The sequence below is a fragment of the Elusimicrobiota bacterium genome (genome assembly GCA_016218575.1).
Taxonomy (GTDB): domain Bacteria; phylum Elusimicrobiota; class Elusimicrobia; order UBA1565; family UBA9628; genus JACRDN01.
On record JACRDN010000023.1, the window covers coordinates 56109 to 112821 of the forward strand.

General features: G+C 61.9%; 52 protein-coding genes and 1 riboswitch (2 of these 53 only partly in view). Of the genes, 18 read left to right on the forward strand and 34 right to left on the reverse strand.

Annotated features, from left to right (window positions below; genetic code table 11):
- From HY921_12815 to HY921_12840, 6 genes are all read left to right on the forward strand, one after another.
- On the forward strand, window positions 1-621 hold the end of the coding sequence (locus HY921_12815) for a hypothetical protein (protein ID MBI5631752.1). The gene continues 939 nt to the left of window position 1, outside the view; 621 of the gene's 1560 nt are visible here — the last part of the coding sequence; the start codon falls outside the window, past its left edge; it ends in the stop codon at window positions 619-621.
- Window positions 621-1061 (forward strand): hypothetical protein, encoded by a 441-nt coding sequence (locus HY921_12820; GenBank protein MBI5631753.1) that lies wholly within the window; start codon window positions 621-623, stop codon window positions 1059-1061. The genes HY921_12815 and HY921_12820 overlap by 1 nt, the downstream gene beginning before the upstream one ends.
- Before the next feature lie 102 nt (window positions 1062-1163).
- Entirely contained in the window at window positions 1164-2603 is a 1440-nt protein-coding gene (locus tag HY921_12825; GenBank protein MBI5631754.1) for a nucleotidyltransferase domain-containing protein, read from the forward strand.
- 26 nt (window positions 2604-2629) lie between these two features.
- A complete protein-coding gene (locus tag HY921_12830) occupies window positions 2630-3388 on the forward strand; it encodes a class I SAM-dependent methyltransferase (protein ID MBI5631755.1) in 759 nt (252 codons plus the stop codon).
- A 272-nt stretch (window positions 3389-3660) separates the two neighbouring features.
- Window positions 3661-4278 carry a hypothetical protein gene (locus HY921_12835; GenBank protein MBI5631756.1) on the forward strand — a complete coding sequence of 206 codons (618 nt, stop codon included), beginning with the start codon at window positions 3661-3663 and terminating at the stop codon, window positions 4276-4278.
- Window positions 4275-4559, forward strand: a complete 285-nt coding sequence (locus tag HY921_12840; GenBank protein MBI5631757.1) for a transcriptional regulator — start codon at window positions 4275-4277, stop codon at window positions 4557-4559. The genes HY921_12835 and HY921_12840 overlap by 4 nt, the downstream gene beginning before the upstream one ends.
- 52 nt (window positions 4560-4611) lie before the next feature.
- On the opposite strand, the gene HY921_12845 is transcribed toward HY921_12840, so the two are convergent.
- The 6 genes from HY921_12845 to HY921_12870 form a co-directional block, all read right to left on the reverse strand.
- Window positions 4612-10116 carry a hypothetical protein gene (locus HY921_12845; protein MBI5631758.1) on the reverse strand — a complete coding sequence of 1835 codons (5505 nt, stop codon included), beginning with the start codon at window positions 10114-10116 and terminating at the stop codon, window positions 4612-4614.
- 95 nt (window positions 10117-10211) lie between these two features.
- Window positions 10212-11165 (reverse strand): glycosyltransferase family 2 protein, encoded by a 954-nt coding sequence (locus HY921_12850; protein ID MBI5631759.1) that lies wholly within the window; start codon window positions 11163-11165, stop codon window positions 10212-10214.
- Complete coding sequence (locus HY921_12855; GenBank protein MBI5631760.1) at window positions 11162-11980, reverse strand: methyltransferase domain-containing protein; 819 nt, start codon at window positions 11978-11980, stop codon at window positions 11162-11164. The genes HY921_12850 and HY921_12855 overlap by 4 nt, the downstream gene beginning before the upstream one ends.
- Entirely contained in the window at window positions 11961-14009 is a 2049-nt protein-coding gene (locus tag HY921_12860) for a hypothetical protein (protein MBI5631761.1), read from the reverse strand. Before HY921_12860 ends, HY921_12855 begins: the two co-directional genes overlap by 20 nt.
- 10 nt (window positions 14010-14019) lie before the next feature.
- Window positions 14020-15132 carry a glycosyltransferase gene (locus HY921_12865; GenBank protein ID MBI5631762.1) on the reverse strand — a complete coding sequence of 371 codons (1113 nt, stop codon included), beginning with the start codon at window positions 15130-15132 and terminating at the stop codon, window positions 14020-14022.
- The gene (locus HY921_12870; protein ID MBI5631763.1) at window positions 15133-15561 is read right to left on the reverse strand and encodes a hypothetical protein; all 429 of its coding nucleotides are present in this window, start codon (window positions 15559-15561) and stop codon (window positions 15133-15135) included.
- A gap of 121 nt (window positions 15562-15682) precedes the next feature.
- Between HY921_12870 and HY921_12875 the strand changes: the two genes are divergently transcribed.
- Window positions 15683-16495 carry a transposase gene (locus HY921_12875; GenBank protein MBI5631764.1) on the forward strand — a complete coding sequence of 271 codons (813 nt, stop codon included), beginning with the start codon at window positions 15683-15685 and terminating at the stop codon, window positions 16493-16495.
- On the opposite strand, the gene HY921_12880 is transcribed toward HY921_12875, so the two are convergent.
- Window positions 16429-17670: a YcaQ family DNA glycosylase gene (locus tag HY921_12880; GenBank protein ID MBI5631765.1), complete on the reverse strand. Its 1242-nt coding sequence runs from the start codon at window positions 17668-17670 to the stop codon at window positions 16429-16431. The two genes, HY921_12875 and HY921_12880, sit on opposite strands and share 67 nt — an antisense overlap.
- A gap of 118 nt (window positions 17671-17788) precedes the next feature.
- On the opposite strand from HY921_12880, the gene HY921_12885 reads away from it, so the two are divergent.
- On the forward strand, window positions 17789-18223 hold the full coding sequence (locus tag HY921_12885; protein ID MBI5631766.1) for a hypothetical protein: 435 nt from the start codon (window positions 17789-17791) through the stop codon (window positions 18221-18223).
- On the opposite strand, the gene HY921_12890 is transcribed toward HY921_12885, so the two are convergent.
- The 7 genes from HY921_12890 to HY921_12920 are packed head-to-tail and all read right to left on the reverse strand — an operon-like array spanning window position 18220 to window position 27507.
- Window positions 18220-18993 (reverse strand): hypothetical protein, encoded by a 774-nt coding sequence (locus tag HY921_12890; GenBank protein ID MBI5631767.1) that lies wholly within the window; start codon window positions 18991-18993, stop codon window positions 18220-18222. The genes HY921_12885 and HY921_12890 overlap by 4 nt on opposite strands.
- 4 nt (window positions 18994-18997) lie before the next feature.
- Window positions 18998-20467, reverse strand: coding sequence for a sugar transferase (locus HY921_12895; GenBank protein ID MBI5631768.1), 1470 nt, complete (start codon window positions 20465-20467; stop codon window positions 18998-19000).
- A 6-nt stretch (window positions 20468-20473) separates the two neighbouring features.
- Window positions 20474-22744 (reverse strand): glycosyltransferase, encoded by a 2271-nt coding sequence (locus HY921_12900; protein MBI5631769.1) that lies wholly within the window; start codon window positions 22742-22744, stop codon window positions 20474-20476.
- Window positions 22731-23426: a glycosyltransferase family 2 protein gene (locus HY921_12905; protein ID MBI5631770.1), complete on the reverse strand. Its 696-nt coding sequence runs from the start codon at window positions 23424-23426 to the stop codon at window positions 22731-22733. The genes HY921_12900 and HY921_12905 overlap by 14 nt, the downstream gene beginning before the upstream one ends.
- The gene (locus HY921_12910; protein ID MBI5631771.1) at window positions 23419-24600 is read right to left on the reverse strand and encodes an O-antigen ligase family protein; all 1182 of its coding nucleotides are present in this window, start codon (window positions 24598-24600) and stop codon (window positions 23419-23421) included. The genes HY921_12905 and HY921_12910 overlap by 8 nt, the downstream gene beginning before the upstream one ends.
- Window positions 24593-25504 (reverse strand): class I SAM-dependent methyltransferase, encoded by a 912-nt coding sequence (locus HY921_12915; protein ID MBI5631772.1) that lies wholly within the window; start codon window positions 25502-25504, stop codon window positions 24593-24595. The genes HY921_12910 and HY921_12915 overlap by 8 nt, the downstream gene beginning before the upstream one ends.
- Window positions 25501-27507 carry a hypothetical protein gene (locus HY921_12920; protein MBI5631773.1) on the reverse strand — a complete coding sequence of 669 codons (2007 nt, stop codon included), beginning with the start codon at window positions 27505-27507 and terminating at the stop codon, window positions 25501-25503. Before HY921_12920 ends, HY921_12915 begins: the two co-directional genes overlap by 4 nt.
- A 31-nt stretch (window positions 27508-27538) precedes the next feature.
- On the opposite strand from HY921_12920, the gene HY921_12925 reads away from it, so the two are divergent.
- Window positions 27539-29275, forward strand: a complete 1737-nt coding sequence (locus HY921_12925) for a hypothetical protein (protein MBI5631774.1) — start codon at window positions 27539-27541, stop codon at window positions 29273-29275.
- Window positions 29276-29450: 175 nt separating this feature from the next.
- Here the strand turns inward: HY921_12925 and HY921_12930 are convergent, their stop codons facing one another.
- The 9 genes from HY921_12930 to HY921_12970 all read right to left on the reverse strand — a co-directional run bounded on the left by HY921_12930 (window position 29451) and on the right by HY921_12970 (window position 37658).
- Window positions 29451-30515, reverse strand: coding sequence for an AIR synthase (locus HY921_12930; GenBank protein MBI5631775.1), 1065 nt, complete (start codon window positions 30513-30515; stop codon window positions 29451-29453).
- Window positions 30512-31144, reverse strand: coding sequence for a thiamine phosphate synthase (locus HY921_12935; GenBank protein ID MBI5631776.1), 633 nt, complete (start codon window positions 31142-31144; stop codon window positions 30512-30514). The genes HY921_12930 and HY921_12935 overlap by 4 nt, the downstream gene beginning before the upstream one ends.
- Complete coding sequence (thiD, locus tag HY921_12940) at window positions 31141-32001, reverse strand: bifunctional hydroxymethylpyrimidine kinase/phosphomethylpyrimidine kinase (protein ID MBI5631777.1); 861 nt, start codon at window positions 31999-32001, stop codon at window positions 31141-31143. The genes HY921_12935 and thiD overlap by 4 nt, the downstream gene beginning before the upstream one ends.
- A riboswitch (TPP riboswitch) is annotated at window positions 31987-32097 on the reverse strand. (Overlaps the previous gene by 15 nt.)
- A gap of 107 nt (window positions 32098-32204) precedes the next feature.
- Window positions 32205-33230 carry an alcohol dehydrogenase catalytic domain-containing protein gene (locus tag HY921_12945; GenBank protein MBI5631778.1) on the reverse strand — a complete coding sequence of 342 codons (1026 nt, stop codon included), beginning with the start codon at window positions 33228-33230 and terminating at the stop codon, window positions 32205-32207.
- Window positions 33227-34081, reverse strand: coding sequence for a glycosyltransferase (locus HY921_12950; GenBank protein MBI5631779.1), 855 nt, complete (start codon window positions 34079-34081; stop codon window positions 33227-33229). Before HY921_12950 ends, HY921_12945 begins: the two co-directional genes overlap by 4 nt.
- Window positions 34074-35009 (reverse strand): phosphoglycerate dehydrogenase, encoded by a 936-nt coding sequence (locus HY921_12955; GenBank protein MBI5631780.1) that lies wholly within the window; start codon window positions 35007-35009, stop codon window positions 34074-34076. Before HY921_12955 ends, HY921_12950 begins: the two co-directional genes overlap by 8 nt.
- Window positions 35006-35737: a 3-deoxy-manno-octulosonate cytidylyltransferase gene (locus HY921_12960; protein MBI5631781.1), complete on the reverse strand. Its 732-nt coding sequence runs from the start codon at window positions 35735-35737 to the stop codon at window positions 35006-35008. The genes HY921_12955 and HY921_12960 overlap by 4 nt, the downstream gene beginning before the upstream one ends.
- Window positions 35734-36678, reverse strand: a complete 945-nt coding sequence (locus tag HY921_12965) for a hypothetical protein (GenBank protein ID MBI5631782.1) — start codon at window positions 36676-36678, stop codon at window positions 35734-35736. The genes HY921_12960 and HY921_12965 overlap by 4 nt, the downstream gene beginning before the upstream one ends.
- On the reverse strand, window positions 36678-37658 hold the full coding sequence (locus tag HY921_12970) for a KpsF/GutQ family sugar-phosphate isomerase (GenBank protein MBI5631783.1): 981 nt from the start codon (window positions 37656-37658) through the stop codon (window positions 36678-36680). Before HY921_12970 ends, HY921_12965 begins: the two co-directional genes overlap by 1 nt.
- Window positions 37659-37752: 94 nt before the next feature.
- On the opposite strand from HY921_12970, the gene HY921_12975 reads away from it, so the two are divergent.
- The 6 genes from HY921_12975 (at window position 37753) to HY921_13000 (ending at window position 41599) form a co-directional block, all read left to right on the forward strand.
- Complete coding sequence (locus tag HY921_12975) at window positions 37753-38748, forward strand: NAD-dependent epimerase/dehydratase family protein (protein ID MBI5631784.1); 996 nt, start codon at window positions 37753-37755, stop codon at window positions 38746-38748.
- Entirely contained in the window at window positions 38738-39223 is a 486-nt protein-coding gene (locus HY921_12980) for a GNAT family N-acetyltransferase (protein MBI5631785.1), read from the forward strand. Before HY921_12975 ends, HY921_12980 begins: the two co-directional genes overlap by 11 nt.
- A 101-nt stretch (window positions 39224-39324) precedes the next feature.
- The gene (locus HY921_12985; GenBank protein ID MBI5631786.1) at window positions 39325-39675 is read left to right on the forward strand and encodes a BrnT family toxin; all 351 of its coding nucleotides are present in this window, start codon (window positions 39325-39327) and stop codon (window positions 39673-39675) included.
- A 226-nt stretch (window positions 39676-39901) separates the two neighbouring features.
- Window positions 39902-40669 (forward strand): class I SAM-dependent methyltransferase, encoded by a 768-nt coding sequence (locus tag HY921_12990; protein ID MBI5631787.1) that lies wholly within the window; start codon window positions 39902-39904, stop codon window positions 40667-40669.
- Window positions 40670-40680: 11 nt separating this feature from the next.
- Complete coding sequence (locus tag HY921_12995; GenBank protein MBI5631788.1) at window positions 40681-41160, forward strand: tetratricopeptide repeat protein; 480 nt, start codon at window positions 40681-40683, stop codon at window positions 41158-41160.
- 55 nt (window positions 41161-41215) lie between these two features.
- Window positions 41216-41599, forward strand: coding sequence for a hypothetical protein (locus HY921_13000; GenBank protein MBI5631789.1), 384 nt, complete (start codon window positions 41216-41218; stop codon window positions 41597-41599).
- Between the two features lie 74 nt (window positions 41600-41673).
- Here the strand turns inward: HY921_13000 and HY921_13005 are convergent, their stop codons facing one another.
- From HY921_13005 to HY921_13055, 11 genes are all read right to left on the reverse strand, one after another.
- Window positions 41674-42129, reverse strand: coding sequence for a CatB-related O-acetyltransferase (locus HY921_13005; GenBank protein MBI5631790.1), 456 nt, complete (start codon window positions 42127-42129; stop codon window positions 41674-41676).
- Window positions 42130-42314: 185 nt separating this feature from the next.
- On the reverse strand, window positions 42315-43412 hold the full coding sequence (locus HY921_13010; GenBank protein MBI5631791.1) for a histidinol-phosphate aminotransferase family protein: 1098 nt from the start codon (window positions 43410-43412) through the stop codon (window positions 42315-42317).
- Entirely contained in the window at window positions 43409-44422 is a 1014-nt protein-coding gene (locus HY921_13015; GenBank protein ID MBI5631792.1) for a radical SAM protein, read from the reverse strand. The genes HY921_13010 and HY921_13015 overlap by 4 nt, the downstream gene beginning before the upstream one ends.
- A 46-nt stretch (window positions 44423-44468) precedes the next feature.
- Window positions 44469-45968, reverse strand: coding sequence for a glycosyltransferase family 39 protein (locus HY921_13020; GenBank protein ID MBI5631793.1), 1500 nt, complete (start codon window positions 45966-45968; stop codon window positions 44469-44471).
- Complete coding sequence (locus HY921_13025) at window positions 45965-47584, reverse strand: oligosaccharide flippase family protein (protein MBI5631794.1); 1620 nt, start codon at window positions 47582-47584, stop codon at window positions 45965-45967. The genes HY921_13020 and HY921_13025 overlap by 4 nt, the downstream gene beginning before the upstream one ends.
- An 84-nt stretch (window positions 47585-47668) precedes the next feature.
- Window positions 47669-48358 (reverse strand): hypothetical protein, encoded by a 690-nt coding sequence (locus HY921_13030; protein ID MBI5631795.1) that lies wholly within the window; start codon window positions 48356-48358, stop codon window positions 47669-47671.
- Window positions 48342-49109 (reverse strand): polysaccharide deacetylase family protein, encoded by a 768-nt coding sequence (locus tag HY921_13035; protein ID MBI5631796.1) that lies wholly within the window; start codon window positions 49107-49109, stop codon window positions 48342-48344. Before HY921_13035 ends, HY921_13030 begins: the two co-directional genes overlap by 17 nt.
- Window positions 49106-50113, reverse strand: a complete 1008-nt coding sequence (locus HY921_13040; GenBank protein ID MBI5631797.1) for a peptidoglycan bridge formation glycyltransferase FemA/FemB family protein — start codon at window positions 50111-50113, stop codon at window positions 49106-49108. The genes HY921_13035 and HY921_13040 overlap by 4 nt, the downstream gene beginning before the upstream one ends.
- Window positions 50089-51132, reverse strand: a complete 1044-nt coding sequence (locus HY921_13045; protein ID MBI5631798.1) for a DegT/DnrJ/EryC1/StrS family aminotransferase — start codon at window positions 51130-51132, stop codon at window positions 50089-50091. The genes HY921_13040 and HY921_13045 overlap by 25 nt, the downstream gene beginning before the upstream one ends.
- Complete coding sequence (locus HY921_13050; protein MBI5631799.1) at window positions 51125-52078, reverse strand: glycosyltransferase; 954 nt, start codon at window positions 52076-52078, stop codon at window positions 51125-51127. Before HY921_13050 ends, HY921_13045 begins: the two co-directional genes overlap by 8 nt.
- A 13-nt stretch (window positions 52079-52091) precedes the next feature.
- Window positions 52092-53000 carry an SDR family oxidoreductase gene (locus HY921_13055; protein ID MBI5631800.1) on the reverse strand — a complete coding sequence of 303 codons (909 nt, stop codon included), beginning with the start codon at window positions 52998-53000 and terminating at the stop codon, window positions 52092-52094.
- Window positions 53001-53209: 209 nt separating this feature from the next.
- Between HY921_13055 and HY921_13060 the strand changes: the two genes are divergently transcribed.
- The 3 genes from HY921_13060 to HY921_13070 all read left to right on the forward strand — a co-directional run.
- Window positions 53210-55186 (forward strand): hypothetical protein, encoded by a 1977-nt coding sequence (locus tag HY921_13060; GenBank protein ID MBI5631801.1) that lies wholly within the window; start codon window positions 53210-53212, stop codon window positions 55184-55186.
- A gap of 1 nt (window position 55187) precedes the next feature.
- The gene (locus HY921_13065; GenBank protein ID MBI5631802.1) at window positions 55188-56570 is read left to right on the forward strand and encodes a formylglycine-generating enzyme family protein; all 1383 of its coding nucleotides are present in this window, start codon (window positions 55188-55190) and stop codon (window positions 56568-56570) included.
- 73 nt (window positions 56571-56643) lie between these two features.
- Window positions 56644-56713, forward strand: partial view of an FkbM family methyltransferase gene (locus HY921_13070; protein MBI5631803.1) — the 5' end (the start) only. The gene runs 782 nt beyond the window's last position; only the first 70 of its 852 coding nucleotides appear in the window; its start codon is at window positions 56644-56646; its stop codon lies beyond the right edge, outside the window.

The window sequence follows — 56713 nt, forward strand, 5'->3', positions numbered from 1 at the left end:
AAGCTCTCCGTTCAGGATGACTTAAAGCAAATCCTGCGCGCCAATCTCTCCGGAGTCGAGGGTCTGGACCTGGTCCTGCGCTTTTACGATTCCTTCGGCAACGAGCTTTTGAGCGTGGACAACATGGGCATGGGCCAGGCCGAGGTCCTGACTGGCGTCGGGGTCGGCCGTGGAGATTGGTATTTCTCGGTGTCCGAGAAATCAGGGAGGAAGGCCAATCCCGGCCAAAGCTATTCCTTGGGCTGGTCCCGGATCCCATTCCCGGCGGGGCTCGAGTACGAGATCAACGACAGCTCGGGTTCGGCCCAGCCCATCAAGATCGGAGAGTCCGTGGACGGGTATCTCGCCCCCAAGGGGGACGCGGATTGGTACACCTTCAACGTCTACCACAAAGGTCTGGTTCTCTTCGACGTCACCGGCGTGCTCAATGTGCGCGGCCGAGCCGCGCTCTATGACCAGGAATTGACCGAGCTCGGCGTTTGGACCGGCTCGCGCGCCGGGGAAAACATCTCCTTCGAGAAAGAGCTCGAGCCCGGGACCTATGACCTCGAGCTTCGGGCCGCGGATCCCGCGCAATCCAACGTCAGGGACAAATACACCGTGGGCCTGCGCATCCGCTGATGAAATCGCTTGGGGCTTTCTGGCTCGCCGTCATAGCGCTTGCCGCATCGGGCTGCGGCGGCTTCAAGGCTTTGCGCGCGGACTCCGGAGCCTGCCCTAATTGCAATTTCGAGTTGGAGTCCTCCGAGGCCGTGCCCGGGCTGGAAGAGGATTCGCCGGCTTACGTCCAAATCTACATTGACGGCCTCCCGGCGGGCCGCACCGCGGCCCTTCCCAAGTCCCAGGAGAAAAAATGGGGACGGCGCCTGCCCGCCGGCAACCATCTTTTTCGCTTTGAGTATTGGACCCAAGCCGCCGGGGGCGCATGGGCCCCCGCCGAGGCCTCCCGCCAGCCCCACGAGCGCTTCATCCGCGTCGAGCGCGAGGGCCGGGCCAAGATTGTCCTCAAGTTTTACGACGGCGGCCGCAAGCATTCCTTCCAAGTCCTGCGCGAGCCATAATTTTTTCCCATTAGACCCACGGGGGGTATGGGCCGATTGCCTGGAGACTTGAGCGCCTTTTCGCCGCTTGAGCATTTTTTCTTTTCGATATAATCCCTGCCGATGGCGCGGCAGAACTTGCGTCTTGCGGCCTGTCTCTTCCTTCTCCGCGCGTTTCCCCTTCCTTTAAAAGCGACCGTCCATCAATATCCATCTGGGACCCGGCCCCAAACGCCCCTTCCGCGGGAGTTATCCCTCTTCAAATTTGTTCCGACGGCGGCCTACGAGATTCGGGCGCGAGCCAGGCTCGCGCGGCGGCTGGAGGGGCCCATGCCCGGGGAAAGCGCCTCGGCCGTGGCGCGGGCCATGTTCGCGGAAACGGCGCCGCATTCGCCTGAGTCCGCCGTGTTTTTAACGGCGGAAGGCCGGGCCGAGACTTTCGCGCCCCTGGCGCGGCCTTTCCCGGCGCCCAGTCACGGCGAGGCGGCCCGGGTCAGGTCCCCCAAGATCCGCTTTCCGGAAGCCGGCTGGAGGCAGCGCCTTAGAGAGGAGCTGTTCTTTGGCTCCCTCTATTGGCAGGGGCTCAAGTGGTATCTTTTCGACCATATTCTCGACGTCTGGTCCCTGCACAAACGGGACGCGGCCTTGGCCGCGTCCCGAGGGGAAACCCTTCCCATCGCCAAGCGTCGTGAATTCTTTTCCTACATGAGAATCATGGGCATTCAGGGGACTTACTACGTCTTGGGCCACAGCTCCCTGGTTGATGAAAAAGTGATGCGCGAGGCGCGCGTGGCCTTCCAAAAATATTTCGTCTCTCCGGGAGTCGGGGGCAAGGAGAAAGCCGCCTTCGAGGCCTTCATGGCGCGGGCCCTGGCCTACAATCGCGCCGGGATATCCCAATCGAACTTTCGTCAGAGGCTGAGGGACGCCCTTCTCAAGGGGTCGCTTAAGCTCGCGGCGGAACTGGCGCCGTACTTCGACAGCCTGGTCTCGGAAAGCCTGGCCGAGGAAACGGCCGAGTTCCAGAAAAACAAGCAAGCCGAGGTGCTGACGAGCTTCCAGCAGGCGGTCGAGGAGACCCTGCGCGAGGAAAATCCCGCCGCCCCCGGCGGCGTACTGGCCGCCGTACTTATTGGGAGCTTCGCCTACGGCTCGGCCAACCCGCGCAGCGATTTCGACCTGGAGCTCGTTAGCGAGGGGGGCCAGGCCCGGGCCGCGGAGGCCTTCGTCAAGCGCATTGAGGAGCGCTGGGGGCGGGGGCCTTACGGAAAGCCTCATCCGGTCATGGTCCACGAGCGGCCCTATCCCTTGTCCAAGAACCTCATGCTGCGAATCCACGACGTGCCCTACCTGGTATTCTCGGTCGATCCCGAGATCGCCTCGTACTTGAGCCGCGGCCCTGCAGACCCGCCCTCGTTCAAGACCGAGCGTCGCGGAAGCTGGGTAGGCCGCCTGCTGCGCTGGCTTCAATGGGGAGTGGTCCACCTCACCACCTACTGGGCGGATTTCAAAGACGGTGCCGACGGTTCCGGCGCGGCCTCCCGCGCCATTTCCAAGATTTAGCCGCCGGCGCGCTGATATAATTATCCATGACCTCATTAAGAGACTGGACCAAATCCTTTTTTAACAGCCGGATTTTCTCGCCGGGACAATCCGAGGCCATGGCGGCCGCGGCCGGGGAAGCCGCCTTCGCCGCGCGGGCGCTGGGCCTGAAGAAGGGCCGCAAGGTCCTGGACCTCTGCTGCGGCACCGGCCGGCACAGCCGGCTTCTGGCCCGGCGCGGGATCCTCGTGACCGGCCTCGACGCGACGCCGGCGTATTTGAGGCAAGCGCGCCGCCTTTCAGGCGCCGGGAATCCGCGCTACGTTCTGGGCGATATACGGCGACTGGCCTACGACGAGGAATTCGATGCCGTCCTGAATCTTTGGACAAGCTTCGGATATTTTCTCAACCCCCTGGAGGACTTTGAGAGCCTCCGGGGGATATGCAGAGCCCTTAAGCCCGGCGGGCTTTTCCTGATTGACGTCGTCAACGCGGGATACCTCCGGCGCCATTTTCTTCCCAGGAACTGGCGCCGCCGCGCCGACGGCTCTTATCTATTGGAGGAGGCCGAGCTGCGCTTCGGACGAGATCCCTCGGTCGTCAGCACCTGGACGGTTATAAGGCCCGGCCATCGTCCGGCCTCCGCCGCCCACTTCTTGCGCCTCTACGATGACAAGCGCCTTTCCCGGGCCCTCTCCGCCGCGGGCCTGGAACCCCTGCGCCGCTGGGGCAGCCTTGAGGGCGGCCAGTTGCTTGCCGACAGCAAGCGCTTGGTTATTCTAGCCCGGAAGTCCCTTCCCAAATGACCGCCTTATTTGTGGCCAGTGGTGTTTTCCTAAACGTGCCATGTCTTTACGCGGAAAATGCTTGGAGTAAAAATATGGATAATCATTTCGCATTAATGCGGCTGCAGAACAGAACAGAACCATCGAATTAGCCAAGACGGCGGCGTTGTGATCGCTGCTGTTACCCGCCGATCCCAAATCAATCGACGCGCTAAAAATAATACTTGACAGTTAAATAGTACTATCTATATAATAGTTATATCAGGACAATAACCCAGTAAAGGAGAACGAATATGAACACGAACGAAGCCGCAGAAGCTATGAAGCAAATCGAGGAGATTCACAAAGTTATCGAGGGCAGCAATAAGGCCATATTTTCAGGGGGGAGAATGATTGCAATTGGCATCATCGTCACTCTGATCCCGGCCATTGAATGGGTGACGCAGGGCTTGACCTTCGGAATCGAAGCGCTCTCTCACCTGGGAATGGCGACCATTTTAATTCATACTGGGTTCTACTGGGGACTGTGTTCTCTGGCCGGAAAACTTCTCCATTACAAGAAAATGGATCCTTCCGATCTCCACCCGCTAATCCAGAAGGCCTTTGGCGTAAAGAAGGCATTCTTGTTCGCGTTAATCGGAACTATATGCTCATTCAGCGCGATTGGGCAGGGCCAGCTCATTCATCCAATGGTTTTTATCCTATTGGGATTCCTGTTCAGTCTCTACGGAATGTTTTCGATTTCAGCGGTGTCCTACATCGCCTGGAGCTACCTCTTCTGCGGCGTTGTCTACGCCTACCTGACGAAGTTCAACATCCCGTATCTCCCGCTCGGATTCGCACTCTACAACGGGCTGAGCCTCATCATGATGGGCTTCTGTCTCCGCAAGGAACATGGGGCCGCAGAATGAACGAGCTCGATAAGGTCATTCATCAGACTGTTCGAACTCGAATAATGGCTCACCTCATTAACGTGGGTCAATGCGACTATACCGCGCTAAAAAATACGCTGGCCCTCTCTGATGGCCATATGAGCACACACATGAAGGAGCTTCTAGGCGCCGGCTATGTCGAAATGAAAAAGACCTTTGTGGATAACAAACCCAAAACCACTTATAAGGTCACGAAGGAGGGTAAGAAGCGATTCGCGGAATACGTGAACACATTAAAAGCACTCATCGCGATGAAATGAAGCACCTGGACTGGACAGGCGGACCCGGATCGCCTTGTTTCGAGACAGCAGCCTAGAATTGGAACGTGAGCGTCGTCCCGAACTGGTAGGAGATGAAGTCCTCCTCCTTCAAGAACCGGTGCCAAAGGCGGGACATGGAGCCGTTCAAGGTCATGCGCAGGTTCTTGGCGATCTCGTAGTCGCCGCTCGTGTTCAAAGTGAAAAGCCGGGAGTTGTCGGCGATGGTGATGGGAGACGAGCGCTCTGCCAGGGCCATGGTGGTGGTCCAGATGATGCGATTTGAGAAAAGCAAAGTCTTGCTCGAGCCGGGCAGCCTCAGGCCCCGCGGGAGGGCCAAGTCCGCGCGGACGAGGAGGCTCGGTGTTACCACGGTCACGTCCTGGGTCCTCACCCCGGTGCCCAGGGACGTGGTGTCGTGGGTGTAGTCGGTTTTCGGGGTGAACCGGAACTTGCCCACGTCGAAGGTAACCTGGGCGGTGGCGTCCTCGTGCCCGGTTTTCTGGGTATTGGCGTCCACCAACAGGTTCCGGTTGGCCGCCGCGCGCCAATTGTAGCTGAGCAAGGTGTCGAAGCGCCGGCGCACGATGCTGCGCAGGTCTGTGCCGAAGCCCTGATCCGTGTTGATGGTCTGCCCTACCGTCTCCACCCGGTGGGCCGAGTACTTGAAGTTTATCTGGGTGTTGCTCATCCAGGACTCGGTGCGCCAGAGCTGTTCGAGTTGGGAAATGTTGGCCACTGCGTCGGGGAAGGTGGTCGAGATGGTCTTGGAGGGCGTGCCCGTGACGTCGGTTCTCTGGATGCTGCGCACGAAATTGTTCGAGAGGGACAAAGTCCTGAAGGCGCTCTTTCGACCCCGCAGATCGAAGGCCTCGAGGGGAGACCAGCGCTGGGTGGAGTTGAAGGTGTCGCGCAAGGTCTGGTTCTGGCGTACCGCGGCCGGCCCCTTGGGCCTGAGCGGCGTGCGGATCCAAAGCGAGTATTGCGAGCTCAGGCCGCTCTCCACGTTGTTCCAGACGTCGCCGTCCTGGATTTGATAGCCGGAGGCGATGTTCATGGAGCGCAGGAGCCGGCTCGAGAAGATGTCTCCCAGGGCTATGGGGAGGTTCATCGAACCGTTGGCCGAACGGTTGATGGTCTTTATTTGACCCACGTCGAAGACGTGGGTCGAGGCTCCCACCACGAAGGTGGAGACGCTCAGGATGTTGTTCTCGATGGTATCGATCGAGTAGTTGAACTGCGGGTTGAGCCATGAGGTGACCTTGAAGTTCGATGTGAACCCGACCGTCTGGTTCATGGACTTGGGATAGCGGAGATTGCGCTCCGCAGCGCCGGTGAAGTCGGAGCGGTTCTCATGGACCTTGGTGAGGGAGTAGTTGGGGTTGAACGAGGAGCCCTCCCAGGGCGCGAAGGTGAGGCGCGTTCCCACGGTGTTGCTGAACTCGTTGGTGTTGAAGTTTCCCGCCACGCGGCGCGCGGCCAGGGACTCGAAGCTCACGTCGTAGCGCGAGTGGGAGTAGTTGGCGTCTATGGTGCGGGGGAGCCATCGGCTCTGCCAAGGTACCCCGTACTGGAGCGTGCCGCTGTAGGTCTTGCGGTCGTCGAGCCTCGTGAGCAGGGAGTATTCGACGCGGTTGCGCACGTGGCTGAGGCTTACCCGCGGATAGGCCCCGAGCGCGAAATTTCCTTGGGCGCTTCCGGTCCAGCTCGTCACCTTTCCCTGCTGGAGGAGATTGACGAAGTTGGAGAGGTCCCCGGTCTGGAAGGTGCTCGGCGTGTCCGTGATGGAGCGGGAGAGGTTGAAGGTCATGGGGAAATACGGCATGCGCGTGAAGTTGAGGTAGGCCGAGTCCTCGCGCCGGTCCTGGTTCGACACCACCGAGGTCGGGGTCTGGAAGTTGCGGTCCACCTCGCGGTATTTCCCGCCGAAGGTGGCCCAGCCGGGCACCTCGAAGGCCATCTCGATCTTCTTGGCCGTTCCCGTCCGCGCCACGGGCTCGGCCAGGTGGATCTCGTTGAGGTAGGCCCGGCCCCGCGTGGTGCCGGCGCCGCTCACCCCCAAAGAGCGCACGCCGGCCACCAAAGAGGCCACTTGCTGGAGGCTGGGGGTGCCAGAGCTCACCACGACCGTTCCCGCGGTCTTGGCCTTCCAGGCGTCGGCGATGGAGTCTCCATTGGTGTCGGCCTGGACCACCTGGATCTTCTTCCAACCGGTGTAGTTCAAGGGCACCCGGACCTCGAAGAAGTTCGCGTCATTTCCGACGCGCAGGAAGAACTCATGGTCGGCGTTGTTGACGTTGTTCAAGTCCGCGTTTCCGAAGAGCAGGAAATTGAAGGCCCGGTGCTGGCTGATGTCTATGGCGCGCGTGAACAGCCTCTTGGTCGTGACCACCGCCCCCGTGCTCATGCCCACGAACTCGAGTTGGAGGGCCTGCTCGGAGAGGTTCTTGGAGCCGGACTGCTTTTGAAGAGAGGCTAAATTCCCATAGAGATCGTTGAATACTTGCGTGGCGTCGCCGCCGGCGTTGAAGATGGGGGTGTAGTTTGGATTGTCCACGTTGTTGACCGGGGTGACGGTCATGCTCTCGCTCGCCACGGCCGGGGCGTTGGTGGCCGGGTCCAAGGCTTGGCCCCGCTGCCAGGTATTTCCGATCACCGCGATCCGGGCGAATTTCATCGTGCCGACGTTGTTGCCGCCGTTTCGGCGGCGCAGGGAGATGCGCAGCTGCTTGATGTTGGTCCAGCGGCTGGCCGTGGCCGTCGAGATGTTGAGGGGGATCTGGAAGACCTTCCAGTTGGTCCCGCCCCCGAAGTTGATGAAGCTGTGGGTGCTCGAGTCCGTGGCGTTGAAGAGGAAATTGTTGCCCGTCACGGTGTTGGAGCTGTAGCCGAAGTCGTCGCCGGAAAAATCGTCTGGGTCCAGGCGGCCGTTGGCGTTCAAATCCTCGGTGTCTATGCGGCCGTTGCCGGCGCCGAGCCTGGTCGAGGGTTTGCCGGCGGGATTGTAGAGCCAGCCGATGTCCTCGGAGGGCTGGAGGATTCCGTCGTTATTGGCGTCCTCCGTGTCGAAGACCCCATCGCCGTCGGCGTCCTCGTTGACGCCGCCCAGATGGAAATCGATCTCGTTGTTGGAGTTGTCGCCGAGCATGACCACCTCGAGGAGCGTTTTTTGCGAGAAGTCCATGCCCGTGGTGGAGAAGGGGTAGACGATCGAGGCCTCGGTGGAGAGGGTGTTGGTGAAGTCGTAGTTCAAGTCCAGGACCTTCTGGGTCTCCTGGCTGCCGGCCTGGGCGCGGGGGTTGATCTCGAGGACCTTCACGTCCTCGGTCAGCCAATTGACCTTGGTGGGATCGGTAGGCCGAGCGCCGGGGTTTGCGGCCATGTACCATTGCTGAGCCAAGGTGCTGGCCGTGTCCTCCTGCTTGATCCCCTCCATGTTGTCTATGAGGGCGTGGCTGTTCAGGTTCAGGTTCTGGCGGCTTTGCGCGTACTCGCCCGAGAAGCTCGCGATGAGGTTGGGCAGGAGCTTGACGTTTTTGACCTGGCTGTCGAACTCATAGACCAGCAGGCTCCTGGCCAGCTCCGAGACCGTGGGCACGGTGGGGGACTTGGTTCCCGCTTGGTAGAGCAAGGTCGAGCCCAGGGAGAAGTGGGGATTGAAATCGTAGGAGACGCGGGTTCCGAGGAGCGACTCGTTTGTGACCCCGGCGAAGGGGGCGACCTCGTAGGTGATGTCTATCTCGGACTGGGCCCGGATGCGGTCCTCGTTGAAGAATGTGATGAATCCCGCCTCGTAGTCGATGAAGTAGTCCACGTTGCGGTTGAGCTTGATCCCATCGAGCAGGACCACCTCGCTTTGCGGCACGAGGTTGGGCTCGAGGAAGAAGGTCTTGAAGCGGTAGTTGTACTCCACGTGCAGGAGGCGCTTCGAGATCGGGGTGGGGGCGTAGACGTCCGGATCCGCGGTGGAGGAATCCCCGAGCACGGCGAAGGGATTCTGAAGCTGGAAAATGCCGTTCTCGAAATCTACGAATATGCTCTCGGGGTACTTCTGGACGGGATTGAGCGAGGGGCCGACCTCGTTGCGGTTCTGGTCTAGAACCTTCAGGATGAAGTTCCCGCGCCCGTTGTCGCGCACGATTTGGGTCTGGCCGATCGAGTAGAAGGTCTTGAGCTCCCGGTTGTAGCCGGTCTCGGTCGAAAGTGCTATGGGGATGTCGGAGGCCGTCTTGATCAGCTTGAAGCGCCCCGTGCCCCCCACGGCCAGGCTCGTGGAGGAAGTCTCGACCGTGATGCTGTTGCCGCTCGCGTCTATGAAGTCCACCGCCACCACGAACTGGGGCTGGAGCTGGGTCCTAAAATTGATGACGCCCTTGGCGTAGTCCATGGTGTAGTCCTGACCGGGGCTCAGCTGGGTGAAGGTCCCGGTGAAGGTGGAGGAGGCCACCACGAGGTCGTCGGCGGTCAAGGTCAGGTCGTTGACGTTGGCCTGGCGAACCTCCTGGCGCGCCAGGAACACGCGCTCGCTGCCGGGCTTCAAGGGCAGGCGGTTCTTCAAGCCGAAGGTCAGGTCGTAGTATTGGCGGCGCAGGTAGGATGTGTCCAGAAGGTCGATCGCCACGAACTGGGTGTTGCCGAAGAATTGCTTGGACTTGGTGGTTCCCTTGGTGCGGCTGGCGATCACGGAGCCCTTGAAGCCCTTGTATTTGACGTCGGCCCGGATGCCGAAGAGCTGCTTGTTGTAGGAGACGAACTCGGTGGCCGGAAGGGAGAGGTCTATGTCACCGAATGAGACGTTCTGGACCACCTCGTTGGGGTCCCCGGTGTAGACCACGGAGATGTCCTGGTGGTTCTGCTTGGTGTCGTCGTAGTCCACGTTCACCGTGATCTTTGGCCCGACCTTGCCCTGCATCCGGAGCTGCAGCTGCTGGTTGATCTCGATGAGGTTGGTGCTTGCGGCTCGGCCGCTTTTGGTCTGTTCGTTCAAGAAGCGCTTCTGGGAAAACTGGAAGCCGATCACCTTGCGGCCGGTGATGGAGAGGCTCGTGCCGTAGGCCGGCAGCTCGACCTCGGGGGGCGGGGGCTTGGGCGCGGCGGAGACGACGGGCGCGAATTCCCGCGGGCCCGGAGGCGGGAGCTCGGTGGCGGGAAGGCCCCGCTCCAGGCGGGATTTCACCTCGTCGTACTGCGAAGGCCGGTACTCGAAGGCCTTGAGCTGGTGCTCGAAGTCCACGAAATCCGCGTCCTCCGTCTCCGGTTCGAGCGGGGCCGGGCGTTCAAGAAGCTCCTCCGGATTGGCGCGCTCGAGGAGCAGGAAGGGCTGGGCCTGGGTCCCGAGCGCGGCTCCCGGCTCGGCCGGCAGGCCCGTGGCCGGCGAGGCATCCGTGGAGGGGCCAGGGCCGGTCTCTTCCGCGGCCGCGGGCTTTCCGGGACTGGGGGGAGCCGCGAAATCCGGGTCGTAGGGGGCGGAGAACTGGGCCTGGCTCGGGGCGGGCGCCTGCGCGCGCATGAGCACAAGGGCCAAAAGGCCGATAAGGCGCAGTAGGCGTTTGACTTGCAATTTGGCTGCGCCTTTCGGCGAGGCGCCGTTTACAATTTTCCGTACGCGCGCGTACGCGCGCAATATGGTGAATATAGTAGTGATTTGTTACGAAATTATGGCTCTTTCGGGGGGTACCCGAGGGATTTTCGGACGATGTAGAGGGGGCGGCGCTTGACCTCATCGAAGACCCGTCCCAGGTACTCGCCGATGACGCCGAGGGAAATGAGCTGGATCCCGCCCAGGAACAGGACCAGGACCATGAGGGAGGTCCAGCCGGGGACGGCCCGCGGGTTGAACAGGCGGACGTAAAGCACCCAAAATCCGATGAGCATGGAGGCGAAAAACGACCCGGCCCCGCAGGCGGTCACCCAGTGCAGGGGCTCGTGCGAGAAGGAGGTGATGGCGTCGACGGCGAAGCGCGCCATTTTCCAGAGGGGGTAGTGGCTCTTGCCGGCGAGCCGAGCCTGGCGCACGTACTCCACCTTGGCCTGGCGAAATCCCACCCAGGAGGCGAGCCCGCGCATGAAGCGGTGGCTTTCCCTCATCCGGCCCAGCACCGCGAGGACCTGGCGGTCGATAAGCCTGAAGTCGCCCGCGTCCACTGGCATGTCCACGCGGGTGATTCTCTTGAGGATTCGGTAGAAGAGGGCGGCGGTGGCGCGCTTGAACAAGGTTTCCTCCTCGCGCCTGATGCGGACGGCGTAGACCACCTCCGAGCCCTTTTTCCATTGCGCCACGAGGTCCTCGATGACTTCCGGCGGGTCCTGGCCGTCGCTATCCATGACCACGCAAGCAGCACCCAAGGCGTGGTCCATCCCGGCCGTGATGGCGACCTGGTGCCCGAAGTTGCGCGAGAAGTGGAGGACCTTGACCGCGGGGTTCTCCTCGTGGAACCTCCTCAAGAGCTCGGGCGATCGGTCCCGCGAGCCGTCGTCCACGTAGAGGACCTCGAATGGAACGCCGAGCTTGCCCAGGGCGCGCATGAGTCGAGCGTGGAATTCGGGAAGGCTGCCCTCCTCGTTGTGCACCGGGGCCACCACGCTCAAGACCGGCTTCTCGGCCGTCACGCCGCCTCCTTTTCCGCGACCAGGACCGTGTTCCAGCAGTAGCGCCCCAAAAAGGGCAGGAAGCGCAGGAGCTTCTCGTCCAAGCGCCTCAAGGGCTGGAACATCCAGTCGTAGCGGGCGGCCTCCTCGATGACTTTCTTCCAGTAGCGCACCTTGGAGGGAGAGGCCCTCTCGACCACGTAGAAGTGGACGAAGAGGTAGAGGGTGGCCAGCCAGAATTCCTTGTGGTGGAGCTTGGGGAAGACCTCTCGGATGCGCTCGAGATCCCCGAAGCCCAGGGGAAATTCCGTGGGGGTCCGGTTGTCCGAGGCCAGGCGCCGGTAAATCTCTATGACCGGGTTGTGCTTGAGGGGCTCGATGAAGGCGGCCTTGCCTCCGGGCTTCAAGACCCGGCGGATTTCCTTGAGGGCGGGGACGAGCTCGACGTGGTGGAGCACCCCGTTTCCGAAGACGAGATCGAAGCTCCCATCGGCGAAGGGCAGAGCCTCGGCTACGCAGGCCAGGGACTTCAAGCGGACTCCGTGCCGGGCCGCAAGCTTCTGGGCCATGGCCACCATCTCGGGAGAGATGTCCACGGCCGTGACCTCGGCTCCTTGCAGGGCGAGATAAACGGAGGTCTCCCCGGCTCCGCAGCCCAGGTCCAGAAGGGACTTTCCCGCGACCGGAGAAAGCTTCTCATAGGCCCAGCGGTTCTCCATGGCGGTCGAAGCCTCGAAGGCCTCGCGCACGAGAAGCGAGTCCAAGTCCATGCTCTTGGCCCAGCGGTCGTGGAACTCGGTCTCTATGCGCTGTTTTTCAGTGGGAGAGGGAGCCATGGCCTATTTTCAGTCCTTGTCCTAGGATTCGCAGGGGGCTTAGCGCCAAAGAGTAAGGTTGGTAAGGCGCCTTGGCCTCGAGGTTTTGGCGTCCTGACAGCCGGACTCCCCACAAAGGGAGTCCGGCTAAATGTATATCCTGGGCTTCTATCTTGAGGTCGTGTTCCGTTTGCGATAACGAGAGACCCATTCCCAGGGGCAGGGGTCCCAGGTGAGCCTCTATTCGTATCCTGGAGTCTTTTCCGGAAACAGAGATCGGCAGGCGCGCCCGCGCCGAGAGGGCGCGCGAAAGCTCTTCCCAAGAGATCTCGGCCGACGCCAGGGTCAGGCGGTCGAGCCCCAGCACGTGGACCTTTCCCTCTCGCTCGAGAAGGCGCGCGCCCTCGAGGGTGGCGGCGATGCCCCGCACCGGAGCCGAGAGATTGGCCAAGGTCAAAGCGCCGATCTTGAGCTCGTAGCGCCCCCGGCCCAGGGGCCGAATGTCCACGCTGTCGAGGCGAGCGTTTTTGACGCGCAACTCCTTGAAATGCCGGGCGCTGCCGATCAAGCGGAGGCCGGGTTTCTGCTCGAAAAGAATCGCCTCGGAGCCGTCGGGAAGCGGCCAGCGCTGGGCCTCGCGGAAGACCTGGGAGAAAAGCCCTTTTCCGGAAAGAGCCTCGGAGAGGATGCGCAAGGTGTTGTCGGCGAGGAAGGCTCCCGGCTCTATCGATTTCACCAGGACGAAGTCGGCCCACTCCGGAATTTCGTTTTGCTGGCAGCCGAGGCTGATGTGGGGAAGCGCCATATTGCGGGCCTGCCAGCCGAGGGAGGTGGAATTAAGGAATCGGTGGTTGGCGAGGAGGCACAGGGAGCTCAAGGCCCGCGCGGGATCGCGGCGCTTCTCCACGGCCCGCAAGATGTCGGCGTTGTACCAATCGCCGGGCTCGGGGCGGCGCAGTTCCCGTCCGTGGTGGCGCGCCAGATAAAGGGCGCCAGCCAAGGCCGGGGCCGGCAGGCCCGCGGCACCGAGGGCCGGCAGGGCCCCGGCAGCGGGAAGAAAATAGCGCCAGTTCTTGCTGGGAGTCAACGTGGAAAGAAGGTAGGAGCCGAACAACCACAGCGCGATTAGGACGAAATTCCGCCCTTCAAGAGTTTTCCATGAGCCGAAGCGGAACAAAGCCCGGGCGCTTCCCGCGAGAAGCGCCCATACGAGAGGCCACGAAAAGCAGAGAGCCAGAAATGAGACGTAGAATTTCCAATTTTCCCAGGTCCAGGTCAAGGGATCTCCTTGTTGGTGGCCCAAGGTGAGCGAGACCCAGATGCGGGGAAGCATCTGGACGCCGTTGACGAGGTACCAAGGCAGGCACAAGAGCGCGGCAGCGCCCAAGGCTAGGGCCAGGTTCCTGCGCGCCCGCGCCTGGGCCGCCAGCCCAGGCAGGAGGCAGGGCCAAAGATAGAGCAGCGCGCTCCATTTGGAGTTCAGGGCGAGTCCCGCGCAAATGCCGATTCCCAATGAGGAGAGTCGTCTCTCGTAGCCCCGGGAATGGACGAGCAGGGCGTAGGCGAGTGTCACCCAGGCCGCCAGGGCAAGATCCACGAAGGCTTCCCTGTATTTATAGATGAGCCCTGGCGAAAGCCCTAGAAATACCAACGTCATCAACGAGGCCCAAAATGGGGAGGCGGGGGGCCGGGCCAATTGCCAGGCGATCCACGCCGCGGCGAGCACGAGAATGGCCCAGTAGACGAGGTTGAGCCAGGCCACCGCGATGTGCGGATGAGGCAAGCCCAGCAATGGGATGAGCGTGTAATGATAGAGGGGAGGGTATGGAGGGTGGCCCGGCTTGGGCTTTGTGAGGAGCATGTCGAGCCAGCGACGGCCTTCCCAAGCCTCGCGGTAGTCGAGTGCCGTGGACAAATGCACGGACGGGTCCCAGCTCGGCGGGTGCGCGTCCACCTGGACCCAGCGCGCCACCAGGGCGGCTTGATAGGCCAGGACCAGGGCCGCGGCCAAGGCTAAAAGGGAGATTTTCCAGCGCGAGGCATTGCGCATGAAGAAGCGATTATATCAAATGCGCGTACGCGGACTCGTAATTGGCGATCATGTCTATGAGCTTGAATCTTTCGGTGATCGCGGCCTTGGCTCCTTCGCCAAGGCGAGATTTCAGCCCCGGGTCGTCCAAGAGCTGGGCCATTTTCCGGGCCAGAGCCGCGGCGTCCTTGGGCGGGACCAGGAGGCCGCTTTGGCCGTCTCGGAGCGCCTCCGGGATCCCGTCCACGGAGCTTGCCACCACGGGCAGGCCCAGGGCCATGGCTTCCAAGAGAGCGTTGGGCAGGCCCTCCCACAGCGAGGGCAAAGCGAAAAGATCGAAGCTCGACAGCCAGTGGACCACGTCCGGGCGCTCGCCCAAGAGCCAGACATGCCGCTCGAGGTTGAGTTTGCGGATCAGCTTCTCAAGGACCGGTCGTTGCGGTCCCTCTCCCAGGATGGCGCAGCGGACGGGGTAGCGAGTCTTAAGCAGGGCCAGGGCCTCGATCAGGTATTCATGGCCCTTCTGGGCGTCCAGGCGGCCGATCGAGCCGATCAGTATGTCCTGGGCCCCCAGGCGGAGCTCCAGTCTCTTCTGCTGGCGCTCGAGCTTGGAGACCGGCCATTGGGCGATATCCACCCCATTGTAAATGGTCTTGACGCGCGCGGGGTTGTACCACAGCCTGCGGAGCAAATACTCGCGGCTGGCCTCGCACTCCGAGATGAGGAGGTCGTCGGCTCTCTTGAGCCATAGGTCCACGAGCAGGCTCCAGGCCGTGCGGCTGCGGTAGTTGACTCGGGGGGAGCTTACGAGCTTGAAGCGGCGGGCCGCGCGTTTCTTGGCTATGCGGCAGAGCTGGATGGCTTGGTACATGAAGGCGTGCACGATGTCGGGCTTGAGCTCGTCGAGGATATTGGCAAGCTCCTGAGCGTGGGCCGGGCTTGGGGTCTTTCCCGTGTCGAGCGAGCGCACGTCCACCCCCTGGGCCGAGAGCCTCTGGGCGTAGGCCCCCGGCGACTTCAGGCTCACCACCCCCGCCACCGTGAACTTCCTTGGGTCGAGCAAAGTCGCCAAAGTGTACAGCGTCTTCTCCGCCCCCCCCACCGTCGTGGACGTGCTGACAAAAACGATCCGGGTGCCAGTCATTTACATTCTTAACTTACTTAACTTCCGCCAAGCGCCGGAAATGCAGATGCCGATGGCCATGGATTTCGGCAATCCGAATATGATGTTGGCGACCGCCAGGCTTGTTGGGATGTCGAGCCAGACCGCTACTGACAATGTTCCCGAGAGGACCCAGAAACCCCAAAGAATCAGCCCGAATTGAGCGCCTCGGCGCGGCCAGCCGCCCTGGAGTGCTGGCTCTACTAGAATAAAGGCGAAAGCCGCGACCCAGCCGTTGATCGCTTCGGCGAAGAATCCAAGTCCCAAGGCCGGCGGATTCCTGAACGCCGGCTCGGTATGATGGGTCCAGTACGGCGCCGCCGCGATCGGGTTCCAGGAAAATATGAAGTCCAAGAGTCCAAAGGCAAGGCCGGCCGTTGCCGCGAGCAGAATTAATAAAGGAAATTTCATGATTTTATTCTAGATTTAAAATCTTCAAATTCCCAGTCGGGAACTTTTTCGGGGGTCCGCTCGTATAAGAGATATGGGTCGACCTCCGCGTCTAGATTTCCCGGGAGCTGTATTTCACGCCATGGCCAGGGGCAATGCGCGTGAGACGATATTCTTTCAGCCGCGGGATTGGGAGCGGTTCCTTGATATCTTGGCCGACCTGAAGAGGAGTCGCCCCTTCAAGCTGTATGCCTACTGTCTGATGTCTAATCATCTTCATCTGTTGATCGAGCCTCTGGCGGCCAGTATTTCCAATATCATGGGATTGCTATTGGGGCGTTACGCCAAATACCTCAACGCGAGGCTGGACCGGGTGGGGCACGTGTTTCAAGACCGTTTCAAAACATCTCTTTGTCCAAAAGACGCGTACTTCAAGCATCTGGTCCGCTACATCCATTTCAATCCGGTAAGAGCCGGTATGGCCGAAGATCCCGCTGGGTGGCCTTATTCCAGTCATCATGAGTATCTAGGTCAGCGCGGCCGAGGCCTCGTAGATCAAGATTTGCTTCTTTCCATGTTCCACGAAGATGTTCAGGTCGCGCGCTGGGAATACCGCAGCTACATGACCGAAGGGCTGGAGAGCGCTTCTACCATTGTTCGGTCAATTCTTCCTGCGCCGGCCGAGCCGCTTCAAGCGGTGGGTGAATATTTCAATATTGATTCTTGCCGTGCCACTCTTGAGGAGCTTGCAGTGATCTCGGCCAAATCGTCCGGGATATCCCTTGCTCAACTGCGCAGTCCGGGAAAGGTTTCGGCGGTATGCCAAGCCCGGCGTCGCTTCGCGGCCGCGGCCTTCGATTCAGGTTATACCGTCACGGAAATCGCCCTCTATTTGCGTATATCCTTGCCGGCCGTCTCAAGAGCTTTAGGGGCGATCTCAGCGGAAGTTAAGTAAGTTAAGGATGTAAATGACTGGCACCCTACTACTTTCTCAGCTCCTAGAAAAGAGGCCAAGGAGCGCAAGGCCTCCATAGTGCCGGCGACGGCGCTGGCGCTCGGCTTAGAGTCGAAATGAACGGCGCGGACTTCAAGGCGCCTCTCGGCGCGGTGATTCTTGGGGTCGAGGCGCCCGATAAGCCTGCCTTCGTGGAGAATGGGCATGGTGTAATAGCCGTGGACGCGCCGGGCGGCCGGCGTGTAAACCTCGATTTTGTAGTCAAAGCCGAACAGACTCTTGGCCCGGGCGCGATGCCAGAGCAAAGAATCGAAGGGGGAGAGAAGCGTGGTCCCTTGAATCGGGTCTTGGGCGTCCAGGGCGGGCAGGTCTTCCGCCAGGACGTACCAGCGCCCGGGGCGGTTTTCAACGGCGATTTCCACCACCTCGCCTTCCTTGAGCAGGGCTCCCAGAGCGCGGCGTCGCTCGGCGGATTCAAAGCGGGGGAAGGTCAGATAGCGGGAAAGATCTGGCTCGGCCGCGACCCCCAGGGCGCGCAAGGTCTTGCGCAGGTGCCAGCGGGAGAAGGCGCCTCGCTTCATGGGCTCGACCGGGGCCAGCACGCGGCCGGCCAAGTCGTAGCTTTTCTGGAAGTGGCGGCGGGAGTGAACGGCCAGGCGCCCGCTCATCCAGAGGTAATGCAGGGCATGGTGGGCCGGCTTCCAGTCCCACCACCCTTTTGTCCTGTCCTGGGAAACCGGGCGGGCGAAAGCCGACGAGGAAAGCGGGCCGCGGCGCCGGATTTCATCCTCGACCCGCCGCAGGACTCTGGGGTGAGCCTTGAGCCAATCCGACCAGCCGGTGTGCCGCCTTTTGTAGTCGGCCATGGCGCGCGCCCAGCCGGGAAGGTCGGAGGCCGCCACAAGGCAGGCGGCGTGGGCCCAATACTCGATCAGGACGCGCTTTTCATAGATCATCCTGTCGAGAGCGTCTTTATCGTAGGCGCCGAAGCGGCTCCAGAGCGTCAGGTAATGGGCCCGCTCTAGGACGTTGATCGAGTCAAGCTGCAGCCCGCCCGCGTCCTCGACGAATCTCGAGAGAGATTCCTCAGTGAGAGGCCGCTTAAGCGGGAGGTCGAGGTGCTGGCGGCGCAGGAACAGGCGCGCCGCCGCCTCGGGCGCAACGGTTTTCATCATCTGAACCGACCAGATTCTAGCCTATTTCTGGTTAGTTTATCGTGAGTGGAATCGCTCGTGGAACAGGGGGCTTCATGTGCTAGAATTCCAATAATCTTAAATTCCGATGGAGGTGCCTATGAGCTGCTCACTCGATTGCAAGAAGTTCGGCATGGCCGCCGTTTCTGCGCTGGTATTGAGGAATTTCCTTGAATTTATTGTCCATGGTGTTCTGCTTAAAGGGGCCTATCAGCAGGCTCGGTACATGACTTTGTGGAACCCTCCGGAGGCGATGGCCAGCCGAAAACCGGCCGTGTTCTTGGCGAGCGTGTTGTTCGCCCTGTTCTTTACCAAGATATATACCAATGGCCATGAGCATGAAAAACCTGCCGTCGGCCAGGGTTTGCGCTACGGGCTGTGGATGGGTCTAATGACAGCGTCTTTTCCGCTGGTCGAATACATGGTTTACCCGGTATCCTGCGGCTTGGCAACCGCTTGGGTGGTCGGCGGATTCGTTGAGTGTCTCATCATGGGAGTCGCCGTCGCGACGATTTACCAGCCGAAACACGCTTAATACTTATCGAGCGCAGGGGCTTGACGTGGTTGCGATGAAGACACGGTGAGAAGCGCTTCCTCGAAGCGCAAGCTGTTTCGCCTGGCCAAGCTGTCGAGGAGATACCGCAGTTGGTAAGCCCCATACCGGGCTGGATCCTTGGTTAGTTCGTCGTAATTTTTGTTGAAATAAGAATCCGCCTCTTGAGGGTCGGCGGGGATTGGGGGCCATTGCTTGGAGGCGGTTTGCAGCAGGGATTCAAGCTCGGTGAGCCGCCCGGGCCCTTCCGGTTCTGTCATTAAGAACGCTACAGCCGCATCATTGGCTTGCCGCTCGGAAGCCGCGTGGCCCGGGTCAACTCGCGAAGCCGTCTGAAAGGCGTGCGCCAGCTCATGCGGGACAAAAAGCCACCGGAAAAGCATCGAGAAGAATTCTTGGCCCGAAGTCTTGCCGTCTTTGGCCCACTTTGTCAGCAGTTTTTTTGTTGATACGGGGAGCTTATTCCAGGTTGAGACGGCCACGCAACCCCTCTCCTGGCGCCAAGAGATTATGGAGGGGCGGGTCCATTCGCAGACAGTGGGATCCAGTGGCAAGCGGTGCCCGAGCTGGCCGGCTTTTTCCAGGAAACGCTTGAGCAAAAGCGCCGGTTCCACCGTCGGTTTGACGCTGGTTCGAGGCATGCCGATGTCATTGAACTGGGTGTTTCCAGGGTTTCCTGTTGCGGGGGCAATGAATGCTGATGAGAGGATCAACAATAAGTTCAAAATGGACGGGAAGCGCGCACCTGGCATCCTTTTAATACGCGCCCTTGCCGAAGAGCATGGCGGGGATGGTCTTGAGTATGATCTCAAGGTCCAGGCCGAGGGACCAGTGCTCGACGTAAAACAGGTCGAGGCCGAAGCGCTGCTCGCTGGAAACGTCGGAGCGGCCCGAGACCTGCCAGAGCCCGGTGATGCCGGGGAGAATGTTCATTCGCTTCTTGGCCGTGGGGCCGAAATCCCTTTGCAGGCTCTCGAGTTCTCCGGTGGTAAGGGCCAAGGGCCTGGGGCCCACCACGCTCATCTCGCCGCGCAGGACGTTCAAGAACTGGGGAAACTCGTCCAAGGAGAAGTGCCTCAACCACTTGCCGACAGTGGTCACCCGCGGGTCTTTCTTGGATTTGAAGAAGGCCCCTGGGTGGTCGTTCAAGCCCTTGACCGCCTGGATCTGTCTCTCGGCCCCGTCCACCATGGTGCGGAACTTGAAAGCCTCGAAGATCCGCCCTTTATGACCGTATCGCCTCTGGCGGTAAAGCACCGGCCCCTTGGAGTCGAGCTTGATGAGGAGACATACCAAAGCCATGGGCGCTGCCGTAAAGGCGAGAAGGCTTGTACTGAAAGCGAGGTCGAAGGCCCTTTTCACCGCGAAATTGATCCGGGTCATCGAGCCGTGCTGGATGCGGTAGGCGGGCAGGCCCAGGCTATGGTCCATCTGCACCTCGCCCAGGCGCAGCTCGAGAAGATCCGGCACCATCTTGAATGCCACGCCGCGGGCGTCGCAGACCTCGGCGGCGGCTAGTATCCTGTCGTGTGGGAGAGAGGATGTGAGAAGTATCAGCTCGAAGTATGGTTTTCGGCCCAGAATCTCCTCTAGCTGTCCCGCCGAGGGCAGTTCTCTCACCTCGTCTATGGAGGCCTCGGGATGCCGGGAGCGGATGCGCAGCTTCAGCTCCTCGGCGACCAGTTTTCCGCCAACGATCAGCACCGGCCTTGCCGCCTCGTGGCGGGACATCCACTCGTCCACCCACAAAACGGCCGCTTGGCTGGCGGTGACGAGCACGGTGGAAATGGGGAGGATCAAGAGCAGCATCATCCGGGAATACTCGAGCCGCGAATAGATGTAGGTCGCGGCCAAGGTGAGGGCGGTTCCCAGGACGCAGCCCTTCAGAATCTTGAGGAAGCGGTCGGTAGAGCCCATCCAGGGGTCGGAGTAGAGCTTGGAGGAGTAGCCGAAAATCATGAGCCAAAGCGGAACCGCGGCGTAGAGCATCTTCTCGTAGGAGGCCCACTCGGGCGCGGTCCCGGTGAGAGGGAATCGCGAGAGCCACCAGGTCGAGTGAAAGCGCAGGGCGTAGGCCACGGCGTAGGAGAGGGCGATGGCGACGCCATCGAACAGGAGATGCAGGCCCGTGCGCAGAACGTGCCTGAGCCAGGGGGGAAGGGCGGCGGCGCCTTGATAAGCCGCCGCCGCGGGTCGCGAAGCCTTATCGGGAGCGTTCACTGTCATCAGCAACTATATTAAATATAGCTTTTCCAGACGTGTAATGGTCTCCTTGAGGCTGAATTCCTTCAAGGCTCTTTCGCGCCCGGCCCAGCCCAGGGTTTTCCTCAACCCGGGATTGTCCACCAGCTTGAGGCAGTATTCCAGAAGTTCGACCTCGGATTTGGCGAGGTAGCCGGTCTGCCCATGAACCACAAGGTCGCGGTTGCCGGGAATGTCGGAGGCCACCACGGGGATTCCCAAGGCCATGGCCTCGAGAACGGCGTTGGGGAAGGCGTCCCAGCGGGAGTAGTGGACGAACACGTCCAAGCCCCGCATTCTTTTCCTGGCCGCGGCCGGCTCGAGCCAGCCGGTGACCTCGACGCGGGAAAGGAGGTTCATGTTCTGGAGCTCGGCCTTGAACTTGGGGGCCAGCTCCCCGTCGCCGATCCAGACGCACTTCATGCGGTTGCGGGAATCCGTGAGCCTCTGGCAGAGGTTGAGGAAGGCCTCCGGCTGGCGGGCCGGGGCCAGGCGCCCGCAGGATCCCACCCGGGTCTCGCCGTCTTTCGAGGGTTCCGCCTCCAAGGCTTCTCCAAGGCAAGCGTCGCAGACGATGTGGACCGGCTTGCCCCAGGCAAGCCCGCGGGCGAGCGCCGCCTCGCTCGGCGAAACCGCGACGATTTCCCCTATCCAGGAGACGGAGAATTCCAAAACCCAGTAGAGCTTTCTCGCGGCCCAGGACCGGTCCTCCTGGAGGAAGCCGTAGCCGTGGGGGGAATAGAAGATTTTCGGGACTCCCGCGGCCCAGGCGGCCAGGCGCGCGAGGAATCCCGCCTTCGAGGAGTGGGCGTGGACGATATCGGGCTCTTCCTTTTGGAAGAGCCTGTAGAGCTTGATCAGCGCCTTCATGTCGTTGACCGGAGAGATCTCTCGGACCATTTCCGGGACATGGAACGCCTTTTTCGCGCCGCCCGCCTGGGCGCGGTAGGTCTCGGGATCGCTCTCCCGCGAGGCATAGGCAAGCAGGGGCTCGAATGTTCTGGCGTCAAGATGGTTGCAGAGAGCGGCCGCCTGGTTCCCCGTGCCTCCAGGGCCGCCGCACTCGAGCGTCTGCAGGACCTTGATTTTCCGGCCGCGGTCGAAAGACCGCCGAGGCCGGGCCCACCAGAAGGCGAAGGGGAACAGCATCGGAAGGTAGAGCAGGCGGTGCCGGGTGGCGCTGCCCAGGTCGAACTCGAACAGGGCCGAGCCCGCGGCCATGGCGAGAAAGAATACGATCAGGGCGCGCTTGCGCGGCGAGGCCCCGCTTTTCCATATCCCCAGGCAGGCCAGGGCCGACAGGACCAACATGAAAGTGTTCTCGCCGCTGGCCAGGACGCGGCCCAGCTTGTGTCCTAAAGGGTAGAGGAAGGGCAGGGGCATGAAGAGGACGTAGAAAACCCCGCGCGGCAGGAACAGGAGAACGTCGAGCCAGCCATGGAACTCGATCCCGTAAAAAATTTGGCTCGCGATCTCGCGGTTCTTGTGGATGCGGGCCCAATCCCTGTCCGCGTCCTGGCGGAACTTGCGGAAATCCGAGAGGGCCTGAGGGCTTCGCACCAGGGGTAGCTGGCTTGCCAAGCCCGAGCTCCGGCCCGGGACCGCCAAGGGCCCGGAAAAAATAAGCTGAAAGGCCAGCAAGAACGCGGCTGGGGCCAGCAGCAGGGCCGCCAAGGCTTTCCGCGATACCGAGGCGGAGGCCACGGCGAGGCTCGCGGTGAAGGCCAGGTACGGGCGCAGAAGCCCCATGGCCACGAAAGCCGGGATGCCGGCCAGGAACGAGGGCTCGGGGCGCAGAAAGCTTCCCAAGGCCAGGTAGGCGGAGAAAAAAATAAGCGCGTCCTTGAAGTTCTGCGAGGTGAAGAAAACATGCGAGGGCCAGCAGGCCAGGACCCCGGCCGCGAGAAAGGCTTGGGAGGCGCCGAAAACGGGAAGACAGAGGCGGAAGAAGGCCCAGACGCTGAGAGCCCCGAAAAGGGCGTTGACGAGCTTGGCGGCAAGCGGCACATGGCCGACGATCCGGTAAATCAAGGCGAGCCACACCAGGTGGATCCTCTGGCTCGTGGAGCCGGGCATTTCATAGGGCAGGGATTTTTCCCAGGCCTGGGTTAGGCCCCAGGCCCCTTGGTCCATGATTTCGGCGTCCGTGTAATGGAAGGCCGGGAAGATGGGATGGGATTCGGTCAGAACGGCCAACCCGGCCCTCAAGGCCAGGGCCAGGAGAAAAAGAGCGAGCAGGGATTTGCGGTCAATCGAGGACACGGTATTTGAGCAGGCACCAGAAATAGGCCAGGCCGTCCTTCCACGTGATTTTCTTGCCCTCGGCGTAGGTCCGGCCGCTGTAGGAGATAGGCACCTCGTACACCCTGAGGCGGCGCTTGCAGACCTTGGCCGTGAGCTCCGCCTCGATGCCGAAGCGCTCGCTTCTCAGGGGGATGGCCCTGAGCGTGCGGCCCGCGAAGGCCTTGTAGCAGGTGCCCATGTCGGTCAAGTTGACGTTGTAGAGCACGTTGGCCATGAAAGTGAAAATCTTGTTGCCGAAGTAGTGCCAGAAGAAAAGGACCCGGTGAGGGCCGCCCAGGAAACGCGATCCGTACACGACATCCGCCCGCCCGTCCAAGAGCGGGGTCAAGAGAGCGCCGTAGTCGGCGGGATCGTACTCCAGATCCGCGTCCTGGATCAGGATGAAGTCGCCCTGGGCGCTCTCCAAGGCGGTCCGGACGGCGGCGCCCTTGCCGCGGTTTCGCGCATGGAAAAGAGCCTTGGCCTCCGGCGGGGCCAGGCTCGACAGGATTTCCCGGGAGCCATCGGTCGAGCCGTCGTCCACCAAGATGACCTCCCGCTCGAGCCCGGCGGGCAGGGCCGCGGATTTGACGCGCCGCAAGATCTCGAGAAGCGTGCCCTTCTCGTTGTAGACAGGGATCAGGATGCTCAGCTTAGGCATGGGCTTGGTTTTCCTTTTGCGTCCAGGCCCATAGGAAAAGGACCAGGGCCGAGGCCTGTTCGTTCTGGAACGCCACCTCGGTGAAATTCATGAAGAAGAAGGCCGCGATCCCGGCCATGGCCCACAGGCTCCAGGCTCCGCCCTCCCTCCGGGCGAGATCCAGGGCCGAGCTCCAGAGTGCTGCCCAGAACGCCAGGAGCGCGCCCAGGCCCAGGAGCCCGCGCTCGGCCATTTGATGGACGAAGAGGTTATGCGCCGAGCCCCAAACGCGCTGGTTGGCGAGGATTCCGTGGAAATAGTCGGGGAAAAGGGTGCGGTAATTTCCCGGTCCGGCCCCGAGCCAGGGATGGTCGCTGAATATTTGGAGCCCCACTTTCCAGAGTATGACCCGGTCCATTTGCCGGTTGCGCAGGGGCTCTAGGCCCTGCTGGAGAACCGTCCTCACCAAGGAGCGGTCCGTGGGCAGTATTTCCCAAAGAACGCTCACGAGCACCACCGTTCCCGCGACCCAAGAGAGTCTGCAACGCAGGCGGTTTGACATCGCTGAGACCGCGGCGAATCCCGCGACGAGGCCCAGAAGCGCGCCGCGGGTTTGGTTGAGTAGAAATGCCACGCTGCAAATGGCGAGAAGTCCTCCCGCCAGGAAGCGCTCAGTCCCTGCTTTTTCATCCGAGTTGGGATGCAGCCAAAAGCATAGGGCCCCCAGCCAGGCCAAGGCGACCTGCTCTCCATAGGTCACGGGATGGACGAAGCCATGGGCGCGGACCCAGACCGAGCCGTCTCCGGCGCGTGTGAAGAGGCTTTGCCCGGCCCCGACCAAGGCGGCGGCGGCGAACCCCATGGCCAAGGCCGGGAGAGCCTCCTTCGGGCGCAATTCCCGCGGCGTGAGAAAGCAGAGGAGAAGCAGCCACGGCTTGTGAAGATCCTTCAAGAACGGCCTCAGGCTCTCGGCGGGGCTCACGCCGAAAATGGAGGAGAGAAGCCCGGCCAAGAGATAGCCTACCAGGGCCAGCAGGGCCGGCCGACGTAGATCCCCCCAGTCCAGCGCCCGCCGGCGGGCGGTCCAGCCCAGGGCGATGGTCCACATCCCGGCCGCGATGTTGACCCCGGCAATGGACAGGGGCAGGCACAGGCAGAACAGGAGAATGGCCGCTCGCAGGGGCTTGTCAGCCACGCGGCCTCCGGGCGATGATTTGCATGGAATCCCGGGTGTCCAGATAGAGGAATTTGTCCTCGACGCCGAACGTTCTGATAACGGCCGCCAGGGCCCGGGAGAGAAATTTTGGGTAATTCGTTAGGCGAGAGAGCCAGTAGTTCCATGTGAATATTCTTCCGTAGGAGCGGCAGAGCGCGGTCTCGTAGCCTTGGCGGCGCAGAAGCTCCTGCAAGGTCTTGGGCGAGAAATAATAGATGTGGGCGGGCCGCAGTCCCCACCATTTGCCGCGCAGGAGCCGGGCCGAGAGGCTGTCTATGTCGGGGGTGACGAGATACAGGACTCCACCGGGCTTTAAGACCCGGCGTATCTCGGCCAAGAGCCCGGCCGGGTCCGGGACATGCTCGATGACGTCTATGGCGGCCACCACGTCGAAGTGCCCATCCGGGAAGCGGGCCGTCTTCAAGTCTCGCTCCGAGATCTCGAGCTTGAGGTTTTCGCGGGCGTAGTCTCGGGCCCAGCGCGAGGGCTCCACTCCGTGAACCTCGTAGGTGAGGCGCGCGGCGTTCAGGAAGAAGCCCGTGGCGCAGCCCACCTCAAGAAGCCGACCCGAGGGCGCGAAGCGCCGCACCATGGAAAGGGCGAGGTACGCGTTGATGCTGCGGGAATCGGCCTCCAGGAAATAGTCCTGATCCTGGGTTTCCTCATAGGCTTGGTGGATGGCGCCGGCCTTGACCCGGGGGCTTGTGTAGACCAAACCGCAGGAGAGGCATTGGCGGATCGTGCCGTAGGCTCCGAACCTGTCCGTGGTCGCGGCGTATTGTCCGCCGTCCCCGGGCCAGCCTTCCAGGGACTGATAGCGGATTTTGGACTGGTCCTTGCCGCAGAGGTTGCAGGGGACTTCCTCGATCAAGTCCTGTTTCATGGCGCTTTGGCCAAGGCCAAAGAGACCGAGTAGGTTCCGAGTTTGGCCCACGGGTCTTTATCTCGCCGCTCGAAGAGAGAGAGTTCGGCTCCGAGCGCTCCCGCGGTCAAGGCCGGGGTCCTCTTCAAGCGGAAGGTCTCTCGGACCACGGCTCCCTCCGGCCAGCTCGCGGGGGGGATGAGGTCGTCGTAGCAGGGCCAGAGCGCGGAGTATTGGCGCTCGGCCGCGTAGACGGGCTCGAAAACAATGGAGCCGTCGTTCCGGCGCAAAGTCACCACAGTGGCGAAGTCGGCGGCGATTTTTTTCTCGGCCTTCCAAAGCATCTCGAGCTCGAGCCATTCTCCGGCGAGCCTTCCCCGTAGGGCGAGGAGAGACGCTCCGTTGGCGGCGGTCCAAAGCGGCGGCAAGGCTCCTTGCCCGGGAACAAAGCGCGAGTCCATGAGCCACGCCTTAGGAGAAAGCCGGGCCTCGGCCCGGCAGGAAGTGGGAGCATTCAAGGCGACGGTCTCGATTTTGCCTCCCGGGATTTCGAGCTTAAGGCCGCCGGCGCAGGCAAAATCTCCGTTATTGTAGAGCATGACTTGCATGTCCCGATAAGGGGTCCAGGAGAAATACTCCTTGCCGAAAAGCTCGACCTGGTTGCCGTGGAAGGCCCCGCGCCGCGTGGGGCCCATCATGATGTCTCCAGCCCTGGGAAGGGCACCGCCGCTCTCCGCGAAAGCGTAAACGTGCTCGCGGGGCTGCCTGAAGGCCGGTGCCCGGGCGATCGAGAGCGGGGCTCCCAATAGGAAGAGGCTGTCGGCCTTGCCGCCTAGAAGTTCGAGCGCTTTTTGGGCGAACCGCTGCTGGAGTTGGGCGGATAGGCTCCAGCCGTAGCCCTCCGCCAACGCCGTTCCACCGGAAAGTCCGAAGAAGAGAAAGGCCGCGCCCGCGGCCGCGCGCCGCGGTCTTAAGCCCGCGCTTGCCAGCCACCGCTGCGCGCCCGCGGCCAGGCATAGAACGAGGCCCAGGCTCGGCAAGTAGTTGTGGCGCGCGCTGATGTACCAGAAATAATTGGGGAGATAGGCGCAAAAAAACCAGCAGGCTCCGAAGCTCAGCACGGTCCACGGCGCGGCGGGAGCCTCCTCCGAGCCGCGCAGCTGCGCCATCTTCCAAATCCATGCCGCGCTCAAGACGGCTAGGAGCGCCGCCGTGGGTCCCGGCCCCCCGGCCCAGCTGTGCAGGGCCTCCCAGGCCGGCAGTTTGCGCATGGGGACGAAGGAATCGAGCAAGGAGTGGAGGAAGCTTCCCGGCATATTCCCAAAGCGAATCATGGGCCGTCCTCCGTTCGAGACGGGCGCCAAGAGACGCAGGAGGCAATGGATCCCATCCACTGCCAAGCCGAAGACCGCGATCCCGGCCAAAGCCTCATGGGAAGGACGGGGCTCCGGAGCGAGGCGGCGCAGGAAGAAAAGAAGGGGGATCCACATGAAGAAGGCCTGGTCGTAGTCGAAGGCGGCCAGGGCGTAAAAAGCCAGGGCCAATCCCCATCTGGCGGCGGGCCGCAGAGAAGCGATTCCCGCAGCCAAGAAGGAGAGGAGGATGAAAGTCGTGGATAGGAGGTTCATGGCTATGGCCGAGGTCCAGAAATGAGTCTCTCCGTGGTTGGGATAGACCAGGAAAAGCCCGCTGGCGAGCAGTCGCTGGGACTCGGCAAGGCCCATCTGCCCGAGGAGGGCATAGACCAGGCCCACGTTGAGGAGGTCGAGGAAAAGCCCGAAGAGGTGCAGGCGCGCGGGGTCGGGTCCCAGGATTTTGTAGAGCGCGGCGTAATAGAGGATGTAGAGGTTGCGCCCCGGCACGTAGTCCAGAAACTCGCGGCGCATCTGGCTCCAGCGCGGTTTCGACAGGGTTGCGTGGAAGGCGTGGTCGTCGAGGTGGAGCCCGGCCTGAGGAGCGTGCGGGCCGAAAATAAGCCCTCCCGCCAAGGCGAGAAAGGCCAGAGATGGGATAGAGCGCAGCATCAAGAAAATAAATTATAGATAATAAAGCTCCATGGCGGACGCGCCCCCGGTGCATTTCCAATCAGTCTCAGCCCCTCTGCCAAGGGGCGGAGGGACCTGGATTTATCTCGGTTGGGACGTCGCGCGACGCGAGCGGCTTTCCCGGGCCTGGGGCCGATTTCCCGAGCCCTTGGGCTTGCGCCTGTCCGAGGCCGGAGAGCGCTTGCGCGGGCCTTTCCTCGACCTGGTGGCCGAGTGGGGGCGCCGCCAAGAGGACTCCCCCGCCTGGTGGGCGGGCACCTTGGCCTGGAAGTCCTGGAGCGCCTCCCAGCTCTTCCAGCTGTGCTGCTATCTTGAAGTGGCCGCTCGCGTCGCGCGCGAGCGGCCGGGGGAGGGCCTCGTTGTCGTTATCGAGGATCCGTGGCTTCTGCGCCAAGTTGAGGCCGCTCTTTTCCAAGAAATAGGAGTCCCATCTAGATCCATGGCAGAGCTCTGGCAGCGCCGCGCAGCGGCGCTGCTGACTGGACTAGCCCGGCGCTGGTTCTGGGCCTGCCGCATGGCTTTTTCCGCCCTGCGCACCGCGGCTTCTCAGCGATCCGTCGCGCCTCCCCCTCCCGCAGGCCCGCCCGCGGTGCTCATTTACAGCTATCTGGTCGAGCGCTGTCTGGCGGGTGGGCGCTGGACCGATCCCTACCTTCCCGGCCTCGAGGAGGAGCTCTCGGCCGCGGGGGCGTCCGCGGTGCGCTGCACGGATCCCGATGTCACGGGCTTCGAGAGGCGCCTGGCCGTCCGCGGAAGCGTCGAGCCTCTCATGCGCTGGGCTTCGCTCGGGGGCTTCTTGCGCGCGCTGGCGGCCCTGCCGCCGGAGCCGCCCGGCCCCCGCGTTTTGGCGGGCCTGCCCATAGAACTCCTTGTCCGGCGCGAATGGTGGCACGATTTTTCGCGCTCCGGCCGGTGCGCCCATTTATTTTTCTGGGACGCGGCCGAGCGCCTCCTTTCCTCCCGCCCTTGGAAGGCCTTGGTCCTGGCCTGGGAAGGCCAGCCCCAGGAGCGCCTGCTCGCCTTGGCCGCGCGCCGCCGGTGCGTGAAAGTGGTCGGCTCCCAGCATACCACGGTCTCGCCCTGGCAGCTGCCCTTCCTCCTGGGTCGGGGGGAGGCGGAGTGGGCGCCCTTCCCGGATGCCCTGCTCACCGCGGGGCCCCATCCCCGGGAAGTCCTGGCCCAGGGCGGCGTTCCTGAATCCAGACTGCGCGGCGGCGGCAGCCGGCGATTCAGGGCGCCCGTCTTTGCCGCAGGCGAAAAGGGAGAGGAGATTCTAGTCGTCCTTCCGGTGGATCCCCTGCGCGCCAGGCACCTGCTCTCGGCCATCTCCAGGGCTTTTCCGGACGGCCGGCTTCCCGCTCCCGCCGCGGTCAAGCCCCACCCCGGCGATCCCCACGCGGCGAGGGACCTTCCTTTCCCCGCCCGGATCGCCCGCGAGGCCTTCGCCGAGGCCGTCAAGCGCTCGCGCCTAGTGGTTTACACGAGCACGGCCGCGGGCTTGGAGGCCCTGGCGCTGGGCGTTCCCGCTCTGCGCTACCGCTCGGATTCCTTGCTCGACATAGATCCCTCGGACGTTTTAAGCGACGAGCTTCTGTCCACTGCGAGCGACGCGGATTTCAAGGAAGCGCTCGAGTCCATGCTCCGCGAGCCGCGGCGACCAACTCCCGAGGCCGTGTCCGCGGCCTTGGCCCGGCTCTTCGAGCCCGCCCAGCCCGAAGCGTGGCGGCAGGAAATCCTGGGATTCTAGTGTAGTGTCCCGGAGGGAAGGCCCATCTTTGGAGCATTTCGTCGTTGCTCCTCGGTTACAGGCCTCGGCCCGCGCCCTCGTCGCGCCTAGAACTGTTCTCAAATCTGGGCCTTCCATTGTCCAGTTATTTCCGGGACACTACACTAGGGTTTCAATCGTCAAACGTGTTTTAAGGTCACAAGAGCGCGTCAAGCGCCCGCGAATAAGCTTGCCAGAAAGGATCGACAACCGGATGCGTGAGCGTTCGTTCGCGTCTCCCGCTCAAGATTTTAATTCCCCTCTCTGGTCGGAGGATTTCTCCGATAACAGCGGCAGGGATGCCTCGACGCTTGAAAGCTTTCATTAAGCGGCCGGTGTGGTGCTCCCGGCAGGTCAACAACAACGTCCCCTCGCTAATCGAAGCGTACGGGTCGATGCGAAATAACTCGCATATCTTGGCTGCCGCATCGGATACCGGCACAGCACCCTGATCAATATGCAGGCCTACGCCAGAAGCGCGTGCTATTTCGTAGAGGCCGCCCCAAACTCCACACTCGGTTGCGTCGTGCATGGCACTGACGCCGCGGTCACGCAACCCAATCGCCGCTGCGGCCAATGCATCATCGACCGTCGACATCTGCCAAAATAATTTTTCCGCCTGGCACGCGAAGTCGGTGCCGCAACGTTCCGCGATGAAGCGAGGGAAAGTGACCGCAAAAAGACCGGCCGCCTCTATGGCGGCTCCTTTCGTGATTATGATCATATCTCCGGGACGCGCCATTTCGGTCGTTACATAGCTGTCGCGGCGACCCATGGCCATCATCGTCGCTCCACCGATCATTGGGTACTGGCATCCCGCGTATTTCGCCGTGTGCCCGGTCACGATGCTAACGCCGTATTTCACGCACTCTCGGTGGAACACGCTCCAGAATGCCTCCAGATCCGCGCGGCTTGTCGTCAGCGGCAGATTCATGTCCACGGCCAAGTAGGCCGGCTTGAGGCCGCTGGTGGCGATATCCGAGGCCAGGATATGAAATGCAAACCATGCGGCGCGTTCCCAACCATACTGAGGAACGACGAATAAGGGGTCGCAGGTTACCGCCATCACCTGGCCTCCACCCAGGTCCACGATCCCACAGTCGACGCCGTGGCGCGGCCCGGTCAATATTCGTTTCGAGCGCGCTCCTAGCCGTGGATAGATAATGGCGTCGAATATTTCCGGAGGAATCTTTCCAATGCTCGGCAATTCTTCTTTTTTCATAGAGTGTACTCTAGACTATGGTTTAACGTTTCAACGGCACGACCGGCATTGCGGGCCGCAAAAGCAGCTGAAACCACCGCTACGGAGTCCGCGCCCGCGCGCATGAGCGCGCCTGCGTTGGCCGCGGTGACTCCGCCGATGGCCACGATCGGTACGGTCATGCGTCGTCGCGCCTTTCCGAGAATCTCCATGGGGAGCAACGGCTCGTCGGGTTTTGTCGGTGAAGGAAAAAACGCGCCAAAAGACACATAGCTTGCTCCGCGGCGCTCCATTTCAATGGCATGCGCGAGGTCGCCGTAACAAGAGACGCCGATGATCGCATTTGGGCCGAGGAGCTCGTGTGCCGCTTCCACCGGTGGATCCACCGCTCCGAGATGCACACCGTCAGCCTTGATCAAGCGCGCCAGCAACGGGTCATCGTTGACGATCAGCTTGATGCCTAGACGCTTTGTTTGCGCGGAAAGCTCTTGTCCCAATTCCGCTCGGTCGCGCAGCAGTGAGGACTTCTCGCGAAATTGAATAATCTGGACGCCAGATGCAGCCACCTGCCGGATGCGCTCTAAGAAATTCCGGCGCAGGATTAATCGTTCATCCGTAATCACGTGGAGTCGACCAAGTCCTGAGTTCATGGCGCGTTCCAGTGATGGAGAATCGGCCCGCAGCCGGAACCGAGTCCCGGAGCGGCGCAGATCGCTCCAGCAACGTAATCTTTCGCGCGCAGCGCCGCCTCGCGCAAATTCAGCCCCAGCGCCAAATAGGCCGCCAAGGCAGCAGACAAAGTGCAGCCGGTTCCATGAGTATGGCGTGAATTGATTCTTGGGCCGTCCAATGTTAGGAATCTGACCCGATCGAACAGAATATCCTTGCAGCGAGCGCCCCGCGTATGACCACCCTTGAGCAAGACGGCTCGCGGACCGAAGGCGACTATGCTGCGCGCCGCCGCGCGCATCGCGGCTGCGCCGATAATTCGCCGCCCAATGAGAGCCTCCGCCTCCGGCAGATTCGGCGTTACGATCCCTGCCAGCGGCAATAGACGCTTGATTAAAGCTTCCCGCGCGTCGATTTTCAGTAAAACCGATCCGCCCTTGGCCACCATGACGGGGTCGATGACCAGATTATGGAATCGACAGCGGGTCAGAATCGCCGAAACCGTCTCGACGATCGCGGCGTTAGACAGCATCCCTGTTTTGACCGCGTCAACACCGAGATCATCAGCGACCGCCTCAAACTGCTTGACGATGAGTTGCGGGGGCATGTCCATGGCCGCCAGCACCCCGCGCGTGTTCTGTGCGGTGATCGCTGTGACGACGCTCATCCCATAGACTTTCAGCGCCGCGAAAGTCTTCAGGTCGGCTTGAATGCCTGCGCCACCGCCAGAGTCCGAGCCAGCGATGGTCAATACCCGAGGAACCGGAGGACGGTCTTGTCGAGTTGATGAGACCCGACCATAGGGCAGGGTTGGGCAGGAAAGGCGAACTTCATTCATATTCCCTCCGCTGGTATTACCCAGATCAGGTTTTTAGGGTCTCCCGAGGTATCGGGACTCTCAGCCTGGTCTCACCAAGCTCCCCAAACTTCTTCTTTATTTTACAAAAATTGACGATGGAATAGCATGTTTGGCGTATTCAATGTGTTGCATCCGCGACCCAAGTTTGAAAGCGTTCGTCCTGCTTCATGACTCAGGGCTTGTTAAGCCGCAAAATCGACGCGGAGGGCGACTTTAAGGCTGGTCTTGGCCCGCGCCGCGGCCCAGGCCTTCTCGTAGTCCTCGAGAGGAAATTCCGGGCCGAAAAAGAGGGAGAGGTCGAGCCTGGGCAGGATTTCAAGAGCCTCCTTGAAATCGCGGGCGCCCGACCCCACGGATCCGATCAAGGCGCGGTCATACGCGACGATGGACTCGAAAGGAAATGGACGCTGGTCATAAGGAAGGCCCAGCAGGAGCATGCTCGCTCCCGGACGAGATCCCGCGACGGCGGCGTGCAGGGCCTCTGGGTTTCCCGTGGCCTCCACGATGCAGTCGAAGCCGGCGAGCCCCGAGAGCCCGGCGCGGGCCTCGAGACCGGCTTTTTGCGCCAGAGCCCGGCGTCCCGGGTCGCGCTCGATCACGGCCGGGTGGTGGCCTCTGGATTTTAAGACTAAGGCCGCGAGCATGCCGACGGCCCCGGCCCCGATCACGGCCGCGCCGCGCGGCCGGCGCTCGGCGCCCCAAGCGCCTCCGAGGCGGCGCAGGCCCTTGCAGACCACGGCCAAAGGCTCGCAGAGGGAGGCGGCCCGCAGGGGGATCGCGGGCGGGACTCGGTGGACGACCCGGGCGGGTGCCAGAACAAGCTCGGCGTAGCCCCCATCCAGGTTCATGACGCCCATTTCCCGGCGCTTGGGGCAGGCTATGGCGTTGTCCTCGGAGCATAAGGCGCATTCCCCGCAGCCCTGGATGCACTCGACCACGACGGGATCCCCGGGTTTAAGGCCGCAAACACCTTCCCCGGCCGCGGCCACGCGCCCGGAGAGCTCGTGCCCGGGGACTATGGGGTATTTGGCGGTCCCGTCCTTGAAATAGCCAAGCCTTCCATCGAAAACCTCGAGGTCGGTGGCGCAGACGCCCTGCCAGGCCGGGCGCACGAGTATTTCACCCGGTTCCAACTTGGGGGTGGATCGTTCAAGAAGTCTCGCTCGATTGGGGCCTTCGATCACCACCGCGCGGTAAGTGGAGTTCATGGCTCGCCTTTCGCGGCCTCGCTCCAAACCCCGGCCACGGTCCCGGCCACCTTATTGAGCCTGAAGCGCAGGATCTCCCCGAGCTTGGAGGACAATAGGCCGCGCTTGGAGGCCTCGATGAGATCGCGGGAAAGCCATTTGAGCTCGCCCCAAAGCTCCACCGGCAGGTCCCGGCGCCGCAGCCACCCGATGCGGCGCGCGGCGATCCCTTCCCTGAAATAGCGGCGGCGCACCTGCTCCCAGGTCTCCTCGTGGATGTGGTGGATGGGCGCGTCGTGGGCGTAGGCGACGCGCCAGCCCCGGGCCCGCCACCAGCGCGCCCACTCGATGTCCTCGAGGCCCGGGAGGCCCTCGTCGAATGGGTGCAGGCCCCAAAGGCTCTTGCGCAGGGCCGAGTTGGCGTTGTTGGCGAAGAAGTGCTCGTCCACCTCCTTGGCCTCCCCGCCGAAGAAGCGGTCGAAGTCCAAGGTCTCGGCAAACTTCGAGGTGTCCCAGCCGATCTGGCGGCCGTAGACCATGGCGATCTTGGGGTTTTCCCTCAAGGGTCTGAGAAGGCTTTCGAGCCAACGCTCGTGCACCGGGCGGGTGTGGGCGGAGACCACGGCCACCAGAGGAGCCGTCGCCGCGCGCACCCCGATGTTAAGGGAGCGGCCGAAGGTGAACTCCTCGGCGGGGATCGTCTCGACGCGGATCCTGCGCCCGCGCGCGATGGAGACGGTGGCGTCGGTGGACCCCGAGTCCACGAGAACCACCTCGACCGAGCGCTCGCTTTGCCCCGCGATGCCGTCCAGAAGCGCGGGCAGATGCCGGGCCTCGTTCTTGGCCCGGATGACGATGGAAATCTCAGGCATTAAGGCCCTCGAGGAGGTTCTTGATCGTGCTGGCGTGTACCCGCTCGTAAGCGCGGGGGCTGCCATTGGAGTTGTGGGGCGACATAACGACCTGGGACAGGCGCCGAAGCGCGCTGTCGGCGGGCAATGGCTCGCGCTCGTAGACGTCGAGCCCGGCCCCGGCGAGCCTGCCGCTTTCGAGCGCGGCCACGAGGTCGTTTTCCACGACTATCGGGCCGCGGGCGGCATTTAAGAGGTAGGAGCCGGGCTTGATTAGAGAGAAAGCCTTTTTATCCATGAGACGGCGGGAACTAGGATTCAGGTCGCAGTTGAGAGAAATAAAATCCGCAGCGGATAGGAGTTTTTCCAAGGGCAGCATTTTCATGCCGGTTTCTTTAAGAAAATTTTCCGAAGGGTGGATGGGATCCGTCCCAAGCAGCGTCATTCCAAAGCCCCTGGCCCTTCGGGCCACGGCGCGGCCGATGTGGCCCACCCCGATAATGCCCAAGGTTTTCTCGCCCAGCGCGAAAAGAGGGGGTTTCTCCCATTTCCCGGCCCGGATGCCGCGGTCCTGCTCCGCGGGCTTGCGCGCGAACCACAGCATCCAGGCGAGCACCGTGTCGGCCACGGGCTCGGTGAAGGCGTTGGGGGTATTTCTCACCTGCACGCCGCGCGCCTTGCAGGCCTCCTGGTCTATGGAATCTATCCCCGTCCCCCACTTTGAGATCACCTTGAGCTTGGGCGCTCCCGCCAGCACTTTGGCCGTGACCTTGTCGTCGCCGCAAATGAGGCCGTCCACGTCCCCGATCACGGCCAAGAGCTCGTTTTCCTCCAAGCGCTCGCGCACTTGGGCCACTACCACCTCGCAGCCGGCCTTCTCGAGGTCGGCCTTGAAGCGGCCGATCACGGGCATGGCGTAGGGCGCAGAAACCAGTACTTTGGGCTTCATGGGAGCTCCCTCATGAGGGCTTCCACTCGCGCCAGGTCCTCGGGCGTGTCCACGGCGCGCGAGGAATGCCCGGTCGGGGCCATGCGGACCTTGATCCCGTGCTCGAGGAAGCGCAGCATGTCCACGGACTCCGCTTTCTCAAGGGGGGTGGGTGCCAAGCGAGCGTAAAGCTCGAGGGCGTCGGCGCGGAAGGGCATCACGCAGACCTGCTTCCAAGCGGGGAAGCTTCCCCAGGGGCCGAGCTTGCGGGTGGGGATGGGCTCCCGGGAGAACATGAGGGCGTTTCCGTTGAGGTCCAAGACCACCTTGATGCAGTTGCGGTCCTCGAACTCGGACTCGCTTTGGATGCGCCCGGCCAAATTGACGCAGGCGACCGCGGGGTCGGCCAGGGGTGCCAGGGCCTCCTCCACCATCTCGGGCGAGGTCATGGGCTCGTCGCCCTGGACGAGGACATAGGCGTCGGCCTTGACCTTGCGGGCCGCCTCGGCCACGCGGTCGCTGGCGCGCTCGTGCTTGTCCGAGGTCATGACGAACGGTGCCCCGAAGGCCTTGCAGGCCAGCGCGATCTCCGAGTCGCAGGTGGCGACCACGGTGTCCGCGAGGGCCCGGCAGCGGGAAACGCGCTCCCAGACATGCTGGATCATGGGCTTTCCCAGGAGTTTGGCCAAGGGCTTTCCGGGAAAGCGAGTTGAGCCCATGCGCGCCGGCAGTATGGCGACCGCCTTCACGAAAGGGAGACCTCCACGGCGGTCTCGAAAGTCCCGCCCGGGGGCAGGCAGGCGCAGCGCCCGGCCGCGGCCGCCTGACTTAGATCCTTGGGCCAATTCGTGCAAGGCTCGAGCACCGCGGTGTAATGCCCGCGCCAGCCCCCGAAGTCCATGAACAGCCAGCAATGCGGGAAGGCCTTTGGATCGAAGCTCATGCGCAGCCCCGCCCCGTCGGGCCTTCGGATCCCGGCCCAGCCCTCGGGGAGGTCGCAGACGTAGACGAATTCTCTGTCCCACCCGGCCGGGGGCAAAAGGGAAATGTCCACGCCCCGGCCGTTTTTGTCCAAGCCCAGGGGCCAGGCAAAGGGCCCGGCTTCCCCCAGGCGGGAAGAGAACGCCAGGTCCACGGGGCGCATGGAACCTCCCGGAAGCTCGATGCGGTCTCCCGGGCGCACCGCGGCGGCCAAGTGCTGCTTGAGCATGAAGCGCAGGGGCTTCTTCTCCAAGTTTTGCACGCGGTAGAGCACAGTCAGTTCCTTCACTCCGGCTTTAAGCGTGATGGTTTTCTCGCACGAAGCGGCGACCGAATTGGTTTTGAGCCGTAGACGGATTTGCGCCTGCCGGGAGGAGTCCTCCGCTATTTCGGCCGTCCAAGCTTTGCTCCACCACTCCCCGTGGTCCGGGAGCTCCCGCCCATCGAAGGCTCCCGGCGCGTCGTTGGGGAAGAGATCCTCCCAGCCGCCGGCCCAATTGTCGTCATAGGTCCCGCCCTTCTGGGGCGGGGCCGGGGAGAGATTCTCGTTGTGCCAAATCCACTGGATGCCGCGTTCCGCATCCTCCAAGGTCCAGATTTTTCCACCCAAGCCGGGGAGAATTTCCGCGCGCAGACGGCCGTTGTTAAACCGCCAGACTTCTTGGCCGTTCTGCACATCGCGGCTCAGCAAAGTTGTCGCCGCTCCCATCAGAGGCCCCGGGCTCTTAGGTCGTGGGTCTGTATCAGTCCCACGGAGCGGCCTTTCTTGTCCACCACGGGGAGAACATTGAAGGGATTATTGCGGTCCTCCATCGCCTCGAGGGCCTCGGCCGCGAGCGCGTCCGGGCTTATGGTGGTGGGCTTGGGATTCATGACCTCCCTGACGGTGAGGCGGTTGAAGTCCGCGCCGCCCCCGAGAGCCCGTCGAATGTCGAAGTCGGTAACCAAGCCCAAGAATCGCCCTTTCTTGTCCACCACCGAGGCGGCTCCCGCCTGCAGGCGGGTGATCACGGAAAGAAGGTCGCGCGTGGTTTGATGCGCGAGCACAGTCGGATTGTCGGGGCCGGCCCGCATCACGTCTTTGACGCGCAGATGCAGGCGCCGGCCCAGGCGCCCGGCCGGATGGTTGGCCGCGAAATGCTCGGCCTTGAATCCCCGGCGCTTCATGAGCGCCACGGCCAAGGCGTCGCCCAGGGCCATGGCCACCGTCGTGCTCGTGGTGGGAGCGAGATTCAGCGGACAGGCCTCGGCCGGAATGGGCATGTCGAGGACGAGGTCGGCGGCCTTTCCCAAGGTGGAGCGGGCATTGGCTGTAATGACCAGCAGCCTGACCTTTCGGGAGGAAAGGGCGGGCAGGAGGGTGTTTAATTCCTCAGATTCTCCCGACTTGCCCAGGGCCAGCACCAAATCGCCCCTCTGCACCGCACCGAGCCCCCCGTGCAGGGCTTCCCCGGGGTCCAGGAACATGGCCGGGGTCCCGGTCGAGGAGAAGGTGGCCGCGATCTTCTGGGCCACGAGTCCCGATTTGCCCACCCCCGTTACGATAACCTTGCCCCGGCAGGCGGCCAGCATTTCCACCGCGCGAGCCCAGCGCCCGTCTATGGTCCCCAGCATCCGACCCAAGGCCTTGGCCTCGAGCGCGACCACCCGGCGAATCTCATCCAAGGCCGCCTTTTTGGAATTAGGCATATGTTTGCTACAAATTCTACCAAATACTCTTGCCTCAGCTACAGGAGGTCCTGCCGACGACTTCGGCCATATCCATGTAATTGATAAGCTATATATGGTGAGAATCCTTATTTTGGGCGGGACAGTTTTTCTTGGCCGCCATATCGTAGAAGCCGGCCTCTCGCGGGGGCATAGCATTACGCTATTCAATCGCGGACGGCAGAATCCAGAGCTCTTTCCAACGGTAGAAAAACTCTGTGGCGATCGCAACGGCGATCTGTCCGCGCTCGAAGGAATACGTTTCGATGCCGTCATTGACACATCTACTTATACGCCAAAGCAGGCGGCCAACATCGCAGAAATTCTCGGCGACTCGATCGAACATTACACATTCATCTCGAGTGTTTCTGCTTATGCGAGCTTTCCCCCGGGGCGTTCATATGACGAAAATTCTCCGCTCGCGCAAGGCAATGAAGGCTATGGCCCGCTTAAAGCGCGCTCCGAGGAGACTCTTGAGGTTGCGTATCCTGGGCAAGTCGCCCACGTTCGTCCGGGGCTTATCGTTGGCCCCTGCGATCCTACAGACCGGTTTACTTACTGGCCGCAACGGATTAAACGAGGCGGAGACGTGCTAGCGCCTGGGCGGCCAGAACGCCCCGTGCAGTTCATCGATGTGCGGGATCTCGGTGACTGGTGCATCCGATTGGCTGAGGCAAAGGCTGCCGGGAGATTCAACGCCGTTGGTCCGCGGCAGACGCTGACAATGCAGCAGTTGCTCAAGGAGTGCTGCAGCACGCTTGGAAGCGATGCCCGTTTTCACTGGGTCCCGGATGATGAGTTGATCGCGGCCGGAATCGAAGCCTGGACAGAGCTTCCATTATGGATTCCAGAAAATGACGAAGATTCCGGGGGCTTTCTCCAGGGGGACAACCGGAAGGCAATTGCAAATGGTCTTACCTATCGGGCACTCTCCGATACCATAAGGACAACTTTTGAATGGTTCACCCGATGCGGTCGAGCTCCCGATTCGCCGATTAGGATTAATCCGATTTCCTCCCAAAAGGAGGCTGCGATTTTAGAAAGCCGAAAGATGAGAACGCATGCAGCTTAAACTGATGGACGGATGCAGGCCGCGCATTCGAGCGGCTCGCGCCGATGAGCTTCGCGCGATTTATCTCATGGGATATGATGCTTGGGGGAGGGGAGGCTCGATCGACGCCTATCTCCTGGAATGCGAAAGATCGCCGAAATACGCGTCAGGCAAATGGTACGTGCTGGAGATTGCCGGCCGTCTCTTGAGCGCACTTATCTGCTACCGCAACGTTTTCGGCCTTCCGCAGGGCGCGTGGGGTTTGGGATCGCTGGCTACTTCGCCAGAGTCTCGGCGGTGTGGCTATGCCTCGGCTCTAATTGGGGAAGTGTTGCGAATCGAAGAGGGACCGACCTTTCTGCACGCGGATATTGCGCCTGCCTTTTATCGTCGGTTCGGGTTCGTCGAGCTGTCCATACGCATGCAGGGCGCCGGCTCTTCGATTATGGTACGAGGCTCATTGCCCGAGGGATTTCGGCCGCCGTCTTATTTCTAAATGGGCCGACAGGGCTTTTCCGCAGAAGATGGCGTCAACCAGCCGAAAGTCGGAAATATTCCTTGCGAAGTAATAAATAGTGCTGTACACTATATTAAATAATGGCGAAGTTTAAATTCATCGAGTGGTTGATCCTATGGCTTCAGGAGACGCCGCGGTTTGAATTTGACTGGGATGAGGGAAATAGCTCAAAGAGCGCGGCAAAGCACAGCGTCACAACAGCGGAGACAGAAGAAGTCTTTGGGTTGGGGCAAGCCGCGGCCTTGGGTGTTCAAATGAGCCCCGAGGTGCCTGAGGAGCGGTTGGGGATTGTAGGGGCGACCATGTCAGGCCGCATCCTTCATGTGGTTTTTACCCTTAGGGCAGGTAAGGTTAGACCGATCAGTTCTCGGCCAGCAAAGAAGGATGAGAGGGAATACTATGAAGCGTATCTACGCGAAATCTCCGATTGAGTATCGGGCTTCCTCAAAATTTGAGGAGAAAAAACTTTTGGCCGCGGCGAAACGTCTTAAGAGGAAGCGCAAGCTGCCGACAAGCATAGCCTTGGAAGAAGAGACGATTCGAGAGCTCAAGGAGCTTGCTGCTTGGCGGGGAGTTCCCTATCAAATCCTAATGCGAATGTTCATCCTGGAGGGTTTGCATCAATCGAGGGTTCGGGATTCGCGCTAAATTAGAAACATGACAACAAATTTCGGGGCCGCTGCCAAAGATTACGCGAAATTTCGAGTTGGCTTTCCCGATTCTCTGTTTGAGCGACTTGGCGCTTTCGGAATTGGCGTCGCGGGGCAGACTGTCGTTGATTTGGGCACGGGAACGGGAACTTTGGCGCGAGGATTCGCCCTCCGGGGAGCTCGGGTATTTGGCATTGACCCCGACGTTCGCCTCCTTGAGCAGGCCCGGCAGCTCGATTTCATCGCCAAGGCGGGCGTCGAATACAAGACTGGTTCGGCCGAAGCCATCCCGTTTGGGAATCAAATGGCGGACGTCGTTTCGGCGGGCCAATGCTGGCATTGGTTCGATGGCCCCGCGGCCGCAAAAGAAATCTCGCGTATTGCGAGAACGCAGGGGGGGGCCGTCATCGCGCATTTTGATTGGCTTCCCTTCCCCGGCAACGTCGTCGAAGCGACCGAACGTCTGATCACGGCCCACAATCCGAGCTGGCATATGGGCGGCGGCAATGGATTTCATCCCGAAAGCCTGCCGCACTTGCGTTCGGCTGGCTTCTCCGAATTCCAGAGCTTCTCGTACGATGTTTATATCGCCTACTCTCCCGAGGCTTGGCGCGGCCGGATTCGAGCGAGCGCCGGAGTGGGAGCGAGCCTATCTCGCGACAAGGTCAAGGACTTCGATGCGGCGTTAGCACGGACGCTTGAGGCGTCTTTCCCAGGCGATGTGCTGCGTATACCGCACCGGGTATTCGCGATCTTGGGGCGGAAAGGAGATTAAGAAGGCTATAGATGGGACCAGTCGAGCGTAAAATAGACGAGGGGCTTGAGTTGGCGCAAGCCGGAAAGCGCGAAGAGGCGCTGGCTCATTTCGCGGAACTCGCGCGAGCGTTTCCCGGCGACGCCCGGGTTCACTATGAGCTTGCCTCGGCTTTGGATTCTCTCGGCCGGGAAGAGGAGGCGATTCCGCACTACCAAAAGGCCCTGGATTCGGGCTTGTCGGAAGAATTCCGGCCGGAGGCGCTTCTGGGATTGGGGAGCTCCCTGCGGGTTGTGGGACGAACGCGGGATGCGGTGGCGCTTTTGGAAAACGCGGCAAAGGAGCACCCGCAATTCGTTCCTTTGAGGGCATTTAGAGCCCTGGCGCGACTTGCCGCTGGAATAGACAAGGAGGAGGCGATTTCGGAGCTGAAGGGTCTGCTGCATGGGGGCGAGTTGGGCGCTTACGAACGAGTAGTCCGGCGTTACTTCGAAGAACTGACCTCTCCTTGACCGTGGGCGCGCAAACAGGAACTTTGGCGCAAGCGCGGTGTCTTGATGGGACATCATGCGTTTGGCCATAGCATTCGTCGTTGCAGCTCTCTGCGTCCTCATCGCGCCCGGCCCGCTTCACGCGGGCAAGCTGGACCTCGATATTTACGGAACCGCGCCCAATCTGCCTCGGGCTCCCAACAATGGGGTGCGGCCGCAGTTCCGGCTGCTGCCCGGCGACCCGCGCGGCCTGCAGGGCGAGAGCCGGTGGGTGCGCAATGTGTCGCACGCGGGATACGCGGGCCTGGGCGTGGCGGGCTTGGTGGGGGCCTTGGCCACAGGCGGGATAGGTCCAGCCATTGGTTTCGGGGTCGTGGCTCTCATCCATGGCTACGGCTTGTGGAGAGAGCGCGGTGAGCCAAGCCAGCCGCCGCATCCCAGGCGCGTTCCGGAGCCCTGAGACGATGGAACTAAAAGGGACCCTCGTATACTTGAAGTCACAATTTATGACTTCAAGTTGGGGAGGGATTTGTGTTAGCGACAGAACGCCTTGACCTTGTCCAGCGAGTCCCACACGCCTGCGTCGGTCATCTTCTGGAGGGTCTGGCGGTCGAAGTCCCACCAGCGGAGCTTGAGGAGGTAGGCGATGTCCTTGGGTCTGAATCGGTAGCGCAGGACCTTGGCGGGGCTGCCGACGGCGACGGCGTAGGGGGGGATGTCCTTGGTGACCACACTGCCGGCGCCGAGCACGGCGCCGTGGCCGACCGTGACTCCCTTGAGCACGGTGACATTGGCGCCGATCCAGACATCGTGGCCGATGGTTGCGGTCTCGGCGTCCTTCTCGTAGTCCTTGAAGCCCTTGACCAAGCCCCCGCAGGCCTCCGACAGATAGAAAGAATGGGTGGAGACCCAGAGATTGTGCTCCCAGAGCCCGATGTAGACGCCGGGGCCGATGGAGTTGAACTTGCCTATCGTCGAGGCGTTGACCATTGCGTAGGGCCCGATCACCGAATAGTCCCCGATGGCGCTGGCGCGCAGTTCCGTGTGGGGCTTCAAGCGGCTGTAGTCCCCCATGATGCTGCGCCTGACCGAGCAGTCCGGTCCGATGATCGAGGTCTTGGCGAGAGTGTTGCTGTCCTTGGCCTTGAGCCAGTCCTTTCGGAAGTTCTGGAATTTCACGCCGAGAGCCTCCCGGGATTGGCCTTGGCCCAAGTTTTGAATTCCTTGAGAAAGGCCTCCATGGCTTTCCTCGGCCCCAGCGTGACGCGCACGGCGCGGTCTAGTGGTTTCTCAAATGAGGCCCTGATGTATATTTTCTTCTTGCGCATCTGAGCCACCAGATCCTTGACCGCCTCGTTGTCGCGCAGAAAAACCAGCATGGCGTTGGTCCTGTCCCCGCCCAGCCAGCGCGCGCCCATGGCGGCGAGGCCCCGGCGCAGCTTGTCGCGGCCCTCTTGGGTGGCGCGGGCGTAGTTCTTCATGATATCAGGGTGGTCGAGCATGTACGAGGCCACGGCCATGGAGAGGCTGTTGGACTCGACCAAGGAGCGGGTCTTGGAGAGATAAGAGATGGTCTCGGGCCGGGACATCATGTATCCGACCCGGGCCCCGGCCAGGCCGAAGGCCTTGGAGCAGGTCTGGAGGATGATGACGTTGTCAAATTCTCCGATGAGGCCCGCGGCGGTCTCGGCGCCGAAGAAGCCGTAGGCCTCGTCCACGACGAGAAAGGCCCCTCGCTCTTGGCAGCGCCGGGCTAGGTCCCGCAGGAACGGGACGCCGACGTAGCTTTCGATGGGCAGGTTGGGATTGGGGACGCAGACGAACGCGGTTCTGCCGCTCAGGCCCGAGTCGATGTCCGAGAGGCGCAGCTCCGGGCGCTCATCGAAGCCTATGGCCCTGTGGTTTACCCGGTAGATGGACGAGTATATCCGGTACATGGGGTAGGTGGGATCCACCACCAGGACCTCGTCTCCCGGCTCGGTTAAGGTCTCGTAAAGGACGCGGATGGACTCGGTGATGCCGTTGGTCAGGTACAGGTGGTCGGCGGGAAGGCTGGTGAAGCGAGAGAGCTTGTCGTAGAAGCCGGCCGGGTCCGGGTAATAGTTGAGGAGCCGGCTCGTGAGCCCCCGGCGCAGGTCCGCCATAACGCTCTTGGGGAATGGGACGACGCGCTCGTTGCGGTCGAGGCACAGCCCCTCCTCCATGTCGCGGCCCGAGGAGGTGCGGTAGCGCTCCAGGGCCAGAAGATGCGGCTTGAAGCGCCGATGGCTCATGAACGGCGTTTCTTGGGAGGTTCGGGCGCGAAGGGGCGCGCGAACTCTGGCACCAGGGGTGCCGTCGGCTCGTCGCAGTTGCCCAGGCAATTGTGGCAGATGAGGCCCTTGAGGTCGCCCGAGATGTGGCGCTCCCTGAGCCTTACGAAGCGCTCGTTGTGCCAGGCCTCCTTCATGGTGGTCACGCTCAGGTCCGCCACGCAGAGGTAATTCTGGTAGTCCACGACACAGGTCGTCATGAAGCCCTGCGGGGTGATGGTGCAGCGGAAAAAGGGGTCCGGGCACTTGCCGAGCTTCTGGCCGGGGAGCATGCTCCCGAGGAGATTGTTTTTGTCCACATCCTCGGTGGCGTTGTTCTCGTACATGTTGCCGCCCTGGTTGGAGCAGCCGCGCAAATCGTCGGCGTCCGTGTAGGGCTCGAGGAGCTTCTGGAGGATGGGCCATTCCCCCTCGGTCAAGCGCGTGGGCACCATGCTGAAGTAGAGCCCGTATTTGAGCCCGCTTTTCTCCCGATAGGCGTGGAACCACTTGATGTGCTCGATGACCTTGTCGAAGTCGTCGCTGCCGTGGATTTTCTTGTAGGACTCGCGGGTTCCGGCGTTGACCGAGAACTTGACGCTGTCCAAGCCCGCGTCCAGAACGGGCTTGGCCCGTTCGGGGGTGGCCAGGGCCGCGTTGGTGGTGATGAAGACGTAGCCGACCCCGATTTTCTTGGCGTAGGCCACGAACTCGGCCAGATCCTTGCGCACGAAGGGCTCTCCGGTGGCGTAGAAGCCCACGTCCGTGGTGCCGTTTTCCTTGCACTCGCGCAGGAGCCGGAAGGCCAGCTCCTTGTCCATGTTGGCGCGCTCGGCGATCTTGACGTTGCTGCAGAACACGCAGGTGTGATTGCAGGCGTTGCTGATGTCGAAGAATACCTCGCGCGGGAAGGGGGGCCGGGGGTTGTCCCACTCCACTTGGGTGCGCTGGGACTTCTTCTTTATGAATTGCGCGGCGGAGCGGTTGGTCATGTCTGTAGCCTCCGCGTTCGGAGGCGAATAATGATTATATCAAACATCACCGGCCTAAAATTCGGTAAAGCTCGGCGTGGACGCCGGGGAAGAGGGGAACGGATTCCAACTTGAGAGTGGGCAAAGTCCCATGGCGCACGGCGCTCATGAGTCCCGCATTGGCTCGATTAAGGAGTGGTGAGAGATCACCCTTTGGAGCGTCCCGGACTAGAATGAGGAAATCCGCACTTTTGTCTTTAAGTCTAATGAGCGCCCCTTCGGCCGAACTCTGGGCGTAGCCCAGGTTGATGAAGCGATAACCGCGGCCTTCGGCCGCTGCGAGCGAACTCAAATTGTTGGCGTTGAGAAACGGGTGCTCCAGAGCCACCGCGATGACCGAGCCCGGACCCGCGTGCCTGGCGGCCGCGGCGACCAAAGCGGCGCGGTCCCAGCCGGGGTTATTCGAGGGGGGGCCGTTATAGGCTAGGGCGCGAGCCTCGGGCCAGCCGAAAGTTTGGGAGCTGAATACTCCGAGTGGAATCAGGATGATGAGCCCCAGAAGGCTTCTTCGAAGCCTTCCACTGGCCCAGGAGGCGGCGCAGGCCCCTAGTCCTATGGCCAAGGCCGGCAAGGCCGGGGCCAGATAGCGCAGTTCCTTGTTGACTCCCATCGTCCAGGCGAGCCATGGCAATAAAAACCATCCCGCTAGAAATTTGGATGGGGAGAGCTCGCCCATTTTCCTCCAGTTCAACAGGATGAGGGAGAAAAAAACCGCTACGCAACTAAAAGACAGGCCTTGCCCCAAGAACTGCAATTGAGGGGAGACAAACCGCGCCCACGGGCCCGAACCGCCGGGCCCGTAGTCTTTCCCGATGGCCCCGAAGCCCGCGCTCCAGGCGAACCCCAAGGCGTACGGCCAATTGAAGGCGTACCAGGTCCCGGCGACCAGGACGGCCGCAAGCGCCGCAGTCTTTGCTTGCGGCCGGAGTTCCCGGCGCATGAGCCAAATGCTGGACAGGGCGTAGATCGGAAAAAGGGACTTGGCCAGCAGGCCAAGCCCTAGGATGAGCCCCAGGGAGAATCCTCTCTCTTTTTCTTTTATTTGGAGGATTCTCCACTGGGTCCAGGTGACTAACGTTGCCAGGACGCATTCCACCAAGTAAATCCGGGATAGTCCGTACAACATTGGCATGAGTGCTGCGAAAATGACGGAGAGAAGGCCGGCCTTCTCTCCATAGAGCTTTCGACCGATCTTGTAGCAGAATACCCAGCACAGGGACAGGGCGAGTTGATTCACCCAAAGCGCCGCCCTCTCGCCCGGCCCAAACAGCCAGTAAAACGGAAGAGGCAGGACGGAAATGAGAGGGGCCTTGATCTTGAAGGAAACGACATACTCCCAAGCGAAGGCGGCCATACTTTGCTTGAGGGCGTAGTAAAAGCGGAAGCTGTTTTCCAAGTACCAGGCGTCGTCCCAGGCCGGGGGCGCCTTGTGATGGAGGATATGCCAGGCGTTGCCGGCCAGGACCAAAGCGCAGACGCCGAGGGCTGCGGCGCGCCAAGCCTTCATTTCTTCTGGAGCGACGAGGCCAATGCGTAGGCGGCCAGCCCCAGGCCGTAGGCCCCGACCAAGGCCAGGACCGCGCCCGTGATGCCCCAGCGCGGGATGAGCAGAAGTCCCAGCGCCGCGTTGGAGAGGCCCGCCACCAAGGAGCCCGCGACCGATATGCAGAGGCCGCGGAAGTCCCTGGCCGAATACAGGGCCGCGGCCACGCCGTGGATCAAGATGAGGGCCGCGGCCGCCGCGAAGAGCGCCGCCCAGTCTAGCCGGAAAGGATATTGCCGGCCGAAGAGGGAGAGAGCCGCGGCCTCGGCCGCGAGGAAAAAGCCCATGGCTCCTAGGGCCATGGGCAGGAAGAATTTCCTAAAAGTCCTCCACGTGGCGCGCTGGCCCTCGGCGGAGCTGGCCAGCGGCACTAGGACCGAGCTCAGCATGTAAAGGAAGGCGAGGCTCACCTGGGCGGTGGAGGTGAAGTAGGCGCTGAAAATCCCGACCTCCTGGGCCGAGTGGTGGTGGTGGTGGAGAATGAGCCGTGCGGGCCCCAGGACGCAGGCGATGGCCAGGAGGTTCAAGGTGGCGACCAAGGCGTATCGGAAAATGAGCCGAAAGGCCGAAGGCTCAAAGGCGGGCTTGAGGTAGGTCCTCAAAGTCCACAGGGAATAGAGCGCGGCCACCGCGAGGCTCGAGCACAAAGTTATGATGAGGGCCTCATGGTTGGGCGGGCCCTTCAGGGCGTAGAAAATTAGGAAGGCCGGCGCGGAAAGCCCATAAATGGCCTCGGCCGCGCCCCGGTAGTCGAAGCGCTTGAGGCCGAGAAGAGGGCTTGAGACCACGATGTAGAAGGCCGTGAAATAAGCGAAGGCGAGGGAGAGGTTGAATAGCGGGATGGGGAGAGAGAGAATGCCAGCGATAGACTCGCGGCCCGCAGCGGCCGCCAGGAGCCAAAGACTTCCCCAAAGCAGGAAGGTAGTGAACGTCGTGGAGATGATCTTGGAACGCTCGGCGGGTTTTTTCTCCTCGGAAACGAATTTGCTCATGGCCAGGGGGAAGCCCATCATGGGCAGTATCTGAAGATACGCGGCGGCGGCGAGCACGAGGTTCGCCTTGCCGTATTCGATCGGCCCGAGCCAGCGCCCCGCCGCCACTTGGGTGAGCAAGGTGGAGGCCTTGGCCAGGCCATAGAGGAACCCGATCCAGGTAAATCCCCGTAAAAAGGCCATCAAGTGCTGGTTTGGGGTCGGCGAGGCCGAGCCCGGCTCGTGCCGAGCCTGGGCGAGGGAAGCTTCCATAGCCCCCTTCAGTTCCGAGAACGCCTTGGCTTGGGCGTGCTCGCGGGCCTTGCGCACCCGGCCGGCGCGGCGCTCGGGAGTCTCGGTTTCGGGCAGGCCATTTGCGGCCTCGACCCACTCCGCGGGGGTTTTGACGAGGTAGAGGCAGTCGCCCATGTGCCTGAGCGCGGGCAAGGGGCTGGCCAGCACAGCAAGCCCTGTGGCCAGGCACTCGTAGAGCTTGGCCGGGATCACGCCGCGGTTGTACTCGTCGTCGGCGTAAGGAAGCAGGAGCGCGTCGTAATGGGAGAGTGTTTCCGGCAGTTTGGCGTGCGGCACCGCCGACTTCAGCCTCACCCCTTCGGGGAGCGGCGGCGGCGCCTCCTTTCTCGGGCCGATCAAGTCCACTTGGAAGCCCGCATCGGCCAGGGCCCGGATCGGCTAGTAGTCGAGGGCGCGCCAAATGGTCCCGAAATAGCAAAGGCGAGTATAGCCGGAGCGCCGTCGCTCCGGTAGGAAGAAAGCTGGCGCAACTCCATGGTGGAGCTCTTTTACCCGCGGGTGCAGGCGGCTCTTGTCATCATAAAGGGTGCGCGAGGTCGCGAGCACCAGCGCGCTCTCGGCGATGAGCTCCTTCTCCTTCTTGGCCAGGTCCTTGGGGGGATCGGGCAGGCCGTGGAAATTGTCCACGCAGTCGTAGACCGTGAGGGCGGGGCTCAAATATTTCAAGGCCTGCAAGGTTGTGTCGGTGGGAAGGTAGCAGACGACGACGGGCGACGGCCCCAAGCCCAGGGAGTGGAGATTCTCGACGAGACCCGGCACCAGCAGGAAGGAGTTGAGCCTCCTGAATATTCTCCAGGTGGGCGGCAGGACCAGGGGATTGACCACGTGGAGATTGGCGGGCAGGCGGGCCCCGCGGCGGCGAGACCCTCCGGAGAAGAGCCGCCAAACCTTGTTCCAGAGCCTCGGCAAATCCCGCGGGGAGGGATTGCGAAAACCGGTGTTCTCGATGAAAAAGACCTCGTGCCCGGCCTCGGCCCACTGCGAGGCGAAGATTTGGTGGCGCTGCCAGGCCGCGTCCCACTCGATGCTACTGAGGATGACGATCTGGGACTCAGCGAGCCGGGTCACGGCGCCTCCAGGCAAACCAATCCCAGCTTCCCTCGAGCTTCAGGGAAAAATCGCGCGCCGTGTCCCAAGCCGTGAGCTCGGTGCGGCAGAGAAGTAGGGGGTCGCGGTCCGGCGCGTTCAAGCCGTAGCGGCTGCAGCCGCCGAGAGCGTAGCCGGCGGCGGAGGCCGCGTCTCGTACTCTCCGGTTGACGGCTCCATGAGGATAGGAGAGAGTTGTGACGGGCTTGCCCAGGAGGTCTTCCAAAATTTCGCGGCTTTTCACCAGCTCATTGGACAGCGCGTCAGCCCCGAGCGAGCTCAGGGCTTTATGGTGATGGCCATGGGCTCCAATCAGAACGTTTTTAAATTGGGAGAGTTCTTTCAACTCTTTTGCCGTCAGATAAAGGGAATTTTTGCTCAAGACATAGCTCGAAGCCACGAACACCGTGAACGGGATGCCGCGCTTGGCCAGGAGGGGGGCCGCTACGCGCAAGGTGTCCTTGTAGCCATCGTCGAAGGTAATGGCAACTTGGAGACGGTCGGGGCGGGGCTTGGCAAAGAGAGCCCACTCCCAGTCGGCCCTGGCCTCGGCCAGGGCCTCCAGGTGTTCCTCGAATCGGCGCGGGGAGAGGCTGAGGCCGTAATGGTCGTTCGGAACGGTGGAGCCTATTGAATGGTACAAGAGCGCCCTCAGCCCGGCCTTCGGCCGGGCCGCAGGGCGCAGGGCCCAAAGGCGCGAGAGGCCTCGGTAGGCCAGGTGTTTTAGGCTCATGCTTTGGAGGCGAAACGGCTAAGAAGCGCCCCGCAGGGCCCGCGCAAAATTCCGGGCCAAGCCCAATCCCATTCGCCCAGGTACTCGAGCTCGCGGGCCCCGGTCCCTTTCTTGAAGTCATGCACGCCCTTGGCCTTCTCGGGATCGGCTCCCCCGAGGTCGTAGGTCTTGACCCCGCGCTCGCGGCATATCTGGAGAAGATTCCAGAGGAGGGCATAGGAGGCGTAGCTTTGCCGTCCGGCCTGGGAGGAAGCGGCCAGAAGATCCCAAGCCTTGCCGTCCTGCGTAGCACAGGCGCGCAGGGCGATCGGGTTGCCTGCGTCGTCGTCGGCGCGTAGTAGTAGCCATGAGGAGCTGAAGTGTTTTAAAAGTGACCCCAGCTCCTCTTGGCGGTACTGCGCATGCATCCCTTTGTAATTCTCCATCATCCGGTACACTGCGATCACGTCCTCGGGTTTGGGATTCTCCCAAACCCGAGGACGTGATCGCTTCAGCCCCCGGCGCAAGTTGTGCGCCCAATTGGCCGAGAGCCCGCGCCGCAATTCCTCCTCGGGTGCTAGCTCCAGCAGGAAGGTGAGATTGCGGTTGAGCGCCTTGGTGGGGTGCTGCCAGCCGTTTTTTACCAGCGTCTCAACGGAGCCGTTCTGGGGACGGTACGAGCAGAATCGCATATAAACCGGTCCGCTCCCGCCGGACTCCCGTAAAACTGAACGCAGGCCATCGTCCCAAAGCTCGGGGCCGCCCAAGGGCCCGCCGCGGGCCCAGAGCACGGTGAACCCGAGGCGCCTCTTGGCGAGGAATTGCGTCGCGGCCAAAGGAGCGCCGTCCTCGCCAATGGCGAGGGCCCTCAAGGCGCGCCAGCCGAAGTTCTCCTTGTGGCGCGCCCAGGACGAGCCTTGGAAGGGGTTGCCGTCAGGCAACCCCTGGAGAATTGCATCCCAAGCCGCGTCCGGGTAGCTCTCGGGCAAAAGCCTCCAGGTCACCATAGGAAATGGGCGAGCCACACGTTCTTATAATGCTTGGGCGCGCGCGCGGCCACCGAGTCCGGCAGGTCGGGCCAGGGCAGCGGGTAAAGGCCGAGCCGCTTGAGGGCCGCTAGAGCTTTAGGCAATCCCTGCGGCTCGGCTCGGAAAGGGTAGCCGTAGGGAACGACGCCCTCGGGCAATGCCTCGAAGACAGGACGCAGCTCCGCTTGACACAGAGCGTTCTCCACGAGCGCATAAAGTTCTCTGCGCCGAGCCGCTTCAATCTCGGGATCGGCGACGGCGATGGGACGGCTGAGCTCCAGACATGGCTCGGCCGGCAAGGGGAGTTCGCGCTCTGCGGCCGGTTTTTCGGTCGAGCTGCCGTTTCCCAATCGGCGCAGTGTCCTGAAAAGCCGCAGGCCCGCCAGGCTTGCGCGCGCGCCGCAGGCCCCGGCCAGCATCCGATAGGAATTCTTGAGTTTGAACCGGAGGTCCCCGCTTGGAGCGAACGTCGGAGCGGGGCCGCTCTTCCAGGCGCGGCCGCCAGAGAGCGCCAAAGCGGCGCCGTTGGGCAGAGCCAGGCTCTTGCGCAGGCTGAAAATCCCCATGTCCGCGCGCAGGCCGAGGAGACGACCGTCCTCGTCCCGGCTGAAGAGACCGTGGGCGTTGTCCTCGATCAGGATGGCCCCCGTCCTCCGGCAATAGTCGCGGAAGGGCGCCAGGGACTGCGGGAAGCCGAAGAAATTCACCGCGACCACGGCCTTGGCGCCGGGCCAAGTCTCGGGAGGCGAGGCCGGTTCGAGCTCCGCGCTGACCGGGTAAAATGCCGGCCGGGCCCCGACTGCCGCCGCCGCGGACAAAAGATCCCGGCAAATGAACTCTGGAAAAAGGACATTCTCGCCGGGCCCGATGTCCGAGGCCCTCAGGCCGGCGGCCAGGGCCCGCCGGCCGAAGCTGTGGAAAGTCAGTTCGTGCCCCGGCGCCAAATCCTCGAGACGCCAAGGCGTGGCCGCCGGAGGCGGGGCGTAGACGGCGGCGGCGAGCGCCAAGTTATCCACAAAAACTTCCCGGGAAGTTTTTGTGGATAACTTTCCGGTCGAGCTCCCTCCAGGCCCAAGATAGCGCCTTGACGGCGTTCTTGAGGTCGAACGGGAAGGTCCGGAGCATTTTCAGGGCGTACTGGCGCTGCTTCTCGGGCTCCTCGCCGTAGCTCATGAGCTGACCCAAAGCGGAGCGGTAGACTGCTGAAAGCCGCTTGCGTTTTCGCAAGCGGCTGATGAGGCCGTCGTCGTCGCCGAAGTATGTTTTGAAGTGGTCCTTGAGCAGGGCCTCCAGGTTGCCGTGGTGATACTCGATCCGCCGAGAGGCCGCGCGCTCGACCAGCTGGTACTCGCCTAGGACCTGGTCGAGGAAATGGAAGCGCGCCACGCGCGAGAGCCTCATCCAGAAATCGTAATCCTCCACGGTGTTGAACTCGGGGTTCTCGCGGAAGCCCCCGATCTCGAGGGCCTTGTCCCTAAGGAAAACCGAAGCCGAGGGGGAGAGCGCGTTGCCCCTAAAGAGCAGGCGCTCGTACATGCGAGGCTCGGTCGGGCCGTTGCGCGAAAGGCGGACGACCTTTCCGTCCTTGGTGACGTTCTCGTTGTGGCAGATAAGATCCGCTTCCGGGTGCCTCTCGAACTCGGACATCACGACCGCGAGCTTCTCCGGGCGCCAGAGGTCGTCGTGGTCAAGAAGCGCTATGTAGCGGCCCTCGGCCGCGCGCATGCCCGCGTTGCGGGCGGCGGCGATCTTCTTGTTGGGCTGACGCAGGCAGGAGCCAGACAGGTGGTGGCGGTTAAGGTAGTTTTCCACCACCTCATGCGTTCCATCCGAGGAGCCATCATCGGTCACCACGATCTCGTAGTCCGCGAAGGTCTGGGCCCGCACCGAGTCCAAGGTCTTCTCGATGAAGGCGGCGGCGTTGTAGGCGGGGATGACGACCGAAACCGTGGCCTTGGGCATTCGGAGGATGGCGTTAAATTCCGGCCCTCATGGAATCCTTCATGGCCTCGAGGCCTTCCTTGAGGCCCAGGGGAGCGACGCCTAGCTCGCGCTCCATGCGGCCCGTCAAGAAGGAGGTGTTCTTTGGGCGGGGCGCTATGCTGGGAAAATAGGAGCTCGCCACGGGCTTGATCAGGGACTTGTCGAGACCGAAGGCCTCGGCCACGGCCAGGCCGAACTCGTGGCGGTTGACCACGTCCCTGCCGGCGAGGTGGAAAACCCCGGACGGGGTTTTGCGCGCCATGGCCCAGAGAGCCTTGCCGCATTGGCGGTTGAAGAGGGGGTTTTCGTAGACGTCGTTGACGAGGGGCGCTTCCTCGCCGCGCAGGAGCTTCTCGTAGATCCATGTGGCGGGGTTGGGCCGGCAAACCACGTGGTTCCAACCGTACATGAGGATGGGGCGGGCGACGGCGAAGCGCTCCAAGGTCTCGCTCACGAGCCTCTCGCACTCCACCTTGATCCGGCCGTACTTGTTGACCGGGCGCACGGGGTCGGACTCGCGGTAGGGGGCGGCTTTGCCGTCGAAGACCGCGTTCGTGGAAACATAGATCATATATATTCCGTGGCGCCGGCAGGCCGAGCTTACGTTGAGGGTGCCCACGATGTTGGACTCGAGGCTCTCGGCGTAATGCTTCTCCACGTAGTCCACGCTCGCGATGCCGGCGGCGTGGATTACCGCGGAGAATCGGTATTTCTTGAAAAGGGCGTCCACCTTGCGCTTGTCGCGGATGTCGAGGACGACGTGCTTGGCTTTGGAATCGGGCACCGCGTAGTCGCGCTGGTGCAGGCTCAATATCTTGAGGCCCTTGGGGGCGGTTTCCTCCAGGCCCTTGCCCAGGAGCCCGGTGCCCCCCGTGACCAGAATAGTGTTAGTTTTAGGCATGCGGAGGAGATGTAATTATAGTATTTTGGGGCGTGCGCGCGTATTGCCTGATGCTCGCCCTCTACCACGAGGACGCGCGGGCGTGGTTCACCGACGTCAGCGTGATTTCTGAGTAGGCCTTTCGGCCCGGGTGAGGCTAGGTCCAAAATTGGATTTTATCTTCCCCAATGGCCCAGGATTCTATTGGGATGCGGGCCTAAACTCCTGTTATGCGCAGGAAGTGCCTTCTCTGGGGCATGCTGGCGGTCGCCGCGGGCCTTTCCCCTGGTCTTAGCTTTGGCGGTAGCAGGCAAGCCCATTTTTCGGAACCCATCATGACTTTGGTGGGGCGGCTCCTGATTCTTAACGGACACCGCAACGCTGACCGCAAGCTGGTAGTCGCCGCGAATGATTTCCTTGAAGGCTTGAAGGGCAGGCAGGAGCTTTCCGAGGAGCATTTTGGGCCTATCCTGCACAGTTTGGTTGCCATGCCTCGCGATAATCCTCTAAGGATCAGGAAACTTGCCGCCCTTTTTTACGTGATGCAAAGAGATTATGGCGTGACGGAAGGGAACCTGGCGCTTAAATTCCATCAAGAGCCGGGCTTATTCAGGCAAGCCGAGGAGCGAAGCCAACTCCATTTGCGGCGCATGGCCCGGGAGCTTTGCGCGATCGCGGAAAATTCCAGTGTCGAGAGAGTCTTGGGGACGGACCTTGACGATTCTCGGTTGAGGACCGCATTGGGGCAATTGGGTTATTTTTTCTCGGATTTTTTAGTGACCCCTGATGGGAAAAGGGATCGTTTATTGGAAGTTAACAAGGCCTATAACGATATTCTGGACAGAGAGGCCCAGGCCAGCATTAATCACTCCGGGGGAATTCGGGACGAAATCCTGGCCGAGCTTCGCCGGCATTCCCTGGCCGACCCATTTGGAGGCGCGACCAGAGAGTTGGACGAGCCTTTGGCGACGGAGCCGCGGGACTTGGAGGTTCCGCGCGATGCCCAGATAAAAGCCCTGCGGGCCATGCCCGATATCCAGGCCTCCTTACCCGTGGCTGCCGATCCCGAGGCGCTTTTTGCCGTGGCTTACGCGGCTGGTCTCTATCGGGAGACCTTGATCGCGGGGGTGATTTTACCCGCCCGCTTGGCCAATGCCCCTTTTCCGGCGGACGTGCTCGCGGCCAATACCTTGGGGACCTTTAGGCTCTATTTCGCGAGTTCTGAGCAGGAAACCCAATCTTTTCTCGCTTCGCAACCGAACCCCCTGGCCTGGGCTGTATTGCCGGCGACGAAAATTGGTTGGCGCGGCCGATTGCGGTTCCGGCATAGATTCGAACCCCGCAATCCCGCCAAGATGGCAAGCCAGCTTTTAAAATCTTCCGCGGCGATTAAAACCCCACGGACCCCTGCCCCTACTCCTACTCCTACCCCTGCTCCGGCCCCCGCGGTCGGCCCTCTGCCGTTTTGGGACCAGTTCCTTGGCGGGAGAACTTTCGAGGCTTTTTTGGGCGCTGTTGGCGCCTCTGCCGGCTATGCGGCGGTTTTCGGCCAGAGGATATTGCAGCCTTTTCTAGCGCCTTTGCCGTCCTTGCCCTTGCCCCATTCTGAAATATGGAGCCAGGCCGCGATTAAAATATCCGCCTTGGCGGCTTTGCCCGGCCTCGGCGATTTGGGGCTTCTCATGGGACAAAGTATTTTTGCGGGGATTGCGGGGGCCTGGATATTTTCCAGGTATATTCCCCGAGCTTCTCCCAAGGCGCGTCAATATCCGATGGCCTATGCTTTGGGCTTAAGCGCGGCCGTCCTATCGTCCATGGCTGCGGGCTTGTTGGTATCAAGTTTGGCGACAGTCATGCTCGGCTTCGCGTTCCGCGACAATATTCTTCAATGGCTCAAGCTTAAATCGGCTGGAGTCAATAAGGCTAAATTGCTGGTCGGGTCGGGCTGGCTCGCGACCTTGGGCGGCCTGGCTTGGGCCGCGCATCAGGCGGGGTGGACCTCCGCGGCCCTGCTCTTCATCGCGGAGCATTCTCTCGGGCTGGCGGGTTTTTTGGCTGTCATGTCGTTCGGGGCTATTCTCTGGAAGCTGCTGTCGCCTAAGACGGTGTCCGGGGCAGATATTTGTATTTGGCTCGCCATCCTGATTGTACTCAGTCTGATACTGATGCCGCTTGTTTTTATCGGGGGTACTGGCGGGGTTTTGTGATATGAAGATTCTCTGCTTGGTTCTATTGGCAGGCACCCGGGCCTGGGCGGGCGAGAGCGCCCTGGGGGAGCTTAATCTTATCGCGGGCCATCAGGTCCAGGCGCCGGCGCCTCCCGTTGAGGCCGAGAGGAAAGACGATCCCAAGAGTTTGGACATGTCAAGGGCTCGGCGCCTGTTCAACGGGGGACTGCTCCCGGATCCGAGAAAGATGGCCGGGAAAGTCTACCGCCTGTCGGCCCGGGCCTCGCTTGAGCCCTATGGAAAATCGGAATTGGTGCCCGAACTGCAATTTGAGTATGACCCAACGATTTATTTGGTTTACAGGTCCGCCGATGGGAAACAGGCAAACGAGAGCATTCCTTTGAGCAGGATTAAAGACAAAGAGGCCCTGGCTTGGAGGTGGTGGGGTGTGCTGCCGGACGGTTCTAACAGCGGTGTTGGTGTGGAGTATAAATTCCGCTGCAAGGCCTTGGATCGTGCATATCAAAAGCTGCTTTGCCAGGTACGCCGGTCCTATTTCCAGGCCGGAGAGTTCGCTGCCGGGGATGTTTTTTATGAGCTCTACGTGCAGGTCGCCAAGGACGTGACGCCTCGCACAAGGGCGCAGCCGAGGGCTTTGAAGCCGATGGATGCTTTCAACAAGAAAATCGCGGGAATTGCCGCCAAATTTATCCCAATAAAGCCCGGACAATTCCAGATGGGCAGTCCCGCCGGCGAGCAAGACCGGGGTGCGGACGAAGCCCAACACACGGTCGAGATTTCCAAGGCCTTTGAAATGCAGGCGACTGAAGTGACCCAGTTCCAGTATCTCTTGGTGACGGGAAACAATCCTTCCAGTTTTCAAACGGTGCAGGATTGCGCCGGCGCGCGCCGCCAAGTCGTCAACGGGGTCGAGCTTTTTTGCCCCCATCATCCGGTGGAAAGCGTCTCTTGGGACGAGACCCAGGAATTCATCAAGCGCCTAAATCAGATGCAGAGCCGGTACGCTTATCGGCTTCCCACCGAGGCGGAATGGGAGTACGCGGCTCGGGCGGGTAGTCTCTCCGCCTATTCTTTCGGGGATGCTGGCGGTTTAGATCAGTATGCCTGGTTCAACGATAATTCAGGAGGACGCACCCATGCCGCGGCCGTAAAAAAAGCCAATCCCTGGGGCCTCTATGACATGCACGGCAATGTCTGGGAATGGGTGCAAGACTGGTATGGTCCGTATCCCGGTGAGACCGTGACCAATCCTGCGGGGCCTTCTACAGGCTCGTCCCGGGTCCTTCGTGGCGGTTCCTGGTTCAGCGATGCCGGGGGCCTGCGCTCCGCCGTTCGCTACTCCGGCGTCCCGGGCGGCCGCTACGGCGGCGTTGGGTTTCGCCTCGTGAGGTCGAGTCGTTGACTTTTGAATCCTTGGCTCATTGGCTCTTGGCCGCGCTACGCCAGGGACATTTGCTAAAATACGTCGAGGAAACATGGGACTTAAGCGCGAGGTCGCTGGTCTTGCCGCCCGTTGGGTTTCGGGCGCCCTGGATGCCCTCGGAT

Bases quoted from the DNA above. Each gene is read 5' to 3' on its own strand.
- HY921_12875 (MBI5631764.1), top strand. From the start codon at position 15,683: ATGGCCAGGGGCAATGCGCGTGAGACGATATTCTTTCAGCCGCGGGAT.
- HY921_13050 (MBI5631799.1), bottom strand. From the start codon at position 52,078: ATGCCCAAGGCCACGGTTTCGGTCGTCATCCCCGCCTACAACGCCGCC.
- HY921_12895 (MBI5631768.1), bottom strand. From the start codon at position 20,467: ATGACAGTGAACGCTCCCGATAAGGCTTCGCGACCCGCGGCGGCGGCT.
- HY921_12880 (MBI5631765.1), bottom strand. From the start codon at position 17,670: ATGATGAAAACCGTTGCGCCCGAGGCGGCGGCGCGCCTGTTCCTGCGC.
- HY921_12830 (MBI5631755.1), top strand. From the start codon at position 2,630: ATGACCTCATTAAGAGACTGGACCAAATCCTTTTTTAACAGCCGGATT.
- HY921_12920 (MBI5631773.1), bottom strand. From the start codon at position 27,507: ATGCTGCGCTCTATCCCATCTCTGGCCTTTCTCGCCTTGGCGGGAGGG.
- HY921_13020 (MBI5631793.1), bottom strand. From the start codon at position 45,968: ATGAAGGCTTGGCGCGCCGCAGCCCTCGGCGTCTGCGCTTTGGTCCTG.
- HY921_12945 (MBI5631778.1), bottom strand. From the start codon at position 33,230: ATGAACTCCACTTACCGCGCGGTGGTGATCGAAGGCCCCAATCGAGCG.
- HY921_12930 (MBI5631775.1), bottom strand. From the start codon at position 30,515: ATGAAAAAAGAAGAATTGCCGAGCATTGGAAAGATTCCTCCGGAAATA.
- HY921_12965 (MBI5631782.1), bottom strand. From the start codon at position 36,678: ATGGGAGCGGCGACAACTTTGCTGAGCCGCGATGTGCAGAACGGCCAA.
- HY921_13035 (MBI5631796.1), bottom strand. From the start codon at position 49,109: ATGAGCCTAAAACACCTGGCCTACCGAGGCCTCTCGCGCCTTTGGGCC.
- HY921_12990 (MBI5631787.1), top strand. From the start codon at position 39,902: ATGACAACAAATTTCGGGGCCGCTGCCAAAGATTACGCGAAATTTCGA.
- HY921_12950 (MBI5631779.1), bottom strand. From the start codon at position 34,081: ATGCCTGAGATTTCCATCGTCATCCGGGCCAAGAACGAGGCCCGGCAT.
- HY921_13065 (MBI5631802.1), top strand. From the start codon at position 55,188: ATGAAGATTCTCTGCTTGGTTCTATTGGCAGGCACCCGGGCCTGGGCG.
- HY921_12885 (MBI5631766.1), top strand. From the start codon at position 17,789: ATGAGCTGCTCACTCGATTGCAAGAAGTTCGGCATGGCCGCCGTTTCT.
- HY921_13055 (MBI5631800.1), bottom strand. From the start codon at position 53,000: ATGCCTAAAACTAACACTATTCTGGTCACGGGGGGCACCGGGCTCCTG.
- HY921_12955 (MBI5631780.1), bottom strand. From the start codon at position 35,009: ATGAAGCCCAAAGTACTGGTTTCTGCGCCCTACGCCATGCCCGTGATC.
- HY921_12835 (MBI5631756.1), top strand. From the start codon at position 3,661: ATGAACACGAACGAAGCCGCAGAAGCTATGAAGCAAATCGAGGAGATT.
- HY921_12985 (MBI5631786.1), top strand. From the start codon at position 39,325: ATGGCGAAGTTTAAATTCATCGAGTGGTTGATCCTATGGCTTCAGGAG.
- HY921_12970 (MBI5631783.1), bottom strand. From the start codon at position 37,658: ATGCCTAATTCCAAAAAGGCGGCCTTGGATGAGATTCGCCGGGTGGTC.
- HY921_13010 (MBI5631791.1), bottom strand. From the start codon at position 43,412: ATGAGCCATCGGCGCTTCAAGCCGCATCTTCTGGCCCTGGAGCGCTAC.
- HY921_12840 (MBI5631757.1), top strand. From the start codon at position 4,275: ATGAACGAGCTCGATAAGGTCATTCATCAGACTGTTCGAACTCGAATA.
- HY921_12915 (MBI5631772.1), bottom strand. From the start codon at position 25,504: ATGAAACAGGACTTGATCGAGGAAGTCCCCTGCAACCTCTGCGGCAAG.
- HY921_12935 (MBI5631776.1), bottom strand. From the start codon at position 31,144: ATGAACTCAGGACTTGGTCGACTCCACGTGATTACGGATGAACGATTA.
- HY921_13005 (MBI5631790.1), bottom strand. From the start codon at position 42,129: ATGGTCAACGCCTCGACGATAGGCAAGTTCAACTCCATCGGCCCCGGC.
- HY921_12870 (MBI5631763.1), bottom strand. From the start codon at position 15,561: ATGAAATTTCCTTTATTAATTCTGCTCGCGGCAACGGCCGGCCTTGCC.
- HY921_12825 (MBI5631754.1), top strand. From the start codon at position 1,164: ATGGCGCGGCAGAACTTGCGTCTTGCGGCCTGTCTCTTCCTTCTCCGC.
- HY921_12865 (MBI5631762.1), bottom strand. From the start codon at position 15,132: ATGACTGGCACCCGGATCGTTTTTGTCAGCACGTCCACGACGGTGGGG.
- HY921_13000 (MBI5631789.1), top strand. From the start codon at position 41,216: ATGCGTTTGGCCATAGCATTCGTCGTTGCAGCTCTCTGCGTCCTCATC.
- HY921_12925 (MBI5631774.1), top strand. From the start codon at position 27,539: ATGGCGGACGCGCCCCCGGTGCATTTCCAATCAGTCTCAGCCCCTCTG.
- HY921_12855 (MBI5631760.1), bottom strand. From the start codon at position 11,980: ATGGCTCCCTCTCCCACTGAAAAACAGCGCATAGAGACCGAGTTCCAC.
- HY921_13015 (MBI5631792.1), bottom strand. From the start codon at position 44,422: ATGACCAACCGCTCCGCCGCGCAATTCATAAAGAAGAAGTCCCAGCGC.
- HY921_13060 (MBI5631801.1), top strand. From the start codon at position 53,210: ATGCGCAGGAAGTGCCTTCTCTGGGGCATGCTGGCGGTCGCCGCGGGC.
- thiD (MBI5631777.1), bottom strand. From the start codon at position 32,001: ATGAATGAAGTTCGCCTTTCCTGCCCAACCCTGCCCTATGGTCGGGTC.
- HY921_12995 (MBI5631788.1), top strand. From the start codon at position 40,681: ATGGGACCAGTCGAGCGTAAAATAGACGAGGGGCTTGAGTTGGCGCAA.
- HY921_12860 (MBI5631761.1), bottom strand. From the start codon at position 14,009: ATGCGCAATGCCTCGCGCTGGAAAATCTCCCTTTTAGCCTTGGCCGCG.
- HY921_12905 (MBI5631770.1), bottom strand. From the start codon at position 23,426: ATGCCTAAGCTGAGCATCCTGATCCCTGTCTACAACGAGAAGGGCACG.
- HY921_12980 (MBI5631785.1), top strand. From the start codon at position 38,738: ATGCAGCTTAAACTGATGGACGGATGCAGGCCGCGCATTCGAGCGGCT.
- HY921_12820 (MBI5631753.1), top strand. From the start codon at position 621: ATGAAATCGCTTGGGGCTTTCTGGCTCGCCGTCATAGCGCTTGCCGCA.
- HY921_12890 (MBI5631767.1), bottom strand. From the start codon at position 18,993: ATGCCAGGTGCGCGCTTCCCGTCCATTTTGAACTTATTGTTGATCCTC.
- HY921_12975 (MBI5631784.1), top strand. From the start codon at position 37,753: ATGGTGAGAATCCTTATTTTGGGCGGGACAGTTTTTCTTGGCCGCCAT.